Origin of the sequence: Jannaschia maritima (genome assembly GCF_030973515.1) — a bacterium.
GTDB lineage: Bacteria > Pseudomonadota > Alphaproteobacteria > Rhodobacterales > Rhodobacteraceae > Jannaschia > Jannaschia maritima.
In genome coordinates this window covers 1-44,785 of sequence record NZ_JARGZA010000024.1, presented here as the reverse complement: position 1 = coordinate 44,785, position 44,785 = coordinate 1, and the positions used below count along the sequence as shown (strand labels likewise).

General features: G+C 69.6%; 44 protein-coding genes and 2 tRNA genes. 25 read left to right on the top strand and 21 right to left on the bottom strand.

The window, feature by feature from the left end; all coding sequences use genetic code 11:
• Positions 1 to 149: 149 nt before the first annotated feature.
• The 3 genes from P0084_RS17145 (at position 150) to P0084_RS17135 (ending at position 2,946) form a co-directional block, all read left to right on the top strand.
• Positions 150 to 1,112: a PfkB family carbohydrate kinase gene (locus P0084_RS17145; RefSeq protein ID WP_308918106.1), complete on the top strand. Its 963-nt coding sequence runs from the start codon at positions 150 to 152 to the stop codon at positions 1,110 to 1,112.
• 3 nt (positions 1,113 to 1,115) lie between these two features.
• Positions 1,116 to 1,970 carry a 5-deoxy-glucuronate isomerase gene (locus tag P0084_RS17140; protein WP_308918105.1) on the top strand — a complete coding sequence of 285 codons (855 nt, stop codon included), beginning with the start codon at positions 1,116 to 1,118 and terminating at the stop codon, positions 1,968 to 1,970.
• A 157-nt stretch (positions 1,971 to 2,127) separates the two neighbouring features.
• The gene (locus P0084_RS17135) at positions 2,128 to 2,946 is read left to right on the top strand and encodes a class II fructose-bisphosphate aldolase (RefSeq protein WP_308918104.1); all 819 of its coding nucleotides are present in this window, start codon (positions 2,128 to 2,130) and stop codon (positions 2,944 to 2,946) included.
• 260 nt (positions 2,947 to 3,206) lie between these two features.
• Here the strand turns inward: P0084_RS17135 and gndA are convergent, their stop codons facing one another.
• Complete coding sequence (gene gndA / locus P0084_RS17130) at positions 3,207 to 4,598, bottom strand: NADP-dependent phosphogluconate dehydrogenase (protein ID WP_308918103.1); 1,392 nt, start codon at positions 4,596 to 4,598, stop codon at positions 3,207 to 3,209.
• A gap of 73 nt (positions 4,599 to 4,671) precedes the next feature.
• Entirely contained in the window at positions 4,672 to 5,247 is a 576-nt protein-coding gene (locus P0084_RS17125) for a hypothetical protein (RefSeq protein WP_308918102.1), read from the bottom strand.
• Between the two features lie 159 nt (positions 5,248 to 5,406).
• Here P0084_RS17125 and P0084_RS17120 point away from each other — a divergent pair, with 159 nt between their 5' ends.
• Together P0084_RS17120 and P0084_RS17115 are read left to right on the top strand one after the other, a co-directional pair.
• Complete coding sequence (locus tag P0084_RS17120) at positions 5,407 to 6,258, top strand: SDR family oxidoreductase (protein WP_308918101.1); 852 nt, start codon at positions 5,407 to 5,409, stop codon at positions 6,256 to 6,258.
• A 94-nt stretch (positions 6,259 to 6,352) separates the two neighbouring features.
• A complete protein-coding gene (locus tag P0084_RS17115) occupies positions 6,353 to 7,924 on the top strand; it encodes an alpha-amylase family glycosyl hydrolase (RefSeq protein WP_308918100.1) in 1,572 nt (523 codons plus the stop codon).
• A gap of 131 nt (positions 7,925 to 8,055) precedes the next feature.
• On the opposite strand, the gene P0084_RS17110 is transcribed toward P0084_RS17115, so the two are convergent.
• Complete coding sequence (locus tag P0084_RS17110) at positions 8,056 to 9,171, bottom strand: SDR family oxidoreductase (protein WP_308918099.1); 1,116 nt, start codon at positions 9,169 to 9,171, stop codon at positions 8,056 to 8,058.
• Between the two features lie 74 nt (positions 9,172 to 9,245).
• Positions 9,246 to 9,686: a ferritin-like domain-containing protein gene (locus tag P0084_RS17105; protein WP_308918098.1), complete on the bottom strand. Its 441-nt coding sequence runs from the start codon at positions 9,684 to 9,686 to the stop codon at positions 9,246 to 9,248.
• 165 nt (positions 9,687 to 9,851) lie between these two features.
• On the opposite strand from P0084_RS17105, the gene P0084_RS17100 reads away from it, so the two are divergent.
• A complete protein-coding gene (locus tag P0084_RS17100) occupies positions 9,852 to 10,343 on the top strand; it encodes a ferritin-like domain-containing protein (protein ID WP_308918097.1) in 492 nt (163 codons plus the stop codon).
• Between the two features lie 279 nt (positions 10,344 to 10,622).
• On the opposite strand, the gene P0084_RS17095 is transcribed toward P0084_RS17100, so the two are convergent.
• Genes P0084_RS17095 through P0084_RS17085 form a run of 3 tightly spaced genes read right to left on the bottom strand, consistent with a single transcriptional unit; the run spans position 10,623 to position 13,155 of the window.
• Positions 10,623 to 11,903 (bottom strand): DUF3618 domain-containing protein, encoded by a 1,281-nt coding sequence (locus P0084_RS17095; RefSeq protein WP_308918096.1) that lies wholly within the window; start codon positions 11,901 to 11,903, stop codon positions 10,623 to 10,625.
• Positions 11,900 to 12,361 carry a phage holin family protein gene (locus P0084_RS17090; protein WP_308918095.1) on the bottom strand — a complete coding sequence of 154 codons (462 nt, stop codon included), beginning with the start codon at positions 12,359 to 12,361 and terminating at the stop codon, positions 11,900 to 11,902. The genes P0084_RS17095 and P0084_RS17090 overlap by 4 nt, the downstream gene beginning before the upstream one ends.
• On the bottom strand, positions 12,361 to 13,155 hold the full coding sequence (locus tag P0084_RS17085; protein ID WP_308918094.1) for a hypothetical protein: 795 nt from the start codon (positions 13,153 to 13,155) through the stop codon (positions 12,361 to 12,363). Before P0084_RS17085 ends, P0084_RS17090 begins: the two co-directional genes overlap by 1 nt.
• 328 nt (positions 13,156 to 13,483) lie before the next feature.
• Between P0084_RS17085 and P0084_RS17080 the strand changes: the two genes are divergently transcribed.
• The 5 genes from P0084_RS17080 to P0084_RS17060 all read left to right on the top strand — a co-directional run bounded on the left by P0084_RS17080 (position 13,484) and on the right by P0084_RS17060 (position 19,359).
• Positions 13,484 to 14,713: a putative DNA modification/repair radical SAM protein gene (locus tag P0084_RS17080; protein ID WP_308918093.1), complete on the top strand. Its 1,230-nt coding sequence runs from the start codon at positions 13,484 to 13,486 to the stop codon at positions 14,711 to 14,713.
• The gene (locus P0084_RS17075; protein ID WP_308918092.1) at positions 14,713 to 16,149 is read left to right on the top strand and encodes a UdgX family uracil-DNA binding protein; all 1,437 of its coding nucleotides are present in this window, start codon (positions 14,713 to 14,715) and stop codon (positions 16,147 to 16,149) included. The genes P0084_RS17080 and P0084_RS17075 overlap by 1 nt, the downstream gene beginning before the upstream one ends.
• Positions 16,150 to 16,308: 159 nt before the next feature.
• Positions 16,309 to 17,154: a UTP--glucose-1-phosphate uridylyltransferase gene (locus tag P0084_RS17070; RefSeq protein WP_308918091.1), complete on the top strand. Its 846-nt coding sequence runs from the start codon at positions 16,309 to 16,311 to the stop codon at positions 17,152 to 17,154.
• Positions 17,155 to 17,180: 26 nt separating this feature from the next.
• Positions 17,181 to 17,963, top strand: a complete 783-nt coding sequence (otsB, locus tag P0084_RS17065; RefSeq protein ID WP_308918090.1) for a trehalose-phosphatase — start codon at positions 17,181 to 17,183, stop codon at positions 17,961 to 17,963.
• Positions 17,956 to 19,359 (top strand): alpha,alpha-trehalose-phosphate synthase (UDP-forming), encoded by a 1,404-nt coding sequence (locus P0084_RS17060; RefSeq protein ID WP_308918089.1) that lies wholly within the window; start codon positions 17,956 to 17,958, stop codon positions 19,357 to 19,359. Before otsB ends, P0084_RS17060 begins: the two co-directional genes overlap by 8 nt.
• 10 nt (positions 19,360 to 19,369) lie before the next feature.
• Here the strand turns inward: P0084_RS17060 and P0084_RS17055 are convergent.
• A tRNA-Met gene (locus P0084_RS17055) sits at positions 19,370 to 19,446 on the bottom strand.
• A 97-nt stretch (positions 19,447 to 19,543) separates the two neighbouring features.
• Between P0084_RS17055 and P0084_RS17050 the strand changes: the two genes are divergently transcribed.
• The 5 genes from P0084_RS17050 to P0084_RS17030 are packed head-to-tail and all read left to right on the top strand — an operon-like array spanning position 19,544 to position 23,666.
• Positions 19,544 to 20,923: an FAD-binding oxidoreductase gene (locus tag P0084_RS17050; protein WP_308918088.1), complete on the top strand. Its 1,380-nt coding sequence runs from the start codon at positions 19,544 to 19,546 to the stop codon at positions 20,921 to 20,923.
• Positions 20,924 to 20,981: 58 nt separating this feature from the next.
• The gene (locus tag P0084_RS17045; RefSeq protein ID WP_308918087.1) at positions 20,982 to 21,398 is read left to right on the top strand and encodes a VOC family protein; all 417 of its coding nucleotides are present in this window, start codon (positions 20,982 to 20,984) and stop codon (positions 21,396 to 21,398) included.
• Positions 21,395 to 22,345: a 2-hydroxyacid dehydrogenase gene (locus P0084_RS17040; RefSeq protein WP_308918086.1), complete on the top strand. Its 951-nt coding sequence runs from the start codon at positions 21,395 to 21,397 to the stop codon at positions 22,343 to 22,345. The genes P0084_RS17045 and P0084_RS17040 overlap by 4 nt, the downstream gene beginning before the upstream one ends.
• Positions 22,346 to 23,467, top strand: a complete 1,122-nt coding sequence (locus P0084_RS17035) for a pyridoxal phosphate-dependent aminotransferase (protein WP_308918085.1) — start codon at positions 22,346 to 22,348, stop codon at positions 23,465 to 23,467.
• Between the two features lie 10 nt (positions 23,468 to 23,477).
• Positions 23,478 to 23,666 (top strand): histidinol phosphate aminotransferase, encoded by a 189-nt coding sequence (locus P0084_RS17030; protein ID WP_308918084.1) that lies wholly within the window; start codon positions 23,478 to 23,480, stop codon positions 23,664 to 23,666.
• Positions 23,667 to 23,970: 304 nt separating this feature from the next.
• Here P0084_RS17030 and P0084_RS17025 read toward each other — a convergent pair whose 3' ends face one another.
• Positions 23,971 to 25,170 (bottom strand): pyridoxal-phosphate-dependent aminotransferase family protein, encoded by a 1,200-nt coding sequence (locus tag P0084_RS17025; protein ID WP_308918083.1) that lies wholly within the window; start codon positions 25,168 to 25,170, stop codon positions 23,971 to 23,973.
• Between the two features lie 78 nt (positions 25,171 to 25,248).
• On the opposite strand from P0084_RS17025, the gene ygfZ reads away from it, so the two are divergent.
• The 4 genes from ygfZ (at position 25,249) to P0084_RS17005 (ending at position 28,728) form a co-directional block, all read left to right on the top strand.
• Positions 25,249 to 25,974, top strand: a complete 726-nt coding sequence (ygfZ, locus tag P0084_RS17020) for a CAF17-like 4Fe-4S cluster assembly/insertion protein YgfZ (protein ID WP_308918082.1) — start codon at positions 25,249 to 25,251, stop codon at positions 25,972 to 25,974.
• A 72-nt stretch (positions 25,975 to 26,046) separates the two neighbouring features.
• A complete protein-coding gene (locus P0084_RS17015) occupies positions 26,047 to 26,280 on the top strand; it encodes a hypothetical protein (RefSeq protein ID WP_308918081.1) in 234 nt (77 codons plus the stop codon).
• A 64-nt stretch (positions 26,281 to 26,344) separates the two neighbouring features.
• On the top strand, positions 26,345 to 28,159 hold the full coding sequence (locus P0084_RS17010) for a M3 family oligoendopeptidase (RefSeq protein ID WP_308918080.1): 1,815 nt from the start codon (positions 26,345 to 26,347) through the stop codon (positions 28,157 to 28,159).
• The gene (locus P0084_RS17005; RefSeq protein WP_308918079.1) at positions 28,156 to 28,728 is read left to right on the top strand and encodes an NUDIX domain-containing protein; all 573 of its coding nucleotides are present in this window, start codon (positions 28,156 to 28,158) and stop codon (positions 28,726 to 28,728) included. Before P0084_RS17010 ends, P0084_RS17005 begins: the two co-directional genes overlap by 4 nt.
• Positions 28,729 to 28,732: 4 nt before the next feature.
• Here P0084_RS17005 and P0084_RS17000 read toward each other — a convergent pair whose 3' ends face one another.
• Positions 28,733 to 29,896 (bottom strand): AI-2E family transporter, encoded by a 1,164-nt coding sequence (locus P0084_RS17000; protein ID WP_308918078.1) that lies wholly within the window; start codon positions 29,894 to 29,896, stop codon positions 28,733 to 28,735.
• Positions 29,897 to 30,047: 151 nt separating this feature from the next.
• On the bottom strand, positions 30,048 to 30,239 hold the full coding sequence (locus P0084_RS16995) for a hypothetical protein (RefSeq protein WP_308918077.1): 192 nt from the start codon (positions 30,237 to 30,239) through the stop codon (positions 30,048 to 30,050).
• Positions 30,240 to 30,365: 126 nt separating this feature from the next.
• Between P0084_RS16995 and P0084_RS16990 the strand changes: the two genes are divergently transcribed.
• Positions 30,366 to 31,298, top strand: coding sequence for a LysR family transcriptional regulator (locus tag P0084_RS16990; protein ID WP_308918076.1), 933 nt, complete (start codon positions 30,366 to 30,368; stop codon positions 31,296 to 31,298).
• Here the strand turns inward: P0084_RS16990 and P0084_RS16985 are convergent.
• The 6 genes from P0084_RS16985 to P0084_RS16960 all read right to left on the bottom strand — a co-directional run bounded on the left by P0084_RS16985 (position 31,295) and on the right by P0084_RS16960 (position 36,413).
• Positions 31,295 to 31,984 carry a hypothetical protein gene (locus P0084_RS16985; protein WP_308918075.1) on the bottom strand — a complete coding sequence of 230 codons (690 nt, stop codon included), beginning with the start codon at positions 31,982 to 31,984 and terminating at the stop codon, positions 31,295 to 31,297. The two genes, P0084_RS16990 and P0084_RS16985, sit on opposite strands and share 4 nt — an antisense overlap.
• 138 nt (positions 31,985 to 32,122) lie before the next feature.
• Positions 32,123 to 33,109, bottom strand: coding sequence for a Gfo/Idh/MocA family protein (locus P0084_RS16980; protein WP_308918074.1), 987 nt, complete (start codon positions 33,107 to 33,109; stop codon positions 32,123 to 32,125).
• A gap of 82 nt (positions 33,110 to 33,191) precedes the next feature.
• Complete coding sequence (locus P0084_RS16975; protein WP_308918073.1) at positions 33,192 to 33,875, bottom strand: VPLPA-CTERM sorting domain-containing protein; 684 nt, start codon at positions 33,873 to 33,875, stop codon at positions 33,192 to 33,194.
• Positions 33,876 to 34,023: 148 nt separating this feature from the next.
• Positions 34,024 to 34,293, bottom strand: coding sequence for a DksA/TraR family C4-type zinc finger protein (locus P0084_RS16970; RefSeq protein ID WP_308918072.1), 270 nt, complete (start codon positions 34,291 to 34,293; stop codon positions 34,024 to 34,026).
• Between the two features lie 3 nt (positions 34,294 to 34,296).
• Positions 34,297 to 35,199 carry an RNA polymerase sigma factor RpoH gene (rpoH, locus tag P0084_RS16965; protein WP_308918071.1) on the bottom strand — a complete coding sequence of 301 codons (903 nt, stop codon included), beginning with the start codon at positions 35,197 to 35,199 and terminating at the stop codon, positions 34,297 to 34,299.
• Positions 35,200 to 35,405: 206 nt separating this feature from the next.
• Positions 35,406 to 36,413, bottom strand: a complete 1,008-nt coding sequence (locus P0084_RS16960; RefSeq protein ID WP_308918070.1) for an RluA family pseudouridine synthase — start codon at positions 36,411 to 36,413, stop codon at positions 35,406 to 35,408.
• Between P0084_RS16960 and P0084_RS16955 the strand changes: the two genes are divergently transcribed.
• Positions 36,412 to 36,714: a DUF6476 family protein gene (locus tag P0084_RS16955; protein ID WP_308918069.1), complete on the top strand. Its 303-nt coding sequence runs from the start codon at positions 36,412 to 36,414 to the stop codon at positions 36,712 to 36,714. The genes P0084_RS16960 and P0084_RS16955 overlap by 2 nt on opposite strands.
• Before the next feature lie 13 nt (positions 36,715 to 36,727).
• On the opposite strand, the gene P0084_RS16950 is transcribed toward P0084_RS16955, so the two are convergent.
• A tRNA-His gene (locus tag P0084_RS16950) sits at positions 36,728 to 36,804 on the bottom strand.
• Between the two features lie 93 nt (positions 36,805 to 36,897).
• Here P0084_RS16950 and P0084_RS16945 point away from each other — a divergent pair.
• A complete protein-coding gene (locus P0084_RS16945) occupies positions 36,898 to 37,083 on the top strand; it encodes a DUF6324 family protein (RefSeq protein WP_308918068.1) in 186 nt (61 codons plus the stop codon).
• Here P0084_RS16945 and P0084_RS16940 read toward each other — a convergent pair.
• A complete protein-coding gene (locus P0084_RS16940; protein ID WP_308918067.1) occupies positions 37,080 to 37,670 on the bottom strand; it encodes a TetR/AcrR family transcriptional regulator in 591 nt (196 codons plus the stop codon). The genes P0084_RS16945 and P0084_RS16940 overlap by 4 nt on opposite strands.
• A 99-nt stretch (positions 37,671 to 37,769) precedes the next feature.
• Here P0084_RS16940 and P0084_RS16935 point away from each other — a divergent pair, with 99 nt between their 5' ends.
• Both P0084_RS16935 and P0084_RS16930 read left to right on the top strand, forming a co-directional pair.
• Positions 37,770 to 38,939 (top strand): efflux RND transporter periplasmic adaptor subunit, encoded by a 1,170-nt coding sequence (locus P0084_RS16935; protein ID WP_308918066.1) that lies wholly within the window; start codon positions 37,770 to 37,772, stop codon positions 38,937 to 38,939.
• Positions 38,927 to 42,055, top strand: coding sequence for an efflux RND transporter permease subunit (locus P0084_RS16930; RefSeq protein ID WP_308918065.1), 3,129 nt, complete (start codon positions 38,927 to 38,929; stop codon positions 42,053 to 42,055). Before P0084_RS16935 ends, P0084_RS16930 begins: the two co-directional genes overlap by 13 nt.
• Positions 42,056 to 42,062: 7 nt before the next feature.
• On the opposite strand, the gene P0084_RS16925 is transcribed toward P0084_RS16930, so the two are convergent.
• Together P0084_RS16925 and P0084_RS16920 are read right to left on the bottom strand one after the other, a co-directional pair.
• Positions 42,063 to 43,958 (bottom strand): ATP-binding protein, encoded by a 1,896-nt coding sequence (locus P0084_RS16925; protein ID WP_308918064.1) that lies wholly within the window; start codon positions 43,956 to 43,958, stop codon positions 42,063 to 42,065.
• Between the two features lie 44 nt (positions 43,959 to 44,002).
• Entirely contained in the window at positions 44,003 to 44,470 is a 468-nt protein-coding gene (locus P0084_RS16920) for an MmcB family DNA repair protein (protein WP_308918063.1), read from the bottom strand.
• Positions 44,471 to 44,785 lie beyond the last annotated feature (315 nt).

Here is a 44,785-nt window from a genome sequence, read left to right as displayed (position 1 = left end):
GTCATGCAGGTCGATCCCCGCGACGGCTGGACCGAAGGCGGCCACGCCTGGTGGGAGGTCGGGACCCCCCAGACCAGCCCGTCGGACGACGTGACCGCGGCCCACGAGGACGTCGAAGCGGGCCGCGCCCGGCAACGGCAGGGGATCTGATGATCGCGGGCGACCGCTTCCTCGTCGTGGGGCGCGCGGGGATGGACTTCTATCCCGACCCGCCGGGCACGAAGACCGAACACGGCGAACGCTGGATCTCCGCCCTGGGCGGATCGGCCGCCAACACCGCCGTCCAGATCGTCAAGCTGGGGGGCCGCGCCGACATCGTGACCTGCGTCAGCGACGACGCGGTCGGGCGGTACGCCTGCAACCGCCTGGACCATTACGGCGTGGGCCGGACCCATGTCCGGGCGGTCGGGGGCGAGGCGCGAACCTCGCTGGCCGTGGTGGAAACGACGGTGGAGGATCACCAATCCGTCATCTACCGCAACGGCGCCGCCGACTTCGCCATGGATCTGCCCGACGTCGAGGCGGTGGACTACGGCGACTATGACGCGCTGATCACGGCCGGAACGGTCTTCGCCGCCGACCCATCGCGCACGGCCGCGTTCCGCGCCCTGGACCGGGGCCGCGTGGCGGGCCTGCCGCTGGTCTTCGACATCGACCATCGCCCCTATTCCTGGCCGTCCCCTCAGGTGGCGTCGGACGTCCTGTCCCGCGCGGGCGCGGCCTGCGACGTGGTCGTGGGCAACGACGTCGAGTTCGGGTTCATGGCGGGCGACTACGACGCGGGTCTGGACAAGGCGCGGTCTCTGATCGGCGAGGGCGCACGCGTCGTGGTCTACAAGATGGGCGAACGCGGCGCCGTCACAATCACGCCCGACGCCGAGGTCCGGACCGGCATCTACCCCGTGGACGCGCTGAAGCCCACGGGCGCGGGCGACAGCTTCATGGGCGGCCTGATGGCGGGCCTGGCGGGCGGCATGACGCTGCACGACGCCGTCCTGCAAGGGTCCGCCTGCGCCGCCGTCACCGTCACCCGCCCCACCTGTTCCGCCGCCCTGCCCGACCGGGCCGAGTTGGCCGCCTTCCTGCAGACCCATCCCGGCCCGACGGAGTAGCCCATGCACATTCCGCCCCACGACAACGGCAACAGGCCCATCGTCGACGTGGACGACGCGACCGTCCCGCTGAACTACTTCAACATCGTGCGCCTGACGGAAGACCAGACCTACGACTACCGCGTGCCGGGCTACGAGACGTGCATCGTCCCCGCCACCGGCACCGTGACGATCGAGGTCGGCGGCGAGGCCTACCGCGACATCGGCCTGCGGACCGAGGACGTGTTCGAAGGCGACCCCGAGGGCGTCTACGTCCCCACCGACACGGGCGCGCGCATCACCTGCCGCAGCGCGGCGGCGGAGGTGTTCATCGCAGGCGCCAGGTTCGCCGACACGCTGACCCCGTTCGCGGTCCGCGCCGCCGATCTGGACAAGGTGCAGTACGGGTCGGACGACACGAAGACCCACCGCCGCATCGCGCACGTGCTGGGGGCGCAGTACCACGACCGCGTCGGCCGTCTGCTGGTATCGGAACTGTTCACCGTGGGCGAAGGCGGCTGGTCGGGGTTCCCCAGCCACAAGCACGACACCGACCGCACGCAGGACGGCGAGGTGATCGAGACGCGCCACGACGAGACCTACAACTTCCGCTTCAAGCCCAAGCACGGATCCGGCGTGCAGATGCTGCAACGGACCGACAACGAACCGGGCGACGCCTATCACATCATGGACGGGTCCACGATCTGCCTGGACCGCGGATACCATCCCTGCGCGGTGTTGCCGGGATACCGGATGTACTACTTCACGATCCTGGGCGGGCTGTCGCAACGATCGCTGAAGCAGTACTTCCAGCCGACCCACGCCGACCAATTGTCGAAAATACCGGGCATCATGGACATGGTGGCGAAGTTCAAGTGACGCAGCGGCCCTCCCGGGCCGCAGCGTCACCCCGGCCCCCGGGCCGAGGTCCCGACGATCTGGCGGAGCAGCACCGCGATGCGTGCTCCGGCCCCGCCCCGCGCGGGGGCCCCGCCTCCCGCGGATACCTTCGCCCCGCGCAGGGACGTCCCAACGCATGACCCGCGCCACCCTTGCCGACGTCCTCGCGCCCGGCCGCGCCGTCGCGGGCCTCGTCTGCCTGGGGTGGGAGGACGCGCGCGCCTACGCCCTGGCGGCGCAGGACGTCGGCGCCCCCGTGATCCTGCAGGCCGGCCCCTCCGCCCGCGCCCACACGCCCCTGCCCGTCTGGGGCGCGATGTTCCGCGAACTGGCCGGAACCGTCTCGGTCCCCGTCGTGTCCCATCTCGACCACGGGGCGGACGCCGCCGAAGCCCGCGCCGCCCTGGCGGCGGGCTTCACGTCGGTCATGTTCGACGGATCCCGCCTGCCCTTCGACGACAACGTGGCCCGGACGAAGGCCGTGGCCGACATGGCCCGCGCGGCAGGCGCATCGTCCGAGGGCGAGATCGGCTTCGTCGGCTACGCGTCCGGAGAACCCAGCTGGGGCACCGACCCCGGCGACGCCGCGCGCTTCGCCGCGCTGACCGGCGTGGACGCGCTGGCCGTGTCCGCAGGCAACGTCCACCTCCGGACCGACGCGACGACGGGTCTGGATCTCGACCGCCTCCGCGCCATCCGTGCGATCACCGACGTCCCCCTCGTGATCCACGGCGGCTCCGGCGTGCCCCACGCCCAGCGCGCCGCCCTGGCGCGGGACGGGCTGGTGGCCAAGTTCAACGTCGGCACCGAGTTGCGTCAGGTCTTCGGCCGCGCCCTGCGCGACGCCTTGGCCGCCGATCCGCACGCCTACGACCGCGTCGCGATCCTGAAGGCGGTCGAAGGTCCGCTCCGCGAAGCGGCCCGCGCGATCATCGCGGGGATGTGGGACGTTTGAGAAGGTGGAGGGTCGGTCCCGCAGGGACGGGTCGGTCCGGAGAGGCGACCCGAGGTCCGCAGCACGGTCCCCCATCGCGGACCGCCGGATACCACCCCCTGCGCGGAACCGATTCGCGATGCGCTACGGCCGCCCCATGGGCAGCTCTGCGTATGTACGGGGGGTGTACAGGGGGTGTACGGGGGGTGCACACCGACATTTGGTGTCGGAAAAGGACGATGTTCCGCCCGCTCCGTGCCCGGCGGAAGCGGTACGGGACGTCAATCCTCCGCCCATGGCCCGTGCACGTCCGTCCGCCCGTCGACATGGACGAACCCGTGCAGGCCGAAGAAATCCCGTTGCGCCTGGATCATGTTCGCCGTCCCCCGCGCCGTCCGCATCGCGTCGAAATAGGCCAGCCCCGACGATAGCGCGGGCGCCGGATGGCCGTGCAGCGCGGCCAGGGACACCACCCGTCGCAACGCGTCGTGGTGCGCCTTCAGGATGTCCGCGAAATGGGGCGTACGCATCAGGTTCTCGCCAGGATGGTCGCCAAGGGCGGTGGCCATGTCGTCCAGCATCGCCGACCGGATGATGCACCCCTCGCGCCACAGGCGCGCGACGGTGGGAAGATCTACGTCCCAGCCATGCGCCTCGCATGTCGCCGATATCATGACGAACCCCTGCGCGTAGCACAGGACCTTGCCCGCTATCAGGGTGCGTTCCAACAGCTCCAGGTCCACGTCGAACGCCTGCGGGGCCGGGCCGAACATGGCCTCCCCCTCCGCCCGTTCCTCCAGCCTGGCGGACACGTTGCGCGCGACTACTGCGGCCTCGATGGCGGGGATGGGCGTCAACAGGTGCTGGCTTTCGATGGCGGTCCAACGCCCCGTGCCCTTCTGGCCCGCCGCGTCCACGATCACCGACAGGAGCGGCTCGCCCGTGGCGACGTCCTTCGCGGCGGCGACCTTCCCCGTGATCTCGATCAGATAGCTTTCGAGCGGCCCGCCGTTCCAACGGTCGAACACCCCCGCCACGTCGTCCGGCCCCATCCCCAGCCCGTCGCGCAGGATGCCGTAGACCTCCGATATCATCTGCATGTCGGCATACTCGATGCCGTTGTGGACCATCTTCACGAAGTGCCCCGCACCCCCCGGGCCCAACAGCCCGGCGCAGGGTTCGTCCCCGTGCTTAGCGGCGATGGCCTCCATGATGTCCTCGACCCGCGCCCAGCAGGCCGGGTCCCCGCCCGCCATGATCGACGGGCCGTGGCGCGCGCCCTCCTCGCCCCCCGATACGCCCACGCCCAGGAAGGGACCGGTCGCGTCCGCCATGCGACGGTTCGTGTCGTGGAAGTTCGCGTTACCGCAATCGACGATCAGGTCGTCCCCGTCCAGAAGCGGCCGCAGCGCCGCGATCTGATCGTCCACCGGCGGCCCGGCGGGCACCATCAGGACGATGACGCGCGGTTTGGCGATGGCATCGACGAACGCCTCCAGCGACTCCGTCGGGGTGATCCGCGGGGCCAGCGCGCCGGCCTCGGCGGCGAAGTCGCGCGTGACCTGCGTGGTCCGGTTGAAGACGGCGATGTCGAAGCCGTTCTCCGCGATGTTCGATGCCAGCGCGGCCCCCATCGTTCCCAGCCCGATCAAACCGATCCGCGCATCGCCCATGCCATGTCCCTCCCCTTGGTCCGGGGAGACTAGCGTTTGGATACGGGCGGGGAAAGAACGAAGGCCGAACCGCTCAACCCGTGGCGGCCACGCGTCCAGGCGCGGCCGCGCGGGTGACGGCGCAATGTTCGTAGCACGCGAACCAATCGTTCGCGGCGCGCAGCACGCCCTCCGCCTCCAGGCCGCGGGCGGACCGTTCCTCCAGGATGTCCACGAAGGCGCGGCTGGGGCCGGGATCGGCCATCGCGTCCACGAACCGGCAGGCGGCCTGGACACGGGGGTCGAGTGCGGCGCGCAGATGCCGCGCCTGCATCCGGGTGCCCAACCGCACCGCCAGCCAAAGGTATCGCCGCGCCAGGGGGTTGTCGTGCTTGGGCGTCATCGGCGGGACCACCGCCGCGTCCGCATCCAGTTCGGCCAGGTCGCTGCGCAACACGTCGAGCATGGGGGCCAGCATCGCGACCAGTTCGCGATCCGCGTTGTCCGCGAGCGCCGTCAGACCCGCCAGATGCCCCTGCAGGAACCCCGCCAACCCGTCCGACGTGCCCGTGTCGAAGCGCCGATAGGCGCGGTCCATGGCGTCGTGGGACCGCCGCGTGTCCAGCCGAAGCCGTTCGCGCAGCGTCACGATCGTGGTGGGTCCGGACACCCCAACCTCCCCTTGCGGCGCGTTGCCTGTATTTGCCGCTTTGGAAATGATAAGGCAGCTGCGTGGCGATGTGAAGGCACACGACGCCGCACCGACGCACGGAACATCCGCCCGTCCCATCCCGTTCGCACAGGAATCTGGCCAAGCGAGGATGATGCCATGAACGCCCCCGAAATCCCCCCGCAGTCCCAGGACTCGATGCCCGCGGACGAGCACAAGATGGATCCGGCCCCCGACTGGAAGCCCCGCCACCCTGGCGTCGGAAAGCTGGACGGAAAGGTCGCGCTGATCACCGGCGGCGACAGCGGCATCGGCCGTGCGGTCGCAGCCCTGTTCGCCCGTGAAGGCGCCAAGGTCGCAATCGCCTACCTGGACGAGACCGAGGACGCGGAGGACACCAAGCGGATCGTCGAGGAGGAGGGCAGCGAATGCCTGCTGATCCCCGGCGACCTGGGACTGAAGAACAACGCCACGAAGGCCGTCGAGGACACGGTCGCCAAGTTCGGACAGTTGGACATCGTGGTCAACAACGGCGCGCAGCAGTGGCTGGACGAGGACTTCGCGTCCCTGTCGGAGGAGAAGATCCGCCAGATGCTGGGCTCGAACGTCATGGCCTACATGTTCGTGACCCAGGCCGCGCTCGCGCACCTGTCCGAAGGCGCGCGGATCATCAACACGACCTCGGTCAACGCCTTCAAGGGCAACGATGCGCTGATCACCTATACCGTCACGCGCGGCGCGTCGCTGGCCTTCACCCGCGCGATGGCCTCGAACCTGGTCGAGAAGGGCATCACCGTGAACGCGGTCGCCCCCGGGCCGATCTGGACGCCCTTCATCCCCGGCACCATGCCGGCGGAGGAGGTGGAGGGCTTCGGTGGCCAGGTTCCCATGGGACGCGCTGGGCAGCCGTGGGAGGTCGCGACCGCCTATCTGTTCTTCGCGTCCTCGGACGGCAGCTACTATACCGGGCAGACGATGCACCCGAACGGCGGGGTGATCGTCGGGTCCTGAACCGCCCGGCCCTCGTCGCCGCGAACGCCGCCCGCCTCGCCGGGCGGCGTTTTCCGTCTAGGTCCCCCCGCACGACATCACCCGGAGCGTGCCCTTGGCCGACACCCCCCACCGCGTCTGGCCAAAGGCGCCAGTCATCTACCAGATCTATCCACGCTCGTTCCACGATACGACCGGCACCGGCACCGGCGACCTGAACGGCATCACCCTTAAGCTGGAGCACGTGGCCACGTTGGGCGTGGACGCCATCTACGTCAGCCCGTTCTATCCGTCGCCGTTCGCGGATGGCGGCTACGACATCGCGGACCACATCGCGGTCCATCCCGCGCTGGGGACGATGGCGGATTTCGACCGCATGGTCGCCCGCGCGCACGAGTTGGGCCTCAAGGTCATCATCGACCAGGTCTACAACCACACGTCGGACACGGCGCCCTGGTTCGTGCGGTCCGTGATGGGGGATCCGGACTACGACGACTTCTATGTCTGGCGGGACCCGAAGCCGGACGGCACGGCGCCGAACAACTGGCTGTCCCAGTTCGGTCCGCCCGCCTGGACCTGGAACCACGTGCGGCGCCAGTACTACCTGCACAACTTCACGCACCGCCAGCCCAGCCTCAACCTGCGCTGTCCCGCCGTCCAGGAGCAGATGCAGGCGATCATGCGGTTCTGGCTGGATCGGGGTGTCGACGGGTTCCGCCTCGACGCCGTCACCAGCTTCCTGTTCGACGAGAGCATGGCCGACAACCCACCCGCGACGAAGGCTGTGCAGCGCTCCGCGTCGGGCGAGACGTTCGTGCCCTACACCTATCAGGACCACGTCCACGACATCCTGCCGGGCGACGGCCTGTCCTACATGGAGAACGTGCGCCGGTGGGCCGGGCAGGACGTTTTCCTTCTGGGCGAGGTCACGAGCGGGAACAACTCCGTCGAACTCGCCTCCGGCCTCTCCCACCCCGACCGCCTCAACGCGGCCTATACCACCGATCTGGCCGAGAACCGGGCCACGGCGGAGGCCTATGCCGACATCCTGAGCCGCACGGCGGATCCGCAACGGCTGGGGTGGTGGCTGTCCTCGCACGACCAGCCGCGGCACGCGGACAAGGCGGGCGACGGAAGCGATCGCGACGTGCGCTTCCTGGCCCTGCTGCTGGCCACCGCGCCCGGCCCCGTGATCGTCTATCAGGGGGAAGAACTGGGACTGTCGCAGCCGAGGCTGTCGCGCGACGACGTCACGGACCCGCTCGACCTGCTCTATTGGCCCGACGGACCCGGCCGCGAAGGCGCCCGGGTGCCGATCCCCTGGGGCGAGACGCAGCAACGGGGGTTCACCCAGGGCACGCCGTGGCTTCCGGTCGACTGGCCACAGGGCAAGTCGATTGCGGTGCAAACGATCAGCGCGCACTCGAACCTCGGGTTCTATCGGCGCGCGATGACGTTCCGCCGCGAACGGGGGATCGGGGACATGGTGCTCGACGATTGGTCCCACGAATGCGACGTCATCCGCCTGTCCTATGGCATTCCGGGCGAGCATGCGAACGGGCGGATCGAGGTGGTGCTGAACTTCGGCACGAAGACGGCCCGCGTGCGGAAGGACCCGGCGCTGGCATCGGCCGATTTCGAAGGCACGCACATGCCGGGTCGTTGCGGAGCGATCTGGGTGGGGTGATGGTCTTACGGTTCCGCGCATGCGGCGGACCGTTCCGATATCGGCAAATGGATAGGGTCCGAACCCTCGACGACGCTAGGAAGGGCGGCCGCGATGACTTGTATCGCAGCCGCCCCTTTCGCGTCCTTGGTTCAGGTCGTCCGCGTCAGGTCGCGTCCGTCGAACCGGGCGACCGGCACGCGCGGCGCGCCCCACGCGGCGTGCCGGTCCTGATCGTCGATCCGCCCCGCATCGTCGCCGTCCTGCCGGTCAACCACCACGGGACGCGCCTTGCGCCGCGGGGCCAACGTCCGACCCGCCAAGGCACCGGCCGCGACCAGGAGCGCCGCTCCCGTCAAGGCGACGGCCTTCCGCGTGCGGTCGGCATCGACGATGATGCCCGACCCTTCGGCCTTGTGGTCGAACGAGCCATGGGCCTTGGCCGGATAGTCGGGCAGTGGGCCGTCGATGTTGTCCGCGCGGCCCCAGTCCTTCTGCTCCGAACGCTGCATCTCGACGCCCTGCTTGCCCAGCTGCTGATCCAGCACGTCGGGGAACAGCATGTTCCCGAAGATCAGTTGCAGGACTGACCGGCCGACCAGCATCTCGCGGGCGTCGCCCTCGATTGCCTTCATCACCGCCTGCGCCGCGACCTCCGGCTGGAAGATCGGGGGCGCCGGCTGTGGCTTCACGTCCAGGCGATTGCGCGACCAGTCGAACTGCGGGGTGTTGATGGCTGGAAGCTGCACCAGCGAGATCTCGATCGGGCGGCCCTGGTGGATGAGCTCGGCGCGGAGCGACTGGCTGAAGCCGTTGATCGCGTGCTTCGCCCCGCAATAGGCCGCCTGATACGGAAGACCACGATAGGACAGGCCCGAACCGACGTTGACGATGTTTCCCTTCGTCATCACCCGCAGGGCGGCACGACAACCGTTGACGTGCCCGTAATACGTCGTCTCGGTGATCTTGCGGAACTCATCCTCGTCCACCTCGTCGAAGGGGGACACGGACGTCAGCATCGCGTTGTTGACCCAGACGTCGGGCGTTCCCCAGTAGGAAACCAGCGCGTCGGCAGCCTCCTGCACCTCGGAATCCTTCGACACGTCGCACACGCGGGTCCACACCCGGTCGCCGTACTGTGTCTGCATCTCGTCCAAACGGTCCTTGCCCCGGGCCAACACCGCGACCCGGTACTCCTTGTCCAGCAGGGCCGAGACAGTCGCGCGTCCCACGCCTGCGGTTCCTCCGGTGACGAGTGCGATCTTCATTGCAATGCTCCTGTGCAGGGTGTCGGAATCGAAAAGGGGCGTCCCCGAAGGAACGCCCCAAGCGGCGATTGTGTTCAGGCCGCCAAGTCCTGGCGCGTCTCCAACTGCTGGATGGTGCCGCGCAGCGAACTGTGCTGCTCCGTCAGCCATGCGTATTCGGGCGACGTGCCGCCGGCGGCGGCAAGGGCATCGTCGTATGCCCCCAGGAGCTTCTTCTCTCCCCGCACGATCTCCGCCAGGATGGTGGCGTCGTTCGAGCCGGTGACAGCGTCCTTCAGTCCCATGAACGACCGGTGCGCGGAGGCCAGCAGGGAGCCGTCCTCGTCCACGCTGTGACCTTCGCGGGTGAGATAGGACCGGATTTCGGCAGCGTCGCGGTCGCGCCGGGCGATGAAGTCGTCGAAGGTCGACTTCAGCGCGGCATTGTTCACGTCGTCGCGGGCCTCGCGATAGCCTTCCCGGCTATCGACCAGGCGGGTCAGGAGGGTCTTCAGGGCGTCGATACGATCGGTCATGGATCATGTCCTTTCAGGTTTGGTTTCGGTTTCACGGCACCAACGACGTCCCGGGGCGGGTAGGTTCCAAGCCTGACGCGAGGTCCCCGAATGGCGGGCAGGAACGTGCGCAGGCGTCGGACGTTGTTCCCTCAGACGCAATCGAACCCCATGAAGGAGAACGGCATGAACACGCTCAAGGACCTCTATCTCGACCAAATCCAAGACCTGTACTCCGCGACGAGGCAGTCCCGCGACATCGTCATCGAGTTGGAGAAGGCCGCCACGAACGAGGAGCTGAAGGAAGCGCTGCACAAGGGCCACAACGGCATCTCGGCCGGCATGGACGTGATGGCCGGCATCGCGCGCAAGCACGACGTCAGCCCCGACGGCGAGCACTGCAAGGGCATGGAAGGCCTGGTGGCCGAGGCCCGCGCGCACGTGCTGGAGGAAGAATTCGGTGACAGCGACGTGAAGGACGCGATGATCATCACGCAGTACCAGCGGATGGCCCACTATGCCATCGCGGGATACGGCTGCGTGAAGGCGTTCGCGGAGCGACTGGGCCTCGACGAGGACGTGCAGTTGCTGGATCGGCACCTGTCGAACACCTATGACGGCGACGAGAAGCTGACCGATCTCGCAAAGGGCGGCATCAACAAGGCCGCCGCCGCCTGATCCACACGGAACGGCAAACAGGACAGCGAGGGCCGGCGGGGACGCCGGCCCTTTTTTTCGTGCCCCGAAGGGATAATGACTGCGGGCGGTTGCCCGCTATAGCGCCCCGGAAGGGCGCGATACCGATGATCGATCCTCGTCACGGGACCGGATTCCGAAACGTTTGATCGTACCCGGCCTGCGAACGACCGTCGCTGGGTCGAAATGCCCATTCGCGCGCGGAACGGAGAAAGGGCGGCGCCGTGAGGCACCGCCCTTCCACTACGGATCGGTCAGGGATCAGTTGATCGACTTGCCCAGACCCTTCTCGTCGGCCTTCGCCTTCGCGGCGTCCGCCACCCGATTGACCGCGTCGCGGGCTTCGCCCTCGGCCTTCTTGACGGCTTCGTCACCGGACGGAACGTCTTTCTTGGCCTCGTCGGTCTTGGCTTTGACGCCCTCGACCTTCTCGTTGGCAACGGCCTTGGCTTCGTCCAACGCGGCGCCCGCGACGGCCTTCAGATTCGCGGATTCCTCCTCGAAGATCCGCTCCGCCTCGTCGAACAGACGGTCACGGTGCTGGCCGAGGTAACGATCCTCGGTTTCCGTCCGGGGCAGGCTGGCGCCGACGATGGCACCGATGCCGGCCGCGATCAGACCGCCGATCAGCGGCTGCTGATCGTAGGCCTCGCGCGTGCCATCGGCATAGTCACCGAACTTCCGTTCCATGGCTTCCTGTGCCTCCGCAGCGGCTTGACGGGCCTGAAGCACACGCTGGCGCGCGGCATCGGACATGTCGCGGGTCCCTTCGTCCAGCCGCGCGCGGAGTTCGGCGGACCGCGCATAGGCGCGGGCCCGATACGCGGCATAGCCGTCGCGCGCATTGTCATAGCGGTCGCGTGCCCGGCCCTGCCAGTCGTTCAATGCGGCGCTGGTGCCTTCGCGGGCCGCGCCCAGTCGGGCGGACGTCCCGTCCTTCGCGGACGACCAGCGGTCCGACGCACCTGCCTTCGCGTCGTTGGCCTGATCAGACAGCTTGTCGGACAGCTCACCGGCCTTCGCCTTCGCGGAATCCCAGGCCGTGTCCCCGTCGTCGGACGACCCGGTGGCGCCTTCCACGCGGTTGTCGAAGTCGGACGCGGCATGCGTCGGCTGCGACAGGCTTCCCGGCGCGGACGGGTACGTGCGATCGTCATAGCCGACGCTGGGCGACCGGCCGGACCGATCGCTCGCATAGCTCGATCCGCGGCCCCCGACCCCATCGTAGGACGAGCCGGTGTAACGGCTGTCGTGGGTGAAGCTGTTGCGATCGTAAGTGCCCGCCTTGGTCGGCTTGTTCTTGGCCATCATCAGCCAGGCCAGACCCACGCCGACCAAACCGGCCGCGACGGGGTTCCGCTTGACCTGCAGCAACAGGTTCTCCGCGATTTCGCCGCCGTTGTCCTTGAAGTAGCCCGTCGCCTGGTTGACGATCCGCTCGGGCGAGAACTGCGCCTGCAGCTGCTCGAGCGAGTCGGCGAGTGCGTGGCGCTCGGCCTCGATCTCGCGCTCGATCTCGGCGGGGTTGCGGTCGTCGGTCATTGCATCGTCTCCTTGACGGTCTCCGCATCGCGCTCGACGTTCTTCATCGTGCGGGTCGGCGCGAGCGAGGTAAGTTTCAGATCGTTGAGGCCCTTCGCCACCATGGCGAAGGCGATCACGGCCAAGCCGCCGCCGACGATGATGGCTGCCCAACCGGCATCCAGCCCCAAGGCGGTCAACGCGGCGACGAGGGCCGCGGCCAAGACGTTCAAGGCGACTAGCGCGATCACCAGCGCGCCGACCAGAAGGCCGATGGCCACCCCGGCGCGGTTGATGTTGTTGCTGATCTCCGTCCGGGCGAGATCCATCTCCTTGCGGACGAGGTTCGTGACGTGCGTCAGGACGTCGGTGACCAGCGTGGACGCGCCGCGCGCGCTCGTGGGTTCTGCTTCCGTCCGTCCGGGACCGCCATTCGGGGTCACGTGCGGGTCGGACGTCTCATATACCTTGTCAGCCATCAGAGGGTCCTCCCGTTGGTGAACTCCATGCCCGCGGAACCGGCGGGGCGGTCGTAGGGGGTGTTCGCGACGCCCCGTGCGGGGGAATCGTACCGGCGACCGTAGGGGTCGCGAGACGTCGCCGAATATCCGTTCCGTTCGGAGGACTTGAGCATCCGGGCGGCGGCGAAGCCCAGCAGCGCGGCGCCACCGAGGAACAGCGCGGGGTTGCGGCGGGCGAAGTCGTTGACCTCGGCCAGCATGCCGTCGACGTCGCGGTTGCGCAGCGCCTCCGCAGCATCCGTCAGGGACGATGCGACGTAATCGGCAGCCTGCGCAGTGTAGCTGTCGTCGCCGAACTCATGACCTGCGGCGCGAATCTGCTCGGCCGTGCGCTCGACTTCCGAAGCGGCATAACCCTTGGCCTCGTCGGCCTTGTCGCGAGCCATCGTCTTGCCTTGCTCCGCCAGATTGGCGGCTTCGGACTTGGCCTTCTCGGACAACTCGGATGCGCGGGACTTGGCGGCGTCGGACGTCTCCTTGGCCATGTCGGCGGCGGACTTGTCCTCGGGCTTCCCAGACGACGTCCCGCTCGTTCCGGCGGTCGGGCCGGGCTGGGGTGTGGTCGTGGGCGACACGGGGTCGGCGCCCAGCGAACCGCTCGTTCCGGTCGTGGGGGACAGGCCCGCGGGCTTCGGCGTCGACGGGGTGGCCGGGGTCGCGGACGTGGTCTGACCACCGGTCCCGGTGGCGGAGCCGGAGGAGCCGGCGGCGGCCGTCTTCATCCCAGGCGTCTTGGGGGTTTCGTCGGACATGATGCATATCCTCCTGTTAGCGGATGCGTTTGAATCTCGGTGCGGCGAGGTCGGAGGCTTTAGGCGACGAAGCTGATTACGGCGAGCACGACGACGACGACGCCGATGATGTAGAAGATGCTGTGCATGAGGACCTCTCCTGCGTGACGTGGCCCCCGGTTCGGGGGCGTGGTTCGAGAACGGTTCTGGACCGTGTGCGCACCCAACGCGGCCTCAGCGGGGAACGTTCCGAGGGGGCGGGGGGGATCGTTCAAGAAAGGGTTTATGGAACTGGTCGAACCGCGTCTGCCGCATTGCGATCCGATCCGCCAGAACATATATCGAACGCATGGCCAAGATGACGATTCAGCAAAAGCTGGCGATCCTGTCGGACGCCGCGAAGTACGACGCGTCCTGTTCGTCCTCGGGTGGGGCCAAGCGGTCGTCACGGGATGGATCGGGGCTGGGCTCCACCACTGGTTCGGGCATCTGCCATGCCTACGCGCCGGATGGGCGCTGCATCAGCCTGTTGAAGATCCTGATGACGAACGTGTGCATCTTCGATTGCGCGTACTGCATCAATCGGCGGTCGTCCAACGTGCAGCGGGCCCGGTTCACTGTCGACGAGGTCGTTTGGTTGACGACCGAGTTCTACCGTCGGAACTACATCGAAGGTCTCTTCCTGTCGTCCGGCATCATCAAGTCGTCCGACTACACGATGGAGGAGATGGTCCGCATTGTGGAGAAGTTGCGGATGGACGGGTTCCGCGGATACGTCCACCTGAAGACGATCCCCGACGCGTCGCCCGAGTTGATCGAGCGCGCGGGCCTGTGTGCCGACCGGCTGTCCATCAACATAGAGATGCCGACCGATGCGGGGTTGCACAGCTATGCCCCCGAGAAGGACGCGACGGGCATACGGAAGGCGATGGCAAAGGTCCGCACCACGCGGGAGGATCGCTCCGATCCGTCCCATACGGGCCGCCGCCGCAAGGGGTACGCCCCCGCGGGCCAGTCGACGCAGATGATCGTCGGCGCGGATGGATCGTCCGACGCGGACGTGCTCGGCAACGCGACGCGGCTCTATGGCGCGTACGACTTGAAGCGGGTGTACTATTCCGCCTTCTCGCCCATTCCGGATGCGAGCGAGGTCCTGCCGCTGAAGGACCCGCCGCTGCTGCGGGAGCATCGGCTCTATCAGGCGGACTGGCTGCTGCGCTTCTACGGCTTCACCCTGCACGAGGTGGTTCCGCAGGGCGGGGACGGGCTGCTCGACCTGGACGTCGATCCCAAGTTGGCCTGGGCGCTGGTGAACCGCGATCGGTTCCCGGTCGACGTCAACGCTGCCCCGAAGGACATGTTGCTGCGCGTGCCCGGTTTCGGCACGAAAATCGTGGACCGCATCCTGGCCGCCCGCCGCCATTCCGCCCTTTCGCTGGAGGACGTGCGCCGCATGGGGGGCCGGACGAAGGCCGCGATGCCCTTCGTGATCGCCCGCGGCCACGTTCCGGGGCGGGTCCTGGACTCCGCCGACCTGCGCGATCGGTTCGTCAAGCCGAAGCAGCTGGAACTGTTCTGATGTTCGCGCCCCGGCTGCCGCGTCTGGGCACGCTGGCGGCGTGGCGGGACGCGGCGCGGGCCCTGGCCGGCGCGGGGATCGAGCCCGCCGCCGTCGACTGGGGTCTGGAGGGTGGCGCGCCTGCGATGTTCGCAGACCCCCTGCCGCCACCATCGGCGGGCGTGACGGCGCCGAAGCTGCTGGCCGACATGCTGCCGCACCTCGTCCCCGAACGGACGGGTCGCGGCATGGACGTCGCCTATCGGTTACTTATGCGATCGCAGTTGGTCCGCGGCCTGATGTCGAACCGAGCGGATGCGGACGTCGCCACCGCCTTCGCCATCGCTAAGGCCCTGCGTCGCGACATCCACAAGATGCACGCCTTCGTGCGCTTCCGCGACGTGACGCCCGGAGGGCATGATGGCAGGCGGGCCTTCGCCGCATGGTTCGAACCAGACCACCGCATCGAGGAGGTGACGGGTCCCTTCTTCGCATCGCGCTTCGGCGACATGGATTGGGCGATCACCACGCCGGAGGTGCGGATTGTCTTCGCGGGCGGGACCTTGTCCTATGTCGCGGGCGCCTTCGTCCGCCCCGATGACGGCGACCCGCTGGAGGAGCTTTGGACGACCTATTACCGATCAATCTTCAACCCCGCACGCCTGAAGCCGGACGCCATGCGCGCTGAGATGCCGCGCAAGTATTGGCGGAACCTTCCCGAAGCGCAGGCCATTCCCGATATGATCGCCACGGCCCGCCACAGGGTGACGGCCATGCAGGCCACAGCCCCGCGCCCCCCGGCGCAAGCGGTCCCAGCCGGAAGGAACGTCGAGATGAAGGATGCATTCCAGAACGACCTGTTCGGGGCCACGGACCTCGGTACCTTGGAGCGGGAGGCCGAGGCCTGCACCCGGTGCCCGTTGCACGGACCCGCGACGCAGGTGGTGTTCGGAGAAGGTCCGAGCGGCGCCGAAGTCATGTTCGTCGGCGAGCAACCCGGCGATCAGGAGGACCTGCAAGGGCGCCCCTTCGTCGGACCGGCGGGCCAGTTGTTCGACCAGATCATGTCCGAGGCCGGCTTGGACCGGTCGGAGCATTACGTCACCAATGCCGTGAAGCACTTCAAGTTCAACCTTCGGGGCCGCCGCCGCATCCACCAGAAGCCCGCCACCTCGGAGGTGAAGGCCTGCCGGTGGTGGTTGGAGCAGGAACTGGCGCAGGTCGATCCGAAGCTTTGCGTTGCGATGGGTGCGACGGCCCTGGGAACGCTGACCGGCAACGCCGCGGGGCTCCTGAAGCGACGGGGCTCGTTCGAGCGCACGAAGGACGACCGTCCGGTCCTGGTGACCGTTCATCCATCGTACTTGCTGCGCCTGCCCGATCCTGAGCTGAAACAGGCCGAAACGGATAAGTTTCGGAAAGACCTGGAAAAGATACCCGAGTTCCTGTCAAACTGACAGACAGTCGGGCCGGGGATGTCAACCTCTCCGGTTCGACAGCGGGACGATTGCGGCCATGCAGAAATGTGGGTGCTTTCCAGGAACATCCCCCTCGTCGTTCCTGTTAGACCTAGCGGCGACTGACGCCGTTTCGTCGGATCCGAGGAGTGCGTTTTGATGGCTGGTTTGAAGACCGTGATCTTTCCCGTGGCGGGCATGGGAACCCGGATGTTGCCCGCGACGAAGGTCACCCCGAAGGAATTGCTGCCTGTCTACGATACGCCCCTCCTGCAATTCGCCGTTCGGGAAGCCCTGGACGCCGGCGCCACGCGGCTGGTGATGGTGAGCCATCCTTCGAAGACCGCCATCGAGGACTACTTCGGGCCTTGCGACGACCTTCTCGCCGAACTGCAGTCCAAACAGAAGGATGCCCTCGTCCGCGCCGTGCGCGCCACGAACATGCCCGCCGACGTGGAACTCGTGTTCGTCATGCAGCACGAGCAGAAAGGCCTTGGCCATGCGGTTCTTTGTGGTTCGGACGCCGTGCTGGACGGCCCGGTCGGTGTGATCCTGCCTGACGACCTGATCCTAGGCGCCCCTGCGCTGGCTGAGATGGCCGATGCCTTCGACGAGCGCACGATGGGCAGCTTGGTCGCGGCGCAGAGGGTCCCGCGCGACAAGGTTTCCAGCTATGGCGTATTCGACTGCGCCGACGGCGACGCGACGGTCCTGCCCGCCAAGGGCTTCGTCGAGAAGCCGGCGCCGCGGGACGCGCCGTCGAATCTGGCGGCCGTTGGTCGCTACGTGCTGTCGCCGGCGATCTTCGATGCGTTGCGTGCCACCGGGGAGGGTGCGGGCGGCGAGATACAGTTGACCGATGCGATCGCGGCGCTGGGGCGGGTCCACGCCTATCGGTTCAGCGGCACGCGCTACGATTGCGGGGACAAGGACGGGTTGGTGCGCGCCACCCTCGCCGTCCAGGAGCAACGGGGCCGTGCGCACCTTAGCGTGGCGGCCGAATGACATGACGATGCCAGGGGAGGGATGCGGTGCTATACTACGAGATGACGGGGTTCATGCCGGGACACCGACCTGACGGCGACGACGACGCAATTGCCCTGCCCGATCCGTCGGACTCGGCTCTCCTGCTGGACTTCGACGGCACCCTGGTCGAGATCGCCGACCGCCCCATGGGCGTCGTCGTCCCGGCCCGCGTCCCCGACCTCCTGTCCCGCGCGATGGATCGGATGGACGGACGGGTCGCCTTGGTATCGGGTCGCACGATCGACGACCTGGAAACGTTCCTCCCCGGCTTCGACGGCAACCTGATCGGCACCCACGGCGCGGAAGCCCGCATCGACGGAACGAAGTCCCAGACCCAGGACATCGATCTCGCGACGGTCTCCCGGCTGCAGCGATTGGTCGACGACTTCGCCGCGTTGCGTCCCGAGTTCCTCGTGGAGAACAAGCCCTCCGGTGTCGTGCTCCACTATCGCCAGGCGGAGGAGCAGGCGGGGCTGGCGATGAAGTTCATGGACAGCTTGGCCTGCGCGAGCGATGGGTTCCGGCTGCAGCCGGCCCTGATGGCCTACGAGCTGAAGCCCGAAGGGGTCGGCAAGGACGTGGGCGTGCGGACGCTGATGGGACTGCCGGGCTTCGCGGGCAAGACGCCGATCTATGCGGGCGACGATCTGACCGACGAGGCCGCGATGGACGTCGCGCAAGGTCTGGGCGGCATCGGCATCAAGATCGGTGAGGCCGAGACGGTCGGCCGCTTCCGTCTGGCAGGGCCGGATGCCCTGGTGGATGTGCTGGAGAAGTGGCTTGCCTGATGGGGACGACAAACCCGGCGGCGGGCGCCTCATCGTCCTGTCCAACCGCATACCGCGCGGCAACATCCCATCCGGCGGCCTCGTCCACGCGATCCACGAGGCGCTGACCCAGTTCGGCGGGCTGTGGATCGGCGCCGCCGAACCGACGCCCGTCGCCGAGCCGGGTCTGACGACCATCGGCGACGACGCATACGAACGCCGCACCTTCGCCCTGTCGGAGGAGGAGCATCGCCGCTACTACCTCGGCTATGCGAACTCGGTCCTTTGGCCGCTCTTCCACCATCGATCCGACCTCCTCGACATCGACGAGGGGGACTTCGACCACTACGCGACCGTCAACAAGCGTGTGGCCCGGGCCATCGCGGCGATCGCCAAGCCGAACGATCTGATCTGGGTGCAGGACTATCACTTCCTGATGGTAGCGCACGAACTGCGCGCGTTGGGCGTGTCGAACCGGATCGGCCTGTTCCTGCATATCCCCTTCCCCAATCCATCCGACGTGATGGCCCTGCCGCAGGTGGCCATGCTGCCGGCATGGATCGCCGCGCACGACATCTTCGGGTTGCAGACCCAGCGCGACGTATCCTCCGTCCGCGAGATGCTGCGCGCGGATGCGAAGACGGAGCAGCTCGACGACGGATTCTTCCGCCGCGCGGGGCGGGAGTTCTGCGTGCGCGCCTTCCCCATCGGCATCGATGCCCAGGCCTTCGCCGACGCTGCGGAGCGGGCGACCGTGCCCCGCCTCACCATCGAGAAGCGCGCGCCCTTGCTTTTGGGCGTCGATCGTCTGGACTATTCGAAGGGGCTGGTCCACCGGTTCGAGGCGTTCGCCCATTACCTGGAGAACCGGCCGGATCACTATCCCCGCCCGACCTTCCTGCAGATCGCGCCGACCTCCCGTGGCGACGTCACCGCCTATCAGGAGATCCGCGAGGAGTTGGAGCAGACGGCGGGCGCCATCAACGCGCAGTACGCCGACCTGGACTGGACGCCCATCCGCTACGTGAACCGGCACGTGGACCGCGACGTGATCGCCGGCCTGTACCGCCGGGCGGACGTGGCGCTGGTCACACCCCTGGCGGACGGCATGAACCTTGTCGCCAAGGAGTTCGTGGCCGCCCAAGACCCCGACGACCCCGGCGTGCTGATCCTGTCGCACTTCGCCGGGGCCGTCGAGCAGATGAAGGAAGCGCTGCTGGTCAACCCGTTCGATCCCGCGGGCTTCGCGCATACGATCGCCGATGCCCTGAACATGGACATCAGGGAACGCCGTCGGCGCCACGACGCCCTGCGCGAAGGGGTGTTTCGACAGGATATCGGCTGGTGGACGCAACGGTTCCTGGACCGCCTGTCCGCGGCACCGCGTCCCATAGACGATTATCTGAAGGCGATATGAGAAGGGGGGTTGGTGGCGGTGCAGGGACTTGAACCCCGGACACGCGGATTATGATTCCGCTGCTCTAACCAACTGAGCTACACCGCCGATGCGCGGCGAGATACGGCGCGCGCGGGGGTGCGTCAAGGGCGGCGGCCGCGGTTTTCGCCCGGCCGAAGGGGACGGGGACGCGACGATGAAGGACATGGCGACACCGCTGCAGGAACTGCGCGACGCCGTGGGGGACGGCCACGTCCTGACGGGTTCGGACACGGATCGCTTCGCCCGTGATTGGACGGGCAAGTGGCAGGCCCATCCCCTGGCCGTCGTGCGGCCCGGCGATACCGAGCAGGTCGCGGATTGCGTCCGCATCGCCGCGCGGCACGGCCTGTCCGTCGTGCCCGTGGGGGGCAACACCGGGCTCGTCGGCGGCACCGCCAACGAGGGCGCGCTGATGCTCAGCCTGGAACGGATGGACCGCATCCGCGAGATCCGGGACGACGCGCGCCTGGCCGTCGTCGAGGCGGGGGTGGTCCTGTCGGACCTTCACGACGCGGCGGACGCCCACGGCATGGTGTTCCCCCTGACCTTCGGGGCGCGGGGATCGGCACGCATCGGCGGGGCCCTGTCCACCAACGCGGGCGGATCGAACGTCGTGCGATACGGCCCGACCCGCAACCTCTGCCTGGGGTTGGAGGTCGTGTTGGCGGACGGTCGGGTGCTCGACCTGATGTCTGAATTGCACAAGGACAATTCCGGCTACGACCTGCGCGACCTGTTCATCGGGGCGGAGGGGACGCTGGGCATCGTTACCGGCGCCGTCCTTCGCCTGCACCCCCGGCCGGCCTACCGTGCGACGGCCCTGGCGGCCGTGCGCGACCTGCCCGCCGCCCTGCGGCTGCTGCACGTCCTGCAACGCGCGACGGACGGTGCGGTGGAGGCGTTCGAGTACATGCCGTCGATCTACATGCGCGAACTGGCGCGCGTCCGTCCGGACCTGCGCCAGCCGTTCGAGATCCACAACCATACGATCATGGTCGAGATCGCCAGCCTGTCCCGCCCCGTGGACGAGGCGTTGGAGAACGTGCTGGCCGATGCCGCCGAGGAAGGGGGTGTCCTCGATGCCGTGGTGGCACAGTCCGAACAGCAGCGCACGGACATCTGGGCCATGCGCGAGGCCGCGGCGGAGGTGACGTTCACCCGCCTGCCCATCGTCGACAACGACGTCTGCCTGCCCATCGACCGCATCGCCGAATTCTATGCTGCCATCGACGAACGCCTGGCCGCGATGGATCCGGGGGCGGAGCATCTGTCCGTGTCCCACCTGGGCGATGGCAATGTCCATCTGACGCTGTATCCGACGCGGGACGACCCGGACCATCTGGATGCCCTGCGCGCCATGGTCGAGGACGTGACCGTGGCCTTGCGCGGCTCGATCAGCGCGGAGCACGGGATCGGTCTGGCCAAGCTGGCCACGATGCGGCGGCGCAAGGACGGCGTCGCCCTCGACGTCATGCGCGCGATCAAGGCGGCCCTGGATCCGGACGACCGGATGAACCCCGGCAAGGTCGTGCCGGGGGCGTGATGCGGACCATTCGCGTTCGTCGTTTGGCATCCCCCATGGCCCATGGCAGACAGGCCCGATGACGAGCATCTTCCATCTCGCGTTCAACGTCGGCGACCTGGACGGGGCGCGTGCCTTCTATGGCGCCCTGCTGGGCTGCCGGGAGGGGCGTAGCACCGACACTTGGGTCGACTTCGACTTCTTCGGGCACCAGATCAGCCTGCATCTAGGCGAACCCTTCGCGCATCGCCCCACGGGGCGGGTCGGGGACCACATGGTGCCGATGCCGCATTTCGGGGCCCTGCTGGCCATGGACGACTGGCGCGCCCTGGCGGACCGCCTGCAAGGGGCGGGGCAGGCCTTCGTCATCGAACCCGTCATCCGCTTTCCGGGTGAACCGGGCGAGCAGGCGACGATGTTCCTGCTGGATCCGTTCGGCAACCCGTTGGAGTTCAAGGGCATGACCGACCCGGGCGCGGGCGCGTTCGCGACATGACCGTCCGCGTGCTGTTCGCGGGCCGCGACGCCGGCTGGGACGAATGGGCGCCGCACCTCCGGGACGCGTTCGCCGAGGCCGGCCTGGACGTGGCGATGGTGCCCGTATCGCGGGACCACGATCCCGCCGCCTTCGACTGGATGATCCATTCCCCCAAGGGGCCGGTGGAGGATTTCGCCCCCTATACCGGGTTGAAGGGCGTCCTGAGCCTGTGGGCGGGGGTGGAGCGGGTGGAGGGAAACCCGACCCTGACGGTCCCGCTGACCCGCATGGTGGACGACAGCCTGGTGCAGGGCATGGTGGAATGGGTGACGGGTCACGTGCTGCGGCACCATCTGGGGATGGATGCGCATATCGTGAACCCCGACCGAGCGTGGGACGGCACCGCCCCGCCGTTGGCCCCGGACCGCAGGGTGGCGGTGCTGGGTTTGGGCGCGTTGGGCGCCCCCTGCGCGACGACCCTCGCGGGTCTGGGCTTCGACGTGACCGGATGGACGCGCAAGGCACGGTCGCTGGATGGCGTGCGGTGCCTGCACGGGCCGGAAGCGCGGGACGACGCGCTCGCGGAGGCCGAGATCGTGGTCCTGCTGATGCCGCACACCTCGGCCACGCAGGACATGGTTGACGAGGCCTTCCTGGCCGCCATGGCGCCCGGCGCGGTCCTGCTGAACCCCGCCCGCGGCGCGCTGGTGGTGGAGGACGACCTTCTGGATGCGCTGGACCGCGGCCACCTGTCCCATGCCACGCTGGACACCCACCGGGTGGAGCCGTTGCCCCCGGACCATCCGTTCTGGTCCCATCCGCGCGTCACCGTAACCCCCCACGTCGCGTCCCACACCCGCCCGGGTGTGGCGTCGAAGGTCATCGCCGAGAACGTCCGCCGCGGCGAGGCGGGCGAGCCGCTGCTGCATGTGGTCGATCGATCCGAAGCGATGGCGGGCCGCTAGATGCCCCGCCTCACGCCGCTCGTCGCGGGCCTGCCGGCGACCGTTCCCTTCGTGGGCCCGGAGGCGCAGGAGCGCGCGGCGGGCCGCCCCTTTGCCGCCCGGCTGGGCGCCAACGAGAGCGTGTTCGGCCCCTCCCCCCACGCGGTGGACGCGATGGCGGCGGCGGCGCGCGACGCGTGGATGTACGGCGACCCCGAGATGCACGACCTGCGCGTCGCGATCGCGGACCATCACGGGGTCGCGCCCGGGAACGTCCTCGTCGGCGAGGGGATCGACGGGATCCTGGGCAACCTGGTCCGCCTGCTGGTGGGGCACGGCACGCCGGTGGTCACGTCCGCCGGTGCGTACCCAACCTTCGGCTATCACGTGGCGGGCTTCGGCGGGGCGATCCACGCGGTGCCCTATCGCGACGACCACGAGGACGTCGATGCGCTGGCGGCGGTGGCGCGGGAGGTCGGCGCGGCGCTGGTCTATCTGGCGAACCCGGACAACCCGATGGGGTCCTGGCATCCGGGTCCGCGCATCGCGGCGATGCTGGACGACCTGCCGGACGGATCCCTGCTGTGCCTGGACGAAGCCTATGCGGATCTGGCGCCGGCGGACGCGCTGCCGCCGATCGACGCGTCGGATCCCCGGGTGATCCGCATGCGGACCTTCAGCAAGGCGCATGGGCTGGCGGGGCTTCGGGTCGGCTATGCGCTGGGGCACGCCGACCTGATCGCGGCCTTCGATAGGGTGCGGAACCACTTCGGCGTAGGCCGCGTGGCGCAGGCGGGTGCATTGGCCGCGCTGCGGGACCGGGACTGGCTGGGACGCGTGGTCGCGCAGGTGTCCGACGCCCGGGACCGGATCGCCGCCATCGCCGCCGGGCACGGCCTGCGGGCGTTGCCGTCGGCCACGAACTTCGTGGCGATCGATTGCGGGCGGGACGGGGCCTTCGCGCGTGCGGTGCTGAACGGGCTGCTGGGGCGGGGGGTCTTCGTGCGGATGCCGGGCGTCGCGCCCTTGGATCGTTCCATCCGCGTGTCCTGCGGGCGGGCGGCGGACCTGGACGCGCTGGATGCCGCCCTGGGGGCGGTGCTGCGCGATCTGGGGTCTGGCGTGGCGGGCGTGGCGCGCTAGACTGCGGGGCATGACCAGACCACGACCGCAGCCCGCCCCCGACTATACCAACGCCTTCCTGGCGATGTGCTATTTGATCCTGGTGATGGGGTTGATGGTGATCTGGGGGGTGTGGGGTTACGTCGTGGCCCTGGTCCTGTGCGTGGCGCTGCGGCAGGGCATCGTGTGGCTGGACCGGCGGCTGGAGCGGGCGGAGTAGCCCGACCCCGCCCCGACCGATGCTGCGGTGCGGCGAACGTTTGCTCGGGTGCCGGTCGCGGGGATCGTCCGTGGTCACAGTCTGACCGGGAGCGCGGGTCCGATGCAAGTCGACGCGATAAGCCCATAGATTAAAGGGTTCGCATGCGCGATCCGTGACGCCCCCGAGGACGATCGCGTCGTTCGCCGGCCATGCGACGGATGTCTGCTGCGCGTCTGCCCTGCGTCTGCAATCCGTCCGACGGATCCGCGATTCGACCGCCTGGCCGGAGCGCCGCATTCCACCGTCCGGCGGGGTGGCGCCCCTACCCTTCCGCCGCCAGCGCCGATGCGGCGGCGTCCAGCGCGCCGGGACCGTGGGGGATGCCCAGCGCCGTCAGGCCGGTCTGGATCGCGCCCAGCGTCCCCATCAGCGAATGGCCAGACAGGTGGCCCATATGGCCAAGGCGGAAGAAGTCGTGCCAGCGGGGATCGTCGTAATCGGCCATGCCCAGCCCGATGCCCAGCGTCACCCCCATCTCGTCGGTGCACCATTCGCGCAGGCGCGTGGCCGCCCCGTCCAGGCGCAACGCGGTCACGGCGTGGCTGCGATGCGCGCGGTCGACGACATTCATGCCGATGCCGTCCGGGTGGGCCCATGCCTCGAACGCGGCCCATAGCGCCCGGGCCAGACGGCCGTGGCGGTGCCATGCGGCCTCCACCCCCTCCTCGTGGACGAGCATGTCGAGGGCCGTGCGCAGGCCGTGGAGGTGATGCGTGGGCGCGGTTCCGGCGAAGTACTGATAGAAGCGGTCCGGGTCCGTGCGCGGCGTCCAGTCCCAATAGGCGGTGACGCAATCAGCCCCCGCCCGCGCCGCCGCCGCGCGGTCGTCGTAGAAGACGAAGGACATGCCCGGCGGCGTCATCAGGCCCTTCTGGCAGCCCGTGATCGCGACGTTCACCCCCCATTCGTCCATCTCGAACACGTCGCAGCCCATCGACGCGATGCAGTCGGCCTGCAGCAGGGCGGGATGCCCCGCCTCGTCCAGGGCGGCACGGATGGCGGGGATGTCGTTGCGGATGGACGTGGACGTGTCCACGTGGACCGCGAGGACGGACTTGATGCGATGCTGCGTGTCGGCCGCCAGCCGTTCGGCGATGCGGTCCGGATCCATCGGCGTCCGCTTGCCGAAGTCCATCACCTCGACCTCCAACCCCAGGCCGCGGGCGATCGCCGCCCAGCCGTTCCCGAACAGGCCCGTGGCGGGCACGAGCACCAGATCGCCGCGCGAATGCGTGTTGGCCAGGCAGGCCTCCCACGCAGCGTGGCCGTTGCCGACATACATGACCGCGTGATGCCGCGTCCGGGCGACGGCCTTCAGGTCGGGAACGATGGTGTGCGTCATCTCGATCAGGGCCCCGGCATAGATGTTGGGCGCGGGCCGGTGCATCGCGCGCAGGACGCGGTCGGGGATGATCGACGGGCCGGGGATGGCCAGGGTGGCGGGACCGTGGGACAGGGACATGGGGCACGCGGTATCGCCGCCCCTGCCCGGGGTCAACGTGGCCTTGCGGGGGCATCACGCATCGTTATCTGACACCCCATGACCCGTGCGATCATCCGAGTGTCCGGCGCCGACCGCGACGCGTTCCTGAAGGGTCTGCTGACCCGCGACGTGCCGACCGACGGCGGCCTGGGCTATGCCGCCCTGCTGTCGCCGCAGGGGAAGTACCTGGCGGACTTCCTGTGCTTTCGCGACGAGGGCGCCGTCTGGCTGGACACCCATGCCGACCTGGCGCCCGCGCTGGTGCAGCGATTGTCGATGTATCGCCTGCGGGCCGATGTGGGGATCGACGGGGTGGACCGCGGGGTGGCCTGCGGCACGGGGGACGCGCCGGCGGGGGCGATGGCGGATCCGCGCCCCGGCATGGGGTGGCGGCACTACGACGGGGCGGCGTCCGACGGGACCGACTGGGACGCGGTGCGGGTGGCGCACATGGTCCCCGCCTACGAGACGGAACTGGTGCCGAACGACAGCTACATCCTGGAATGGGGGTTCGACCGTCTGGGCGGCGTGGACTTCCGCAAGGGCTGCTATGTCGGCCAGGAGGTGACGGCGCGGATGAAGCACAAGACCGAGCTTCGCAAGGGCATGGCGCGGGTCCGGTTGGACGGGCCCGCCGCGCCCGGTGATCCGATCACCGCCGACGGCCGACCGGCGGGCCATCTATGCACCGTCGCGGGCGACAGGGCGCTGGCCTATCTGCGCTTCGACCGCGCGGGGGGCGGGATGACGGCCGGCGCCTCCACGCTGCATCGCGACGCCTGACCGCCCGCGACATCCTGCGGACTTGACGAACCGCGATCTTTGGGCTGCGGTAAGGGGCAGGAGGTACTGCCGATGCTCGTTCGAACGTTCTGTGTCCTCGTCCTGTCCACCCTGCCCGCCCTGGCCCAGACCGGCGTCACGCGATCGGGCGGCGATTGCGACTGCGTGACCGCGCAGGGTCGCGCCGTCGCCCAAGGCGAGATGACCTGCCTGACGATAAACGGGCGCACGATCATGGCGCGATGCGACATGTCCCAGAACTCGCCGATCTTCCGGTACACGGACGAGGCCTGCGTCACGGGCTGACCCCGCATTGCCATGGCGGGGCCATGCCCATACCTGTCCGGTCACACCCTGACCGGAGAGCGCCATGCATGACCCCCGCACCTTCGACGCCGACGCCGCCGGCGGAACCGCCGCCCTGGGCGACCTGCCCGTCTGGGACCTGTCGGACCTGTATGCGGGCAAGGACGACCCGAAGCTGCGGTCCGACCTGGACTGGCTGGACGGGGAGGCGAAAGCCTTCGCCGCCGATTACGAGGGCCGCCTGGCCGATCTGGACGCGGACGGGATGCTGCGCGCGATCCAGCGCAACGAGACGATCGACGAGGTCGCGGGCCGCGTGATGTCGTTCGCGGGGCTGCGGTACTATCAGCAGACGACGGATGCGGGCCGGGCCAAGTTCATGTCCGACATGCAGGAGCGCATCACCGACACGATGACGCCGCTGGTGTTCTTCGGGTTGGAGTTCAACCGCATCGACGACGCCGTGCTGGAGGCGCATTACGCGGCCAACGCCGATCTGGCCCGCTATCGGCCCGCCTTGGATCGCCTGCGCGCGATGAAGCCCTATCAGTTGTCCGACGAGCTGGAGCGGTTCCTCCACGACGCGTCGGTCGCGGGGGCGTCGGCCTGGAACAAGCTGTTCGACGAGACGGTCGCGGGCCTGGAGTTCGAGGTGATGGGCGAGGTGCTGGGCATCGAGGGGGCGGCCAACCTGTTGTCCGACCCCGACCGCGCCAAGCGCGAGGCCGCGGCGCGCGAGATCGCCGCCACCCTGGCCGAGAACGTCAAGCTGTTCGCGCGCGTCCACAACACCCTGGCCAAGATGCACGAGGTCCAGGACCGTTGGCGCGGGTTCGAGACGCCGCAGACGTCCCGCCACCTGTCCAACCACGTGGAACCGGAGGTCGTGCAGGCGCTGCGCGACGCGGTGGTCGACGCCTATCCCCGCCTGTCGCACCGCTATTACGCCTTGAAGGCCAAGTGGATGGGGCTGGACAGGCTGCAGGTCTGGGATCGCAACGCCCCCCTGCCGCTGGAGGAGACGCGCATCGTCGGCTGGGACGAGGCGCGCAAGACCGTGACCGACGCCTATGCCGCGTTCGACCCGCGCCTGGCGGACATCACGCGGCCCTTCTTCGACGACGGCTGGATCGACGCGGGCGTGAAACCCGGCAAGGCGCCCGGCGCCTTCGCGCACCCCACGGTGACGAGCGCGCATCCCTACGTGATGCTGAACTATCTGGGCAAGCCGCGCGACGTGATGACCCTAGCGCACGAGCTGGGGCACGGCGTGCATCAGGTCCTGGCCGCCGAACAGGGCGAGATGCTGTCCTCCACCCCCCTGACCCTGGCGGAAACGGCCAGCGTCTTCGGCGAGATGCTGACCTTCCGCGCGATGCTGGACCGGGCGGGCAGCGACGCCGAGCGCAAGGTCCTGCTGGCCGGCAAGGTCGAGGACATGATCAACACCGTCGTGCGCCAGATCGCGTTCTACGACTTCGAGTGCAAGCTGCACGAGGCCCGCAAGGGCGGCGAGCTGACGCCCGACGACATCAACGCGCTGTGGATGTCGGTGCAGGCGGAAAGCCTGGGGCCCGTGTTCGAGTTCATGGAAGGCTACGAGGTGTTCTGGGCGTACATTCCCCACTTCGTGCATTCGCCGTTCTACGTCTATGCGTATGCGTTCGGGGACGGGTTGGTGAACGCCCTCTATGCGGCCTATGCCGACGCGCCCGACGGGTTCCAGGACAAGTACCTGGCGATGCTGAAGGCGGGCGGGTCGAAGCACCACCGGGACCTGCTGGCCCCATTCGGCCTGAACGCGTCGGACCCGGCCTTCTGGCAGAAGGGCCTGTCGATGATCGAGGGCTTCATCGACGAGCTGGAGGCGATGGGGTGAGCGACCGCTATCGCCCGGTGTCGGAAACGGTCCTGGCGGACGATTGGGGGCGGCTGACGAAGCACGTCTTTTACTATCGCCGTCGGGACGGGACCTGGGACCGTCAGGTGCGCGAGGTGTACGACCGCGGCCACGGGGCCTGCTGCCTTCTGCACGACCCCCTGGCGGACACCGTCCTGCTGACCCGGCAGTTCCGTCTGCCCATGCAGGTGACGGAGCAGGACCCCTTCGTGGTCGAGGTCCCGGCCGGCCTGCTGGACGGCGCCGCGCCCGCCGATCGCATTCGCGACGAGCTGATGGAGGAGACGGGCTATCGCGGCACGGCGATCCGCCACGTCACGGACCTGATCATGTCGCCCGGGTCGGTCAGCGAGTACCTCGCCTGCTTCGTCGGTCGGTACGACCGGGGGGATCAGGCCGGGCGCGGCGGCGGCGCACCGGACGAGGGCGAGGACATCGAGGTGATCCACATGCCCCTGGCCGACGCGCTGGCGGGGGTCGCGGACGGCACGATCCGGGACGCGAAGACGGCGTTCCTGATCCAGCACCTGGCGCTGTCGCGGCGCTGAAGGGTCATTCCGCCGCGGCGGCCCGCGGCGGGTCCGGGGGCGGCATCGCGGCGGCGTCGTCGGCATCCGCCGACAGGAACCGCCCCAACCCGTGCATCGCGGGCACGTTGTCGGACAGGACCTTGACGAAGACGAGGATCGGCACCGCCATCAGCGCGCCGGGGATGGACCACAGGAACGACCAGAACGCGACCGCCACGAACACCGCGACCGTGTTGATCCGCAGGCGGCGCCCGACGATCGTGGGCGTCACGAACTGCCCTTCGATCGCCGTGCACGCGAAGTAGGCCAAGGGCGGCAGCAGCGCCGCGCCCATTGTGGGGAAGGTCGCCAGCGACACGATCGCGACGACGGCGATGCCGATCAGCGACCCGATATAGGGCAGGAAGTTGATGAGCGCGGCCATCATCCCCCAGAGCAGCGGGGTCGGCATGCCCAGCGCCCACATCGCCAGGCCCACGGCCACGCCCAGGCATGCGTTGATCAGCGTGATGGTCAGCAGATAGCGCGAGATCTCGCCCTCGATGTCGCGGACCGTGCGCAGGGCGCGCTTCTTGTCCCGCAGCGTGCCGAACGACTTCACGATCTGCTCGGAGAAGTGGTCCCCGCTGGCCAGCACGAACAGGGTCAGGATCACCACGATCACCGTCGTGGTGACGATCGACAGGGCGGAGCCGGCCACCTGGCTGAGGATGCCGGGCTGCTGGACGGTGACCTGCTGGACGCCGGCCTCGGCGCCCGTCGCGTCGTCCACCTGCTCGGCGACCTCGGTCACGGTCTCGATGGGTTCGCGGATCTGCTCGAACTTCTCGCGGACCTCCGCGACCATGCGCGGGGCGTCGTCGACAAGGTTGAAGAAGGGCGTGCCCACCGCCGCGAACGTGCCGGCCAGCCCCAGCGCCAGCATCGCGACGACGAGGGCCGCGGCCAATCCTTCCCCCAGGCCGCGGCGGTGCAGGAACCGCACGAGGGGGGACAGCGTCAGGGCGAGCAGCAGCGCCAGGACCACGGGCATGAAGAAGGCCGCCGCGACGTAGAACACGCCGCCCAACAGAATCAGGAGGATCCCCGCCAGCAGGCGGTTCGTGGCGTGGATGGCCTGCGTGCGGTCATCGGTCGCCGGAAGATCCGGCTGGCGGTGAGAGGGGATCGGTCGTGTGGGGGACATCGGTGGCCGCCGTGGAGGAGACGATGAAGTGCAACGGCGGAGGGGGCGCATGGTTCCTCCCCGGCGACGCGAAAGGCCCGCCCGTGCCGGTTGGCAGGGCGGGCAGTGGGGCCGGTGGTGGCAGGGAGCCACCGGCGGGGGTGGAGCGGGATCAGTTGCCGCGCGTGACGAGCGCCCTGCCGCCGCGCACGGCCAGCTTGCCCGCGCCCACGCCGGTCTTCACGACCGTCTTGCCGGTCCAGAGCGTGGCGTCGACGGTGTTGTCCACGACCTTCTCGGTCGAGCAGGCGCCCAGGGCGGTGACGGCGGCGAGGACGATCGCGATGCGGCGGAACGTGGTCATGGCGTGTTCCCTTCGGGATGCGGTGGGGCAGCGTCGGCTGCGGTCAATCGGGTGATACCCCCTGCCGAAAGGAAAGCATAACGAATAAGAATTGCGCTTCTCGCAAGCATCGCTCATCACCCGACGATGGACATCCAGTTGATTCGGACCTTCGTGGAGGTGGCGAACACCGGCAGCTTCGTCGCCGCGTCCGGCCGTCTGTTCGTGACGCAATCCGCCGTCTCGTTGCGCGTCCAACGGCTGGAGGACGCGCTGGGCAAGACCCTGTTCGAACGGTCCAAGGCGGGCGCCGTCCTGACGCCTGCGGGCCATGCCTTCGAAGGATACGCGCTGAGCCTTCTGAAGCTTTGGGAGGAGGCCCGTCAGCAGGTCGCGGTGCCGGACGGCTTCTCCCGGTCGCTCGTGATCGGGGGGCAGTACTCGCTCTGGCCGCGGCTGGGGTTCCGCTGGATGGATGCCCTGCGCGAGGCGATGCCGGACCTGGCGCTGCGGGCGGAACTGGGGATGCCCGACCGCCTGACGCGGTTCCTGGTCGAAGGCGTCTGCCAGACGGCGCTGACCTACATGCCACAGATGCGGCCCGGCCTGACGGTGCGGCCGGTGCTGGACGACGAGCTGGTGATGGTGGCGTCGTGGGCGGCACCCGACGACGCCCACGCGCCCGACGTCCGCGCGTCCTACGTGTTCGCCGATTGGGGGCCGGAGTTCCAGCACGCCCATGCCGCGGCCCTGCCCGACCTGACGACGGGCGTGACGCTGTCGCTGGGGGCGCTCGGGGCGGAGTACCTGATCCCCCGACGGGCGGCGGCCTACATGCCCGCGCGGGCGGTGCGGCGGCACCTGGACGCGGGCCGCCTGCACCTCGTCCCCAACGCGCCGCGCTTTCCCTTCCCCGCCTGGGTCGTCCTGCGCGACGACATCGACGACGACCTGCGCGCGATCGCGCTGGAACGGCTGGACCATGTCGCGGCCCAGGCCGAGGACGCGCAGGAGGAGGTGCTGGACGAACTGGCCCGCATCAGCGACGACGGCGACGTCGAGGTGATGGCCGGCCCCTAGCCGGCCGCCCGCACGAACGACCCCCGCGGGACCAGGACGGCGATCCCCCCCAGCAGCAGCCAACCGGCCGCGGGCACAGGCACCACGGGGGTGTCCACCGCATCCGCGACCCGCTCGAACGCGACGGTGCCCGCCCGCGACGTGGCGGTGGCGACGCCGTCGATCAGCGCGCCGTCCCGATCGAAGGTCAGGACCCCTTCCGCGCCCTCGAACGTGAAGCCGCCTTCGGCGGATTGCCGCAGCGTCGCGGTCCCCCCGACGTCCAGCGCGCCCAGGAGCGAAACGACCGACGGCGAGAAATAGAGCTCGAACACGTCGAAGCGCGACGTTTCCCCCGCGGTGCCCGGATCCCTCGTCTCGATCAGCACCTCGATGCCGAAGCCGAAATCCCTTTGCGCGTCCGCCGGGCCACCGAAAAAGACGTAGGGCGTGCCGTCCGCGCCGAACCGCCGGAAGGCCGCGTCGACGGAGGCCGAGACGACATCCGTGAAGAAGACGTCGCCCCGATCCGCCACGAAGTCGTCCGCGGTCCGGACGGTGCCCGCACCCGCCACGGGGCGGACGTCGTCCGGATCGTCGGTGGTCAGGTCCAGGAAGTCGGCCCGGAGGTCGAACCGGAACGTGGCGGCATCGGCCGGCATGGCGGCCACCAGGAACGCGGCGCACAGGGCAATACGCAGGAGCATGGCGGGAATCCCCTCGGAATCATTCGGATCGTCGTTCGCCCGTAGTCGAACGGATTGGTGAAGGTTCCGTTAACCAATCGTCGCCACGGCGCTACCGGAATCCCCGTCGGAAACGGATCGTTTCCGAACCGCGCCCTCCTACGCTTCGGGCCGCCCCCCCGCGGCGGCATAGGCCATGTCGATCAGCGCCTGCGTTCCGCGCGCGTCCTCCAACGTCCAGGGAAACGCGGCCTCGCCCCGCGCGGCGGCGGCGAACGCCTCCACCTGCAGGACGTACTGGTTGACGCCGGGCCAGGTCTCCACCCGGGTGGCGTCGGGGGTGCGCCAGACCATCCGGGCTTCCCCGAAGCTGCCCGCGTTGTAAGGGGCGTCGAGGCGAATCGTCCCGCCCTCCCCGTGGAACAGGATGAACTGGTCCGGCATCAGCCGCATCGAGTTGACCCAATGCGCGGTGAACCCACCGTCGAACCGGGCGCCCACCCGGGACAGCACGTCGCAGCCCGCCTCCCAGTCGATGACGGCGGAGGTGATCTCCGCAGGCTCGGCCCCCGTCGCCCAGCGTGTCGAGCCATAGGTATAGACCCCGATATCCGGCATCGCCCCGCCCCCCGTCGCGGCGGCGTTGCGGATGTTCCCCGGATCGCCCGAATTGTCGTAGGTGAAGACCGCATCGACGTGCCGCAGCCGTCCGATCGCCCCCTCGGCCAGCAGCGACCGCACCCGCTGCCATTGGGGGTGGTGGACGATCATGTACGCCTCCGCACAGACCAGACCGGTCGCGTCGCGCATCTGGATCAGCGGATCGACGTGCTCGGCGCGCATGGCGACCGGCTTCTCCACCAGAACGTGCTTGCCCGCCTCCAGCGCCCGGATGGCCCATTCGACGTGGAGCGTGTGCGGCAGGGGAATGTACACCGCATCGACCCCGTCATCCGCCAGCAGCGCGTCGTAGTCGCCGTGGACCGTCAGGTCGGGGACGAACGCGGCGAAGGGTTCGGCCCGGGCGGGATCGCGCGTGGCCAGGGCGGCGATGCGGTTGTGGCGCGCGGCGTGGATGGCCGGAGCCATCGCCTTCCGCGCGAAGTTCGACGCCCCCAGGATGCCCCAGCGCAGGTGATCGGTCATCGTAGTCCTCGTGAACGGTGGGTCCGCCCACGCATACGAAGCGACCCCCACCTTGTCATCCGACGAGATGAGGGTCGAACGACTAGGCTCGCCGAGCGTACCCGCATAGCCCGGCCAGCCCGAGCGCGAGGAGCCAGCCCGCTGCAGGCAGGGGGATCGGCGCCGGGTCGGTGACGGGAGGAACGCGCGTCAGGGTGCCATCCAGGATGTCTGCGATGACGAAGCCCGTCAAACCGCCTCCGGCGCCCCGGTCCAGCGTCAGTTCGAACGTGTCGAACGACGTCCGACCCAGGGAAACCGTGCCCGTACCGACACCCGACAGGAGGACGTCGATATCAGTCACGTAGTCGGGTTCACCGGGAAACGGCACGATCTCGAAATTGCCGGCCAACGCGGCGAAACCGTTCACCGAACCGTCCAATGCATCGGTCGGCGGCTCGATCGCCGATCCCGTCGACCCGAAGAACCCCGTGACCCGGCTGCCGGACGATTGCCGTGCGAACGCGGACTGGTTCAACGTGACGGTATCGCCGCCGATCGTCGCTTCGAATGCTATCAACGCATCGGTGAACAATCGACGCCCGAACACGTCAACCGTCGGCGTCACGTCCGCATCGAAGACGGCGGAGGCCGTGAACGCAGTTGCCCCGGTGCCGCTGTCGATCGTGCCGGGCACGCCGATATTGGACGTCTCGACCACACCCGAGAAGTCGAAGCGCACGGTATCCGCCGAGACGGGCGTGGCGAGCGCAAGCGCAAGTGCCATGGGCGATATCGTAAGGTATCTCATGATCGTAATCCGTTCTGGAGCATACGAAAATGCATGCATCCACACGGTACGAAGGTGGGCCCGATATCGTAAGGCGGAGCTTGTCAGAATGAAATGGCAGGCCGAAATCCGCCCGCGCGCGGACCTATCTCAACTGGCTGTCCTTTGAGCCGCGGCGGTTGATGCCGCCGCGGGCGGGGGCCTTCGCGTCACGTTCGGATACGCAGTCGATGCACAGCTTGACGCCCGGCAGCGCCTGCCGCCGGGCCTCGGGGATCGGTTCGTCGCATTCCGCGCAATGGGTCAGGCTCTCGCCGGTCGGTGCGCGACGCGCGCGCAGGCGGGCCAGCTCGTCCTGGATCGAAGCCTCGATCTGCTCGCCCACCGCGCCGTCCCTGGACCAGCCGCCCGCCATCGCTCAGGCCTCCACCGGGACCATCTTCTTCTCGCGCGCCAGCTCCTTCACGCGCTTCTGCAGCTTCTCGAAGGCACGGACCTCGATCTGGCGGATCCGTTCGCGGCTGACGTCGTACTTGCCGGACAGATCCTCCAGCGTCACCGTCTCCTCGGACAGGCGGCGCTGGGTCAGGATGTCCCGCTCGCGGTCGTTCAGCACGTCCATCGCGTCGGTCATCAGCTGGATGCGGGCCTCGTACTCGTCGCGCTCCGCCAGGTCGCCGGCCTGGTCGGCGTCGTCGTCGGCCAGCCAGTCCTGCCATTGCGTCGTGCTGTCCCCGTCGGAGCCCACCATGACGTTCAGCGACGCATCGCCGCCCGACATGCGCCGGTTCATCGACGTGACTTCGGCCTCCGTGACGCCCAGATCGGTCGCGATCCGCTGAACGTTCTCGGGGCGCAGGTCGCCTTCCTCCAGCGCGCCGATGCGGTTCTTGGCCTTGCGTAGGTTGAAGAACAGCTTCTTCTGCGCGCTCGTCGTGCCCAGCTTCACCATGGACCAGGACCGCAGGACGTATTCCTGGATGCTGGCCCGGATCCACCACATCGCATAGGTGGCCAGCCGGAAGCCCTTCTCCGGGTCGAACTTCTTGACGGCCTGCATCAGGCCTACGTTCGCCTCCGAGATGACCTCCGCCTGGGGCAGGCCGTACCCGCGGTATCCCATGGCGATCTTGGCCGCCAAGCGCAGGTGCGACGTGACCAGCTGATGCGCGGCGTCCGTATCCTCGTCCTCCACCCAGCGCTTGGCGAGCATGTATTCCTGCTCCGGCTCCAGCATGGGGAACTTGCGGATCTCCTGAAGGTAGCGGTTCAGCCCCTGCTCGGGAGACGGGGCCGGAAGGTTGGCGTATGTCGATGCCATGTGTCTGTCTCCCTTTCATGTTAACGGGCTTAACACCCTGTTAACGTCTAGATGGGAATGCGCGTCGTGTCGTTCAAGCGTGCCGCATCCGTCGCGCGGAGAGCACGGATACCGGTCCCGTCACCCCCGCACAATTCCGCAGGATCGCAGCGTCGCCTTCGCGTGTTCGCACGTTGAACCCACCAGGTGGGGGGTGTGGTTCCCGCTCAACCGCGCAGTTCCGCGATCAGCCGCATTATGTCGTCCGGCCGGGGTGCCGCGAAGGACAGGCGCCGTCCCGTGACGGGGTGGTCGAACCCCAGCGTCGCGGCGTGCAGCGCCTGGCGGGGGAACGCGTCTGCCGACGCCGCGCCCGGCTGCCCCTTCGCCATCCGCCGGCGTGCCCCATAGACCGGGTCGCCGATCAGGGGATGCCCCGCATGGGTCAGGTGCACCCGGATCTGATGCGTCCGCCCGGTCTCCAGCCGACACTCGACCAGCGCGGCGCGGCCCAGCGGTTCCATCACGCGGACCCGCGTCACGGCATGGCGGCCCTTCGGCACGACGGCCTGGCGCTGCCGGTCGTGCGGGTGGCGGCCCAATTGGGTGGCGATGCGGATCCACGCCCCGTCCGCCCCGACCCCCGGAATGGCCCGCAGCCGGGCGTCCCCGGCATCGGGCACCCCGTGGCACACGGCATGGTACAGGCGGTCGACGGCGTGGGCCTCGAACTGCGCGGCGAGGCCGTGATGCGCGGCGTCCGACTTCGCCACGACCAGCAGTCCGGACGTGTCCCTGTCCAGCCGGTGCACGATGCCGGGACGAAGGGCCCCGCCCACGCCGGACAGGGCGTCCCCGAAATGGTGCAGCAGGGCGTTGACCAGCGTGCCGTCGGGACTGCCGGGCGCGGGATGGACGACCAGGCCCGCGGGCTTGTCGATCACGATCAGGTCGGCATCCTCGTGGACGATCAGCAGCGGGATGTCCTGGGGGGCGGCGTCGACGGGCGCCGCCGCCGGCACGGCGATGGTCACGACGTCCCCTTCGGCGGCGCGGGCCTTCGCGGTGGCGGGGGTGCCGTTCAGCGCGATCCGCCCTTCCCCCAGCAGGGCGGACAGGCGCGACCGGCTGAGATGTGCGTCCCCTGGCACGTCGCGGGCGATGGCCTTATCGAAGCGCCGCGGCGGATCGGCCGCGATCGCGAAGGTGACGACGATGTCCGGCCCGTCCGACATGGATCCGACTCCCCCGCCGGAACCGGCGAACCTGCGTGTCCTGCGCATCCTCGTGACGGTCCTGACCGCCACGATGATCGTCGGCGTCATAACGGTGGTCGCGCTGTTGGTCACGTCCCTGCCCGGCGGCACCGTGCGCGTGCCGCCCGGACTCGACCTGCCCGACGGGACCGTGGCCCATGCCGTGACCCAGGCGCCGGGGTTCTGGATCGTGACGACCGCGGATGCCCGCGTCTTCGTGTTCGACGACGGCGGCACGCTGCTGCGCGAGATCGCGCTGGGGGAGCGGGTGGGGAATTGAGCGGGATGGGCGGTGGTACCAGCGCCCCGGCTCGAACGGGGGACCTCCTGATCCACAATCAGGCGCTCTAACCAACTGAGCTACGCCGGCACGGGGCCGCGTATGGACCGGGACGCGGGGCGGCGCAAGGGGTGGGGCCGCGGCCCGCTTGCCCCCGCTCGCCCCGCCCGGTAATCCCGCCGCATGGGCATCAACGACCAGACCGACGCCGAAGCCAACCTGCAGATCGGGCCCACCGATCAGGGGATGGTCCGCCTCTACGTCGAGCGCCCGGGCGCGGAGATCCCCATGGACTTCGACCCCGACGAGGCCGACGAGATCGCCGACGAGATCCGCGCCGCCGCCGCAATGGCCCGCAAGGTTCGCTAGCCCCCCAACATCCGCGTCCCGACCATCGCGAGGAGCGCGTCCTCCGCCGGACGCGGCAGGGGGTCGGTCTTGCCGTCCAGGGTCAGGAAGCAGTGGCCGTGGACGAAGCACCACAGCGCATAGGCGCGCAGCCTGGCATCCTGTGATTCGGGGTCCAGGCCGGTCGCGTCCGCCACCACCCGCTGCACGATCGCCTCCGCCTCGTCGCCCACGGCCTGCAGGGCGGCGTCCTTCTCGTGCCCCTCCGTCAGGCTGAACATCAGGCGGAAGACGCCCGGTTCGCGCTGCGCGAAGTCGACATACGACCGGCCCAGCGCCGCGATCTGCATGGGATCGCCCGGCGGATGCGCGGCGGTGGCATTCGCCATCGCGTCCCGGAGCCGGGTCATGCCCGCCAGCGCGACGCCGCGCAGCATCTCGCCCCGGTCGGCGAAGTGCTTGTAGGGCGCGGCCGTCGACACGCCCGCGATCCGGCACGCCTCCGCAATGCGGAACCGGTCGGGTCCGTCGCGCTCCACCAGCACGCGGATCGCTTCCAGGAGCGCGCCGCGCAGGTCGCCGTGGTGATAGGTCTTGGTCCCGTCCATCGCGTCGTTGAACCCCTTCCGCCCCGCCCCCGCAAGACGCCCCTTGACGAAGTTAGCTTCGCTTACATATGTGAGGGGTGCTAACATGGAGTTCAAGCCATGCCCGACACGACCTGCGCCACGACGCCGACCCGCCTCCTCCGAGCGACCGGACGGGCCGCCCTGACCCTCGGCGTGATCGCCATCGCCGGCGGCACGGTCGTGGCAGGCCATGCGGCGCTGTCCTCGCAGCGCGAGGACGCGCCCCCGGTGGAGGCCGCGCCCCGCACGACCGTCCAGGCGATCCCGCTGCGCCTGCAGGGCCGCTTCGCCGTCGAACGCCGCTTCGCCGGTCAGTTCGAAGCGCCCCAGCGCACGGCCCTGGCCTTCGAGGAAGGGGGCACGGTGGACGCCGTGCTGGTGGAGGAAGGGGACCGCGTGGCCCGGGGCGCCGTGCTGGCACGCCTCGACACCGACCTCCTGCGCGCCGAACGGGACCGCTTGGTCGCGACCCGCGACGGCACCGCCGCGCAGGTGGAGCTGGCCCGCCGGACCGACGCGCGTCAGGCCGAGCTGCGCGAGCGCGGCTTCGCCACGGACCAGCGGGTCGATGACACGTCGCTGTCGCTGCTGCAGCTACAGGCCAGCCTGGCCCAGACCGAAGCCGCGATCCGCGCGCTCGACGTGCGCATCGGCAAGGCCACTCTGCGCGCGCCCTTCGACGGGGTGGTCGGCGACCGCATGCTGGACGCGGGCGCGGTCGCGGGACCGGGCGTCCCCGTCCTGGACGTGCTGCAGGACGGGGACGCGCGCTTCCGGGCGGGGCTGGCCCCGGACGTGGCCGACGGGCTGTCCCCCGGCGACCCGGCGACCGTGCGTTCGGGGGCCCGCGACCTGTCCGCCCGCGTCGTGCGCATCGCCCCCGACCTGGACCCCGCAACGCGGTCGCGGGTCGTTTGGCTGGACGTCGCGGCGGACGCGGCGCCACCCGCCCGCGCGGGGGGCGAGGTCGTCGTCGCAGACCAGGTCGCGGCCGACCCGCCCGGCGCTTGGATCCCCCTGGCCGCCCTGCGCCAGTCCATCCGCGGCACCTGGGAGGTGCTGACCCTGACCCCCGGCGACACGGTCGCCGCGGAAGCGGTCGAGATCCTGCACGCCACCGGCGACCGCGCCTTCGTGCGGGGCACCTTCGCGCCGGGCGCGCGCGTGATCGACACCGGCCCCCACCGCGTCGTGCCGGGCGAGCCCGTCCTCGTCGCCGGGGCGGAGGGCGCGTCGTGGGGGCGCTGACCTTCCGCCAGCCCCGCCTAGTCGCCCTGGCCCTGCTGATGATCCTGGCCGCCGGCGCCTCCGCGCTGCTGACCATCGGACGGCAGGAGGATCCGACCATCACGAACATCTTCGGCACCGTGACCGCCATCTATCCCGGCGCCGAACCCGCCCGGGTGGAAGCCCTGGTGACCGCCGAGATCGAGGAGGAGCTGCGCGAGTTCGCGGAGATCGACACCGTCACCTCCACCTCCGCGACGGGGGTGTCCATCGTCGCCGTCGAGCTGGTCGAGACGGTGGACCCGGCCGCCATCCCCGGCATCTGGTCGGAGGTCCGCGACGCCCTGTCCGACGCGGCCCTGCGCTTCCCCTCGGGCGCCCGCGCCCCGGAGCTGGAGACCGACAGCCTGTCGGGCGCGTACGGCGCGATCGTCGCGCTGACCCCGCGCCCCGGCACGCCGCTGGGCCTCGCCGCGCGGCGGGCCGACGCCCTGGCCGACCGCCTGCGCGACGTCCCGGGCACCAAGCTGGTCGAAACCTTCGGCGCCCCGGAGGAGGAGATCACCGTCACCCTGGACGCCCCGCGCGCCGCGACGCTGGGCCTGACCGCGGCCGACGTCGCCCGCGCCGTGGCCGCGTCGGACGCGAAGGTCGGGGCCGGCACGCTGACGGGCGGCGGCGACGACCTGGTGGTCGAGGTCGCGGGCGCCATCGACGGCCTGGCCCGCCTGCGCGGGATCGTCCTGCGGGACGGGCCCGACGGCACCGCGCTGCGCCTGGGCGACGTCGCGACCCTGGACCGCGGCCCCCGCGACCCGCCCGCCGAACGGGCCGTGGCGCAGGGCGCCCCCGCGATCCTCGTCGCCGCGATGCCGGAGGCGGGCGTCCAGGTGGACGCCTGGGCCGCGTATCTGCGCGACGACCTCGCCGCGTTCGGGGCGACCCTGCCCGGTGGCATCGAGGCCGCGCTGCTCTTCGACCAGTCGACCTATACCGCCCAGCGCCTGGCGGAGGTGGGGACCAACATGGCCATCGGCGTGGCCCTGGTGGTCGCGGTCCTCCTGGTCACGCTGGGCCTGCGGGCCGCGCTGATCGTCGCCCTGATCCTGCCCGTCGTGTCGCTGGCGTCCCTGGCCACGATGAACGCCATCGGCCTGCCCATCCACCAGATGTCCGTCACCGGCCTGATCGTGGCCCTGGGGCTGCTGGTCGATGCGGGCATCGTCATGACCGACGAGATCGGGCGCCGCCTGCGGGGCGGCGCGCCCCGCGAACGCGCTGTGGCGGGCGCCGTGCGCCGGCTGGCGATGCCGCTCTTCGCGTCCACGGCCACCACCGCCCTGTCCTTCGTGCCCATGATCCTGCTGCCCGGCCCCGCGGGCGACTTCGTGGGATCCATCGCCCTGGCCGTCGTCGTCATGCTGGGCTGGTCCTTCGTCGTGGCCGTCGCGATCACGCCCGCCGTCGCGGGCTGGGTGCTGCCCGACGGCGCGCGGGCGGGCGGGCTGCCCGCGGGACCCCTCGGCCGGGCCTTCCGCACCTCCCTGCATTGGTCGGCGCGCAACCCGGTGCGATCCATCGCCCTGGCCCTGATCCTGCCCGCGCTCGGCTTCGCGTCCCTGCCCCTGCAGACGGCGCAATTCTTTCCCGGTGTCGACCGCGACCAGTTCCACCTGGAGGTCGACATGCCCCCCGGCACCGGCATCGACCGGACCGCGGAGGTGGTGGACCGGCTGGACGACGCCCTGCGCGCGGACCCGCGCATCGAATCCGTGATGTGGATGATCGGCGGCTCCGCGCCCGCCTTCTACTACAACATCACCGGCGGGCGGGACCGCGCCCCGGGCCACGCGCAGGCGCTGGTCCGCACCGCATCCGCCGATGCCACGGAGGCCGTGCTGCCCACCCTGCAGCGCGACCTGCCCCGCCTGGCGCCCGAAGCGCAGGTCCTCGTCCGCGGCCTGGTCCAGGGCCCGCCGGTCAGCGCCCCGATCGAGCTGCGGCTCGTGGGCGACGACTTGGCCGCCCTGCGCGAACGGGGCGAGGCCCTGCGCCGCCTGGTCGCCGCCGACCCGACCGTCACCCTGGCCCGGGCCTCCCTGGCCGAGGGGGCGCCGAAGCTGACGATCGCCCTGGACGAGGCGCAGGCCCGGCAGATCGGCCTCGACCCCGGCGCTGTGGCGGCGCAACTGGAATCCGCCCTGACCGGCACCATCGGCGGCTCGATGGTGGAGGGGGCGGAGGAGCTGCCCGTCCGCGTCCGCCTGGGCGACGACCGTCGGGCCGATCCGGCGGCCGTGCGCGACATGCCGATCCTGCCGCCCGGGGCCGCCGCAGCGGCCGCCGCGGGCGCCTTTCCCGCCCTGCCCCTGTCCGCCATCGCCGACCTCGCCGTCGTGCCGGGCGAGGGCACGGTCACGCGGCGCAACGGCGAACGGGTCAACGTCGTGCAGGGCTTCCTGCTGCGCGGCGTCCTGCCGGAGGAGGCGCTGGCGGGCGTGCGGACCGCCATGGACGAGGCCGGCTTCGCCCTGCCCCCCGGCCTGCGGCTGGAGGTGGGCGGCGACAGCGACGCCCGCGCGTCCACGCTGGACAACCTGATCGCCCCCCTGGGCCTGATCGTCACGCTGTCGGTCGCGGTCGTCGTCCTGACCTTCGGATCGTTCCGCCTGGCGGGCGTGGCGCTGGTCGTCGCGGGCCTGTCGGCGGGCCTGTCGATGCTGGCGCTGGCGGTGTTCGACTATCCGTTCGGGATCAACGCGATCATCGGGCTGATCGGCTCCATCGGGGTCAGCATCAACGCCGCCCTGATCGTGATGACCGCCCTGCAGAAGGACGCGGACGCCGCCATAGGCGATCCGGACGCGATGGCCGACGTGGTCATGGCCTCGTCGCGTCACATCGTGTCGACCACGATCACCACCGTCGGCGGCTTCCTGCCCCTGATCCTGGCGGGCGGCGGCTTCTGGCCCCCCTTCGCCATGGCCGTCGCTGGCGGCGTGGCCCTGTCGGCGGTGGTGTCGTTCTACTTCACCCCGCCCGCGTTCAAGCTGGTCCATGCCCGCGCGGCGGGTGCGAGGCGGGCGGGACGCGATAGGTCCGAACACGAAGTCCTGCCCCTGCGAGCGGCCGAATGACGGTCTCTCAATCCGTCGCGCCTCGATCCGTTCCGGCGCGCGGGGCCAGCGAAAGCAGTCGTTCCACCTCCCGTGCCAACTGCGCCATGTCGACGGGCTTGCGGACGATCGGAACGCCGGCGATCCGGGGATAGGCCGCGGCGTCGGCGATGTCCGGGCGCCCCGACATGCACAGCGCCTTGCCGACGTGACCTTCGGCGAGGGCGAGCGAGATCAGCGCGTCGCCCTGCACCGGTCCCGGCATCGCCAGATCCGTGAGCAGCAGGTCCACGTCCGCGCGCCCACGCAGGAGTTCCAGCGCGGCGGTGCCGTCGGTCGCGACGAGGGTGCGATATCCCAGATGGCGCAGCTGCGCGTCGACGACGCGTCGGACGTCGGCGTCGTCCTCCACCAGCAGGATGCACGCGGCATCGCCGTCCTCGGACACGGGGTCCGGTTCGGACGACGCGACGTCGTCCCCGGGCGCCGTCGCCGCCGGCAGGAACAAGCGGACGCGCGTGCCGCCGGCCGGTTCGCTCTCGATCGTCACGTCCCCGCCCGATTGCCGCACGAACCCATAGACCATCGCCAGTCCCAGGCCCGACCCTTCGCCGATCTCCTTCGTCGTGAAGAACGGATCGAAGACGTGCTCCAACGCGTCGGGGGGAATGCCCGACCCGTCGTCCCGCACGAGGATCTCGACATAGGCTCCGGGCTTCAATGGATCCTCGCCCCCGGCCGACGGATCGCCCGGCTCGATCTCGACCGTCCGGGCCACGATGCCGATCGTGCCGCCATCCCGAAGGGCGTCCCGCGCATTCAGGAGCAGGTTCAGCAACGCCGTCTGAAGCTGCGTCGGATCGACGTTCACGAAGAAGCGGCCGTCCCCGAGATCGGCGTCGATGGATACGTTGGCTGGAAAGGTCCGCTCGACCAGGCCGAGCAGCTCCGCCCCCACGGTGGCCAAATCCGTCGGTTCGGGTCGCAGCGCCGCCTTGCATCCGAAGGACAGCAACTGTTCCGTCAGGTGCGCGCCGCGGCGCGTGGCCTTCAGGGATTCGTCCAGATAGACCGCGAGGTCCGAACGATCGGGGTCCAGACGGGCCAGTTCGATGTTGCCCATGATCGCGGCGAGCAGGTTGTTGAAGTCGTGCGCGATGCCTGCCGTCAGCCGCCCGACCGAATCGAGCCGCTGCACCTGCGCCAACCGCGCCTCCGACTCGGCCTTGTCGTGGACGGCGTCGCGGCGGGCGTCGTCCAGCATCTGCTCGACCCGGGCCGCGTGCCGGTCCAGGCGTTGCCGGGACAGGAACTCGGACAGGAAGATCTGCTCGTGCCGCAGGGTGCTCCAGACGACGACGCCGAAGAACATCGCCGCGACGATCGCGAAGGCCCAAAAGACGACATGGCCGGTCAACGCGAACCCCACCATGTGCGCGGCCACGACGATGGCGGCATAGAGCAGGGCCGCGATAGGCACGGGATGCAGCGCGAGGCTGCCGCCCGCGGTCATTCCGGCGCACAGCGCGATCAGGAACGCCTGCGCCAACGGGGGTGAGTCCGGCATGATGCCCAGGCCGGGATAGGCCCAGATCAGGCCCAGGATCACCGCGAAGACGACCACGCGCCGTTCCGTGCGCGGCGACAGCGATCGCGGGAACGGCTTGTTCCGCCGTGCGAACCACGTCCAGAGCATGAAGGCGGCATAGCCACAGACCACACCGGCCCAGACGACGGTCGTGGCGTCGATCCGGTACGTCCACCACAGGGCAAGAAGCGTCGCCGTCACGTTCGCTATGTTCGCGCCCATCATCATGGGCGTCAGCCGGACGATCGCCCCGACGCGCAGCGCGACGATCTCGCCTTCCGGGACGTCGATCGCCCCGGGGGATCCGTCCACGTCGATCGCACGCCGTTCCTCCATCGGATCACGCTAGGGGGAACCGGACCGGCCGGGAACCCGGCGCGCTACTCCGCCGCGGCCAGCATCGGATCGCGGGACCAGTGCAGACGGGCGGCGGCGTCGCGGGCGAACTTCAGGGTCAGCTTGCGCCGCCGGGCCGCGTTGATGGATGTCAGGGCGGGCATACGGATGACCTCCGCGCCGAAGGCGTCGGCGATGATCAGACCGGTGTGCTCGGGCAGGATCTCCGTCGGAAAGTCGCAGTCCACCGCCCAGAAGAACCGGTCCGCGAAGGGCAGGTACCCTTCCCACTTGTGATCGCCCGCGAAGTCGGCGCGCGACGACTTGCATTCCACCACCCAAAACTCGCCCTTCGGACCCAGCGCCATGACGTCCAGGCGCTTGCCGCGCTCCGGCACGAACTCCTCCAGGCAGGTGAAGGCGTGCGCCCGCAACGCGCGCGCCACGCCCCGCGCCAGCAGCTGCCCCGGTTGCATGGGCCGGTCCAGCGACAGTTCCGGTTCCTCGCACATGAGGCCACATGTGAACGAACCGTGAATCGGTGTCCAGAACGGAAGGCCCGCCCCGTGCATGCGATCGCGGGGCCACCCCGGGGGGAGGGGCCGTTCGCCAATCCGGCGAAGAACGCCATATGATGGGGAAGGTCCACGTGCCGTGCGTGGTCCGCGACAGGGGAGGGGACATCCATGAACCGCAGGACCACCTTGGCCGCCCTGGGCGGCGGCGCGCTGGTGCTGGCCGCGGGCGGTGCGGCGTTGTGGCGCGGCACGGCCGGCCGTCCCGGGGGTGCCTTCGCGTTCGAGCTCACGGACGCCCAGTGGCGCGAC

Bases quoted from the DNA above. Each gene is read 5' to 3' on its own strand.
- P0084_RS16985 (WP_308918075.1), bottom strand. From the start codon at position 31,984: ATGCTCCTGCGTATTGCCCTGTGCGCCGCGTTCCTGGTGGCCGCCATG.
- P0084_RS16970 (WP_308918072.1), bottom strand. From the start codon at position 34,293: ATGGCGGGCGGCTGGTCCAGGGACGGCGCGGTGGGCGAGCAGATCGAG.
- P0084_RS17100 (WP_308918097.1), top strand. From the start codon at position 9,852: ATGAACACGCTCAAGGACCTCTATCTCGACCAAATCCAAGACCTGTAC.
- P0084_RS17050 (WP_308918088.1), top strand. From the start codon at position 19,544: ATGGCGACACCGCTGCAGGAACTGCGCGACGCCGTGGGGGACGGCCAC.
- P0084_RS16945 (WP_308918068.1), top strand. From the start codon at position 36,898: ATGGGCATCAACGACCAGACCGACGCCGAAGCCAACCTGCAGATCGGG.
- P0084_RS17070 (WP_308918091.1), top strand. From the start codon at position 16,309: ATGGCTGGTTTGAAGACCGTGATCTTTCCCGTGGCGGGCATGGGAACC.
- P0084_RS16940 (WP_308918067.1), bottom strand. From the start codon at position 37,670: ATGGACGGGACCAAGACCTATCACCACGGCGACCTGCGCGGCGCGCTC.
- P0084_RS16980 (WP_308918074.1), bottom strand. From the start codon at position 33,109: ATGACCGATCACCTGCGCTGGGGCATCCTGGGGGCGTCGAACTTCGCG.
- P0084_RS17025 (WP_308918083.1), bottom strand. From the start codon at position 25,170: ATGTCCCTGTCCCACGGTCCCGCCACCCTGGCCATCCCCGGCCCGTCG.
- P0084_RS17105 (WP_308918098.1), bottom strand. From the start codon at position 9,686: ATGACCGATCGTATCGACGCCCTGAAGACCCTCCTGACCCGCCTGGTC.
- P0084_RS17040 (WP_308918086.1), top strand. From the start codon at position 21,395: ATGACCGTCCGCGTGCTGTTCGCGGGCCGCGACGCCGGCTGGGACGAA.
- P0084_RS17095 (WP_308918096.1), bottom strand. From the start codon at position 11,903: ATGACCGACGACCGCAACCCCGCCGAGATCGAGCGCGAGATCGAGGCC.
- P0084_RS17030 (WP_308918084.1), top strand. From the start codon at position 23,478: ATGACCAGACCACGACCGCAGCCCGCCCCCGACTATACCAACGCCTTC.
- P0084_RS17000 (WP_308918078.1), bottom strand. From the start codon at position 29,896: ATGTCCCCCACACGACCGATCCCCTCTCACCGCCAGCCGGATCTTCCG.
- P0084_RS16990 (WP_308918076.1), top strand. From the start codon at position 30,366: ATGGACATCCAGTTGATTCGGACCTTCGTGGAGGTGGCGAACACCGGC.
- P0084_RS17045 (WP_308918087.1), top strand. From the start codon at position 20,982: ATGACGAGCATCTTCCATCTCGCGTTCAACGTCGGCGACCTGGACGGG.
- P0084_RS16925 (WP_308918064.1), bottom strand. From the start codon at position 43,958: ATGGAGGAACGGCGTGCGATCGACGTGGACGGATCCCCCGGGGCGATC.
- rpoH (WP_308918071.1), bottom strand. From the start codon at position 35,199: ATGGCATCGACATACGCCAACCTTCCGGCCCCGTCTCCCGAGCAGGGG.
- P0084_RS17145 (WP_308918106.1), top strand. From the start codon at position 150: ATGATCGCGGGCGACCGCTTCCTCGTCGTGGGGCGCGCGGGGATGGAC.
- P0084_RS17120 (WP_308918101.1), top strand. From the start codon at position 5,407: ATGAACGCCCCCGAAATCCCCCCGCAGTCCCAGGACTCGATGCCCGCG.
- P0084_RS17075 (WP_308918092.1), top strand. From the start codon at position 14,713: ATGTTCGCGCCCCGGCTGCCGCGTCTGGGCACGCTGGCGGCGTGGCGG.
- ygfZ (WP_308918082.1), top strand. From the start codon at position 25,249: ATGACCCGTGCGATCATCCGAGTGTCCGGCGCCGACCGCGACGCGTTC.
- P0084_RS17010 (WP_308918080.1), top strand. From the start codon at position 26,345: ATGCATGACCCCCGCACCTTCGACGCCGACGCCGCCGGCGGAACCGCC.
- P0084_RS17085 (WP_308918094.1), bottom strand. From the start codon at position 13,155: ATGTCCGACGAAACCCCCAAGACGCCTGGGATGAAGACGGCCGCCGCC.
- P0084_RS17035 (WP_308918085.1), top strand. From the start codon at position 22,346: ATGCCCCGCCTCACGCCGCTCGTCGCGGGCCTGCCGGCGACCGTTCCC.
- P0084_RS16920 (WP_308918063.1), bottom strand. From the start codon at position 44,470: ATGTGCGAGGAACCGGAACTGTCGCTGGACCGGCCCATGCAACCGGGG.
- P0084_RS17110 (WP_308918099.1), bottom strand. From the start codon at position 9,171: ATGAAGATCGCACTCGTCACCGGAGGAACCGCAGGCGTGGGACGCGCG.
- P0084_RS17090 (WP_308918095.1), bottom strand. From the start codon at position 12,361: ATGGCTGACAAGGTATATGAGACGTCCGACCCGCACGTGACCCCGAAT.
- P0084_RS17135 (WP_308918104.1), top strand. From the start codon at position 2,128: ATGACCCGCGCCACCCTTGCCGACGTCCTCGCGCCCGGCCGCGCCGTC.
- P0084_RS17140 (WP_308918105.1), top strand. From the start codon at position 1,116: ATGCACATTCCGCCCCACGACAACGGCAACAGGCCCATCGTCGACGTG.
- P0084_RS17080 (WP_308918093.1), top strand. From the start codon at position 13,484: ATGGCCAAGATGACGATTCAGCAAAAGCTGGCGATCCTGTCGGACGCC.
- P0084_RS16995 (WP_308918077.1), bottom strand. From the start codon at position 30,239: ATGACCACGTTCCGCCGCATCGCGATCGTCCTCGCCGCCGTCACCGCC.
- gndA (WP_308918103.1), bottom strand. From the start codon at position 4,598: ATGGGCGATGCGCGGATCGGTTTGATCGGGCTGGGAACGATGGGGGCC.
- P0084_RS16975 (WP_308918073.1), bottom strand. From the start codon at position 33,875: ATGGCACTTGCGCTTGCGCTCGCCACGCCCGTCTCGGCGGATACCGTG.
- P0084_RS17015 (WP_308918081.1), top strand. From the start codon at position 26,047: ATGCTCGTTCGAACGTTCTGTGTCCTCGTCCTGTCCACCCTGCCCGCC.
- P0084_RS16960 (WP_308918070.1), bottom strand. From the start codon at position 36,413: ATGTCGGACGGGCCGGACATCGTCGTCACCTTCGCGATCGCGGCCGAT.
- P0084_RS16935 (WP_308918066.1), top strand. From the start codon at position 37,770: ATGCCCGACACGACCTGCGCCACGACGCCGACCCGCCTCCTCCGAGCG.
- P0084_RS16955 (WP_308918069.1), top strand. From the start codon at position 36,412: ATGGATCCGACTCCCCCGCCGGAACCGGCGAACCTGCGTGTCCTGCGC.